This is a genomic window from Allobosea sp. RAF48, assembly GCF_052114025.1.
GTDB lineage: Bacteria > Pseudomonadota > Alphaproteobacteria > Rhizobiales > Beijerinckiaceae > Allobosea.
In genome coordinates, this window is sequence record NZ_JBFRDZ010000002.1 from 225559 (window position 1) to 282441 (window position 56883).

General features: G+C 66.7%; 50 protein-coding genes (2 of these 50 cut by a window edge). 18 read left to right on the forward strand and 32 right to left on the reverse strand.

Going from position 1 to position 56883, the window contains the following annotated elements; all coding sequences use genetic code 11:
- The 13 genes from AB4Z10_RS04445 to AB4Z10_RS04505 all read right to left on the reverse strand — a co-directional run.
- On the reverse strand, positions 1–966 hold the 5' portion of the coding sequence (locus tag AB4Z10_RS04445; RefSeq protein ID WP_441469170.1) for a 5-methyltetrahydropteroyltriglutamate--homocysteine S-methyltransferase. It extends 144 nt beyond the left edge of the window; only the first 966 of its 1110 coding nucleotides appear in the window; the start codon lies at positions 964–966; the stop codon falls past the left edge of the window.
- A 25-nt stretch (positions 967–991) separates the two neighbouring features.
- Complete coding sequence (locus AB4Z10_RS04450; protein WP_441469171.1) at positions 992–1717, reverse strand: ABC transporter ATP-binding protein; 726 nt, start codon at positions 1715–1717, stop codon at positions 992–994.
- A complete protein-coding gene (locus AB4Z10_RS04455; protein WP_441469172.1) occupies positions 1710–2462 on the reverse strand; it encodes an ABC transporter ATP-binding protein in 753 nt (250 codons plus the stop codon). The genes AB4Z10_RS04450 and AB4Z10_RS04455 overlap by 8 nt, the downstream gene beginning before the upstream one ends.
- A complete protein-coding gene (locus AB4Z10_RS04460; RefSeq protein ID WP_441469173.1) occupies positions 2462–3466 on the reverse strand; it encodes a branched-chain amino acid ABC transporter permease in 1005 nt (334 codons plus the stop codon). The genes AB4Z10_RS04455 and AB4Z10_RS04460 overlap by 1 nt, the downstream gene beginning before the upstream one ends.
- Positions 3463–4320, reverse strand: a complete 858-nt coding sequence (locus tag AB4Z10_RS04465; protein ID WP_441469174.1) for a branched-chain amino acid ABC transporter permease — start codon at positions 4318–4320, stop codon at positions 3463–3465. Before AB4Z10_RS04465 ends, AB4Z10_RS04460 begins: the two co-directional genes overlap by 4 nt.
- A gap of 31 nt (positions 4321–4351) precedes the next feature.
- A complete protein-coding gene (locus AB4Z10_RS04470) occupies positions 4352–5527 on the reverse strand; it encodes an ABC transporter substrate-binding protein (protein WP_441469175.1) in 1176 nt (391 codons plus the stop codon).
- 56 nt (positions 5528–5583) lie between these two features.
- Positions 5584–6273: a 4-carboxy-4-hydroxy-2-oxoadipate aldolase/oxaloacetate decarboxylase gene (locus AB4Z10_RS04475; protein ID WP_441469176.1), complete on the reverse strand. Its 690-nt coding sequence runs from the start codon at positions 6271–6273 to the stop codon at positions 5584–5586.
- Entirely contained in the window at positions 6270–6995 is a 726-nt protein-coding gene (locus AB4Z10_RS04480; protein WP_441469177.1) for a PIG-L deacetylase family protein, read from the reverse strand. Before AB4Z10_RS04480 ends, AB4Z10_RS04475 begins: the two co-directional genes overlap by 4 nt.
- A 20-nt stretch (positions 6996–7015) precedes the next feature.
- Positions 7016–8134: a 4-oxalomesaconate tautomerase gene (locus AB4Z10_RS04485; RefSeq protein ID WP_441469178.1), complete on the reverse strand. Its 1119-nt coding sequence runs from the start codon at positions 8132–8134 to the stop codon at positions 7016–7018.
- A 4-nt stretch (positions 8135–8138) separates the two neighbouring features.
- Positions 8139–8975, reverse strand: a complete 837-nt coding sequence (locus tag AB4Z10_RS04490; protein WP_441469179.1) for an NAD(P)-dependent oxidoreductase — start codon at positions 8973–8975, stop codon at positions 8139–8141.
- Between the two features lie 100 nt (positions 8976–9075).
- The gene (locus AB4Z10_RS04495) at positions 9076–9981 is read right to left on the reverse strand and encodes a LysR family transcriptional regulator (RefSeq protein WP_441469180.1); all 906 of its coding nucleotides are present in this window, start codon (positions 9979–9981) and stop codon (positions 9076–9078) included.
- A gap of 92 nt (positions 9982–10073) precedes the next feature.
- Positions 10074–11267, reverse strand: a complete 1194-nt coding sequence (locus AB4Z10_RS04500; RefSeq protein WP_441469181.1) for a glycosyltransferase — start codon at positions 11265–11267, stop codon at positions 10074–10076.
- On the reverse strand, positions 11216–11830 hold the full coding sequence (locus tag AB4Z10_RS04505; RefSeq protein ID WP_441469182.1) for a MarR family transcriptional regulator: 615 nt from the start codon (positions 11828–11830) through the stop codon (positions 11216–11218). Before AB4Z10_RS04505 ends, AB4Z10_RS04500 begins: the two co-directional genes overlap by 52 nt.
- Positions 11831–12154: 324 nt before the next feature.
- Here AB4Z10_RS04505 and AB4Z10_RS04510 point away from each other — a divergent pair, with 324 nt between their 5' ends.
- The 13 genes from AB4Z10_RS04510 (at position 12155) to AB4Z10_RS04570 (ending at position 29797) form a co-directional block, all read left to right on the forward strand.
- Positions 12155–13900, forward strand: coding sequence for a type I secretion system permease/ATPase (locus AB4Z10_RS04510; protein ID WP_441469183.1), 1746 nt, complete (start codon positions 12155–12157; stop codon positions 13898–13900).
- On the forward strand, positions 13897–15252 hold the full coding sequence (locus AB4Z10_RS04515) for an HlyD family type I secretion periplasmic adaptor subunit (RefSeq protein WP_441469184.1): 1356 nt from the start codon (positions 13897–13899) through the stop codon (positions 15250–15252). Before AB4Z10_RS04510 ends, AB4Z10_RS04515 begins: the two co-directional genes overlap by 4 nt.
- 290 nt (positions 15253–15542) lie before the next feature.
- A complete protein-coding gene (locus AB4Z10_RS04520) occupies positions 15543–16337 on the forward strand; it encodes a calcium-binding protein (protein WP_441469185.1) in 795 nt (264 codons plus the stop codon).
- 116 nt (positions 16338–16453) lie between these two features.
- The gene (locus tag AB4Z10_RS04525; RefSeq protein ID WP_441469186.1) at positions 16454–18745 is read left to right on the forward strand and encodes a glycosyltransferase; all 2292 of its coding nucleotides are present in this window, start codon (positions 16454–16456) and stop codon (positions 18743–18745) included.
- A complete protein-coding gene (locus AB4Z10_RS04530; RefSeq protein WP_441469187.1) occupies positions 18742–19575 on the forward strand; it encodes a class I SAM-dependent methyltransferase in 834 nt (277 codons plus the stop codon). The genes AB4Z10_RS04525 and AB4Z10_RS04530 overlap by 4 nt, the downstream gene beginning before the upstream one ends.
- On the forward strand, positions 19572–20819 hold the full coding sequence (locus AB4Z10_RS04535) for a glycosyltransferase family 4 protein (protein ID WP_441469188.1): 1248 nt from the start codon (positions 19572–19574) through the stop codon (positions 20817–20819). The genes AB4Z10_RS04530 and AB4Z10_RS04535 overlap by 4 nt, the downstream gene beginning before the upstream one ends.
- A complete protein-coding gene (locus AB4Z10_RS04540; protein ID WP_441469189.1) occupies positions 20816–21568 on the forward strand; it encodes a hypothetical protein in 753 nt (250 codons plus the stop codon). Before AB4Z10_RS04535 ends, AB4Z10_RS04540 begins: the two co-directional genes overlap by 4 nt.
- 4 nt (positions 21569–21572) lie before the next feature.
- Complete coding sequence (locus AB4Z10_RS04545) at positions 21573–23759, forward strand: glycosyltransferase family 2 protein (RefSeq protein ID WP_441469190.1); 2187 nt, start codon at positions 21573–21575, stop codon at positions 23757–23759.
- A gap of 2 nt (positions 23760–23761) precedes the next feature.
- A complete protein-coding gene (locus AB4Z10_RS04550; protein WP_441469191.1) occupies positions 23762–25066 on the forward strand; it encodes a glycosyltransferase family 4 protein in 1305 nt (434 codons plus the stop codon).
- A 31-nt stretch (positions 25067–25097) separates the two neighbouring features.
- A complete protein-coding gene (locus tag AB4Z10_RS04555) occupies positions 25098–26279 on the forward strand; it encodes a polysaccharide pyruvyl transferase family protein (RefSeq protein ID WP_441469192.1) in 1182 nt (393 codons plus the stop codon).
- Positions 26276–27460, forward strand: a complete 1185-nt coding sequence (locus AB4Z10_RS04560; RefSeq protein ID WP_441469193.1) for a hypothetical protein — start codon at positions 26276–26278, stop codon at positions 27458–27460. Before AB4Z10_RS04555 ends, AB4Z10_RS04560 begins: the two co-directional genes overlap by 4 nt.
- Positions 27457–28920 carry a polysaccharide pyruvyl transferase family protein gene (locus AB4Z10_RS04565; protein WP_441469194.1) on the forward strand — a complete coding sequence of 488 codons (1464 nt, stop codon included), beginning with the start codon at positions 27457–27459 and terminating at the stop codon, positions 28918–28920. The genes AB4Z10_RS04560 and AB4Z10_RS04565 overlap by 4 nt, the downstream gene beginning before the upstream one ends.
- A gap of 16 nt (positions 28921–28936) precedes the next feature.
- On the forward strand, positions 28937–29797 hold the full coding sequence (locus tag AB4Z10_RS04570) for a glycosyltransferase family 2 protein (RefSeq protein WP_441469195.1): 861 nt from the start codon (positions 28937–28939) through the stop codon (positions 29795–29797).
- A gap of 25 nt (positions 29798–29822) precedes the next feature.
- On the opposite strand, the gene AB4Z10_RS04575 is transcribed toward AB4Z10_RS04570, so the two are convergent.
- Positions 29823–31577 carry an ABC transporter ATP-binding protein gene (locus tag AB4Z10_RS04575; protein WP_441469196.1) on the reverse strand — a complete coding sequence of 585 codons (1755 nt, stop codon included), beginning with the start codon at positions 31575–31577 and terminating at the stop codon, positions 29823–29825.
- Between the two features lie 23 nt (positions 31578–31600).
- On the reverse strand, positions 31601–32410 hold the full coding sequence (locus AB4Z10_RS04580) for an ATP-binding cassette domain-containing protein (protein ID WP_441469504.1): 810 nt from the start codon (positions 32408–32410) through the stop codon (positions 31601–31603).
- Between the two features lie 299 nt (positions 32411–32709).
- Here AB4Z10_RS04580 and AB4Z10_RS04585 point away from each other — a divergent pair, with 299 nt between their 5' ends.
- Together AB4Z10_RS04585 and fhuB are read left to right on the forward strand one after the other, a co-directional pair.
- Positions 32710–33600: an ABC transporter substrate-binding protein gene (locus tag AB4Z10_RS04585; protein ID WP_441469197.1), complete on the forward strand. Its 891-nt coding sequence runs from the start codon at positions 32710–32712 to the stop codon at positions 33598–33600.
- A complete protein-coding gene (gene fhuB, locus AB4Z10_RS04590) occupies positions 33593–35590 on the forward strand; it encodes a Fe(3+)-hydroxamate ABC transporter permease FhuB (protein ID WP_441469198.1) in 1998 nt (665 codons plus the stop codon). The genes AB4Z10_RS04585 and fhuB overlap by 8 nt, the downstream gene beginning before the upstream one ends.
- Before the next feature lie 42 nt (positions 35591–35632).
- Here fhuB and minE read toward each other — a convergent pair whose 3' ends face one another.
- The 4 genes from minE to AB4Z10_RS04610 form a co-directional block, all read right to left on the reverse strand.
- Positions 35633–35896 carry a cell division topological specificity factor MinE gene (gene minE, locus AB4Z10_RS04595; protein ID WP_441469199.1) on the reverse strand — a complete coding sequence of 88 codons (264 nt, stop codon included), beginning with the start codon at positions 35894–35896 and terminating at the stop codon, positions 35633–35635.
- Positions 35893–36708 (reverse strand): septum site-determining protein MinD, encoded by an 816-nt coding sequence (minD, locus tag AB4Z10_RS04600; RefSeq protein WP_441469200.1) that lies wholly within the window; start codon positions 36706–36708, stop codon positions 35893–35895. Before minD ends, minE begins: the two co-directional genes overlap by 4 nt.
- Before the next feature lie 34 nt (positions 36709–36742).
- Complete coding sequence (gene minC, locus AB4Z10_RS04605; protein ID WP_441469201.1) at positions 36743–37477, reverse strand: septum site-determining protein MinC; 735 nt, start codon at positions 37475–37477, stop codon at positions 36743–36745.
- A gap of 202 nt (positions 37478–37679) precedes the next feature.
- Positions 37680–38876: an MFS transporter gene (locus AB4Z10_RS04610; RefSeq protein WP_441469202.1), complete on the reverse strand. Its 1197-nt coding sequence runs from the start codon at positions 38874–38876 to the stop codon at positions 37680–37682.
- Positions 38877–38971: 95 nt separating this feature from the next.
- Here AB4Z10_RS04610 and AB4Z10_RS04615 point away from each other — a divergent pair, with 95 nt between their 5' ends.
- A complete protein-coding gene (locus AB4Z10_RS04615; protein ID WP_441469203.1) occupies positions 38972–39730 on the forward strand; it encodes an AraC family transcriptional regulator in 759 nt (252 codons plus the stop codon).
- Positions 39731–40154: 424 nt separating this feature from the next.
- Positions 40155–40322 (forward strand): hypothetical protein, encoded by a 168-nt coding sequence (locus AB4Z10_RS04620; RefSeq protein WP_441469204.1) that lies wholly within the window; start codon positions 40155–40157, stop codon positions 40320–40322.
- A 495-nt stretch (positions 40323–40817) separates the two neighbouring features.
- On the opposite strand, the gene AB4Z10_RS04625 is transcribed toward AB4Z10_RS04620, so the two are convergent.
- From AB4Z10_RS04625 to dapA, 12 genes are all read right to left on the reverse strand, one after another.
- Positions 40818–43118, reverse strand: a complete 2301-nt coding sequence (locus tag AB4Z10_RS04625; protein ID WP_441469205.1) for a xanthine dehydrogenase family protein molybdopterin-binding subunit — start codon at positions 43116–43118, stop codon at positions 40818–40820.
- Between the two features lie 122 nt (positions 43119–43240).
- On the reverse strand, positions 43241–44692 hold the full coding sequence (locus AB4Z10_RS04630) for an FAD-dependent oxidoreductase (RefSeq protein WP_441469206.1): 1452 nt from the start codon (positions 44690–44692) through the stop codon (positions 43241–43243).
- Positions 44682–45854 carry an alpha-hydroxy acid oxidase gene (locus AB4Z10_RS04635; protein WP_441469207.1) on the reverse strand — a complete coding sequence of 391 codons (1173 nt, stop codon included), beginning with the start codon at positions 45852–45854 and terminating at the stop codon, positions 44682–44684. Before AB4Z10_RS04635 ends, AB4Z10_RS04630 begins: the two co-directional genes overlap by 11 nt.
- Before the next feature lie 4 nt (positions 45855–45858).
- Positions 45859–47535: a thiamine pyrophosphate-requiring protein gene (locus AB4Z10_RS04640; protein WP_441469505.1), complete on the reverse strand. Its 1677-nt coding sequence runs from the start codon at positions 47533–47535 to the stop codon at positions 45859–45861.
- Entirely contained in the window at positions 47507–48670 is a 1164-nt protein-coding gene (locus AB4Z10_RS04645) for an alpha-hydroxy acid oxidase (protein WP_441469208.1), read from the reverse strand. Before AB4Z10_RS04645 ends, AB4Z10_RS04640 begins: the two co-directional genes overlap by 29 nt.
- 10 nt (positions 48671–48680) lie before the next feature.
- Complete coding sequence (locus AB4Z10_RS04650) at positions 48681–49649, reverse strand: hypothetical protein (RefSeq protein ID WP_441469209.1); 969 nt, start codon at positions 49647–49649, stop codon at positions 48681–48683.
- Positions 49646–50923, reverse strand: coding sequence for an NAD(P)/FAD-dependent oxidoreductase (locus AB4Z10_RS04655; RefSeq protein WP_441469210.1), 1278 nt, complete (start codon positions 50921–50923; stop codon positions 49646–49648). Before AB4Z10_RS04655 ends, AB4Z10_RS04650 begins: the two co-directional genes overlap by 4 nt.
- A gap of 8 nt (positions 50924–50931) precedes the next feature.
- The gene (locus tag AB4Z10_RS04660) at positions 50932–51693 is read right to left on the reverse strand and encodes an amino acid ABC transporter ATP-binding protein (protein ID WP_441469211.1); all 762 of its coding nucleotides are present in this window, start codon (positions 51691–51693) and stop codon (positions 50932–50934) included.
- Positions 51694–51703: 10 nt separating this feature from the next.
- Positions 51704–52369, reverse strand: coding sequence for an amino acid ABC transporter permease (locus AB4Z10_RS04665; protein WP_441469212.1), 666 nt, complete (start codon positions 52367–52369; stop codon positions 51704–51706).
- A gap of 89 nt (positions 52370–52458) precedes the next feature.
- Positions 52459–53307: a transporter substrate-binding domain-containing protein gene (locus tag AB4Z10_RS04670; RefSeq protein ID WP_441469213.1), complete on the reverse strand. Its 849-nt coding sequence runs from the start codon at positions 53305–53307 to the stop codon at positions 52459–52461.
- Between the two features lie 126 nt (positions 53308–53433).
- Positions 53434–54861: an FAD-binding oxidoreductase gene (locus tag AB4Z10_RS04675; RefSeq protein WP_441469214.1), complete on the reverse strand. Its 1428-nt coding sequence runs from the start codon at positions 54859–54861 to the stop codon at positions 53434–53436.
- Between the two features lie 14 nt (positions 54862–54875).
- Positions 54876–55775 (reverse strand): 4-hydroxy-tetrahydrodipicolinate synthase, encoded by a 900-nt coding sequence (gene dapA, locus AB4Z10_RS04680; RefSeq protein WP_441469215.1) that lies wholly within the window; start codon positions 55773–55775, stop codon positions 54876–54878.
- A 245-nt stretch (positions 55776–56020) separates the two neighbouring features.
- Between dapA and AB4Z10_RS04685 the strand changes: the two genes are divergently transcribed.
- Entirely contained in the window at positions 56021–56662 is a 642-nt protein-coding gene (locus AB4Z10_RS04685) for a helix-turn-helix domain-containing protein (protein ID WP_441469216.1), read from the forward strand.
- A gap of 81 nt (positions 56663–56743) precedes the next feature.
- On the opposite strand, the gene AB4Z10_RS04690 is transcribed toward AB4Z10_RS04685, so the two are convergent.
- Positions 56744–56883 carry the 3' portion of a type II toxin-antitoxin system YhaV family toxin gene (locus AB4Z10_RS04690; RefSeq protein WP_441469217.1) on the reverse strand. 16 nt of this gene lie beyond the right edge of the window, so the window shows 140 of its 156 coding nt (coding positions 17–156); its start codon lies off the right edge, out of view; its stop codon occupies positions 56744–56746.

Sequence of the window (56883 nt, forward strand, 5' to 3'; positions counted from 1 at the left end):
CGCCTCCTCGATGCGGCGCTTGAGATTGTCCTTGCTCTCGACCGTGCCGAACTTGGAGGTGACGAGGCCGAGCACGACCTGCTTGTCGCCCTTGGGCAGGAAGCGCAGCGGCTCGAAACCTCCGGAGCGGTCGTCGTCCCACTCCATGAAGTAGCCGTCGACATCGATCTGGTTGAAGACCATGTCGGCCACCGGCTCGTAGCCGCCCGAGGCGATGAAGGTCGATTTGAAATTGCCGCGGCAGGTATGGGTGGTGATCTGCATGTCCGCCGGCTTGGCCTTCAGCGCGGCATTGAGCACGTCGCGATAGACGAAGATCAGCTTGTGCGGATCGTCGCCGCGATCCGCCAGCATCTTGCGCTGCTCCGGATCGCAGAAATAGGACAGGCTGGTGTCGTCGAGCTGCAGATAGCGGCAACCGGCGTCATAGAAGGCCTTGATCGCCTTGGCGTAAGCCTTGCCGAGGTCGTCGTAGTAATCCTCCATCCTGAGATAGGCGCTCGGATCGATCGCCTTTCGCCCGCCGCGATAGTGCAGCATCGACGGGCTCGGGATGGTCATCTTCGGCACGCGGCTGGTGACCGAGGCCAGGAACCTGAAATGCTGGAGATGCGGATGATCCGCGGGAAAGTCGAGCTTACCGGTGACGCGGATGCCGTGGCCCTTGGTCGCGACGCCCTTGAACTGGATCCCCGAGTCGGTCTCGTAGCTCGTGACGCCGGTCAAGCCGTCGAGGAAGTCGAAGTGCCAGAAGGCGCGGCGGTACTCGCCGTCGGTCACCGCCTGCAGCCCGATCTCCTCCTGCTTGCGGACGAGTTTCTTGATCTCCTCGTCCTCGATCCGGGTCAGCTCGGCCTGCGCCATCTCGCCGGCGGCGACCTTGGCGCGGGCCTCCTTCACCGGCGCGCTGCGCAGCAGGCTTCCAACCATATCGCCCCGGAATGGCGGCTTCTTTCTCTGTGTCATGATGTTTCCTCCCGGTTCTTGATGGTCATGCTGCGGCGGCGAGGCCGAGATGATGTTCGAGCCGCGCTGGCTCGGCGATGAGCGTAGCACTGCGCTCGGCCAGGACCACGCGGCCGCGTTCGAGCACGATGGCGTCGTCCGTGAGTTCGAGGATCTTGCGCGCATGCTGCTCGATGACGATGGCAGCAAGCCCTTCCTCGCGGAACAGGGCCTTCAGCGCCTTGAGCAATTCCTCGACGATGATCGGCGCAAGCCCCTCGGTCGGCTCGTCGAGCAGCAATAGCCTCGGGTTGAGCATCAGCGCCCGGCCGATCGCCAGCATCTGCTGCTCGCCGCCCGAGAGCTGGTTGCCGAGATTGGCCTTCCGCTCGGCCAGCCGCGGAAACATGCGGAAGACGCGGTTCACATCCCACGCCCCCGGCCGGGCGACCGCCGTCAGGTTCTCCAGCACGGTCAGCGACTTGAAGATGTTGCGCTCCTGCGGCACCCAGCCGATGCCGGCATGCGCCCGCTGCTCGGGCGAAGCGGTGGAGAGGTCGCGCCCCGCCAGCACGATCCGCCCACCGCGCCGGCGCGTGACGCCGATGATGCTGTTGACCAGCGTGGTCTTGCCGACCCCGTTGCGGCCGAGCAGCGCGAGCGAATGCCCCTCGGCGAGAGTGAGGTCGATGTCGAACAGCACCTGCGCCTCGCCATAGCCGGCGCTCAGCTTCTCGATCTGCAGGAGCTCAGGCGTCGATGCGTCAGACATGGGCGCCCTCGCCGAGATAGGCCGCACGCACGCTCCTGTCGCGCGCCATCTCTTCGGGCGTGCCCTCCGCCAGCACCCGGCCATTGACGAGCACGGTGATGCGCGTCGCGAAGCGGAAGACGAGATCCATGTCGTGCTCGATCAGCAGCACCGAGACGTCGTCGGGCAGTTCGGCGACCGTCTGCATCAATTCGCGCCGCTCGGCCTCCGGCACGCCGGCGGCCGGCTCGTCGAGCAGCAGCAAGCTGGGCCTCGCGGCAAAGGATGCGGCGATCTCGATCTGGCGCTGCTTGCCATAGGGCAACGTCGCGATCGTCCGGTCCATGATGTCGCCCAGCTTGAAACGCGCCAGGATCTCGGCGGTCTGCTCTACGAGTTCCGCATCGCGGTCGAGCGCACGGAAGGGATGGCTGCCGCGCCCGAGCCGCTCGGAGGTGACGAGAGCGATCATCTCCAGCGGCGTCATCGTCGCGAAGAGCTGGTTGATCTGGAAGGTGCGGGCGAGGCCACGCTTCACCCGCGCCTCGCGCGGCAGCCTTGTGATGTCCTCACCCATCAGTTCGATGCGGCCGGAGCTCGGCTTGAGCACGCCTGTGAGCTGGTTGACGAAGGTCGTCTTGCCGGCGCCGTTCGGACCGATCAGCGCGTGGCGGGCGCCCTTTGCCAGCGTGAAGTCGACATGATCCGTCGCGGTGATGCCGCCGAAGCTCTTGACGAGGTCGAAGGTCTGGAGAGCGACGCTCATCATGCCCCTCCCCTTCGAAAGCGAGCGAAACGGCCGGCAACGGCCTTGACCGCGCCATGGATGATCTCGCGCCCGCCGAGCACGAAGAGCACGAGGAAAAGCCCGATCCAGAACATCCAGTATTGCGGGGTGAAGGTCGCGATCGCGTCCTGCAGCAGCTTGAAGGCGATGGCGCCAATGAGCCCGCCATAGAGATAGCCGGCGCCGCCGATGATCAGCACGAGCATCAGATCGGCCGAGCGATGGAAGTCGAGCACGTCGAGCGAGACGAATTGCGTCGTCTGCGCGAGCAGCGCTCCCGCGGCCCCGGCATAGGCTGCGGCAAGCATGTAGGCGGCAGCGAGACGGCGCGCATTCGGCACGCCCGAAGCCGAGGCCCGCAGCGGATTGTCACGGATCGCGCGTAGGGAGAGCCCGAAGGGCGAGTGCACCACACGCCGCGCGATCAGGAACAGAACGAAGAGCACACTGAGCGAATAGAGATAGGCGGTGCGGCCGAAGAGATCGAAGTCGAACAGGCCGAGCACCGGCCCCATCATGATGCCCTGCAAACCATCGGCACCGCCGGTCAGAAAGCCGAAGGAATTCGCCAGCTCGTAGAGGATCAGCGCGACGCCGAGCGTGATCATCAGGCGTGTAAGATCCGTGCCGCGCAGCACGAGCGGGCTGGTGACGAGGCCGAGCAGCCCCGCCGCCGCCATGCCGACGACGAGGCCGCCGAGCGGATCGCCCCCGACATGCTTGGCGAAGAGCCCCGCGGCATAGGCGCCCATGCCGAGGAAGGCGGCATGCCCCAACGACACGATGCCGGCATAGCCGAGGATCAGGTCAAGCGAGAGCGCGAACAGCGCCAGGATCGCGATCTCGTTGAGCAGCAGCAGGTTGCGTGGAAACAGCAGAAAGGCTGCAAAGGCGATCAGCCAGAAGGCGATCTCGGCCGGATGCCAGCGGCGGCCCGCATAGAGAGCCTGTCTGACGCGGCTTTCGAAGGTTTCCGCCCTCATGCCCGCGCCCTCGCGAACAGTCCGTGCGGCCGGATGATCAGCAGCAAGACCATCAGCGCGTAGATGATGAAGGCGCCGACCTGCGGCACGAGATATTTGCCGACGACATCGGCGACGCCGAGCAGCATCGCGGCGAAAAACGGGCCGGTGATGCTGGAGGTGCCCCCGACGGTGACGACGATCAGGAAGTAGATCATGAACTTCAATGGAAAGGTCGGGTCGAGGCCCATCAGCTCAATGCCGAGCGCGCCGCCCAGCCCGGCTAGTCCGCAGCCCAGCGCAAAGGTCAGCGCGAACAGCCGGTTGACCGGGATGCCGAGCCCACGCGCCACCCGCGCATCGTCGACAGCGGCGCGCAAACGGCTACCGAAGCGCGTCCGCGTGAAGCCCCATTGCAGCGAGAATGCCAGCAGCCCGCAGATCACGATGACGAAGAGCCGGTAGCGGCCGATGCCGATGCCGGCGATCTCGAAGCGGCCCTGCAGCCAGGCCGGCAGATGGATGAACTGCTGGGTCGAACCCATCAGCCAGTCGGTGCCGGCCACCGCCATGAAGACCAGTCCGATCGAGAACATCACCTGGTCGAGATGGCTCTTGGCGTACATCGGGCGGTAGATCAGCCGCTCCAGCACGATCCCGACCAGCGCCGCCGCCAGGAAGGCCAGCGGCAGGCACGCCAGGAACGGCACGCCGAGCCGCTGCATCGCCTGAACGGCGACATAGCCGCCGAGCATCGCGAAGGCGCCGTGGGCGAGGTTGACGAAGTTCATCAACCCCATCGTCACGGAGAGCCCGCAGCCGAGGACGAAGAGCACCATCCCATAGGCGATGCCATCGAACAGGATGGTCAGCATGGGCTTCGATCCCGGCTGGCTGTCCGGCCCGTCACTTGCGGGCCTTCACCGGGTCCTTGACGTCCTTGATCGTCTCGAACTCGACATTGTGGAGTTCCGAGCCGACCTTCTGCGTCTTGCGGACATAGATGTTCTGGATGATGTCGCGGGTATCGGGGTCGATCTTGACCGGCCCGCGCACGCTCTCCCATGACGCCCCCTTCATCGCCGCGATCAGCTTGTCGCCGCTGGCGTCGCCCTTGGTCGTCTCCAACGCCCTAGCGATCAGCTTCATGCCGTCATAGCCGCCGACCGCCATGAAGTTCGGCCGCATGCCGGGATTGGCCTTCAGGAAGGCTTCGACGAAGGCCTTGTTCGCCGGGCTGTCATGCGCGGCGGAGTAATGATGCGTGGTGATGGCGCCGACCGCGACATCGCCGATGCCTTCGAGGATGTCGTCATCGACCACGTCGCCGGGGCCGATCAGCTTGACGCCGGCCTTGTCCAGCCCGCGCTCGACGAACTGCTTCATGAACTGCGCGCCGATCCCCGACGGCACGAAGACGAAGAGCGCGTCCGGCCTGGCTTCCGAGACGCGCTGCAGGAAGGGTGCGAAATCGGGGTTGCGCAGCGGCACGCGCACGCTCTCGACCGTGCCGCCCGCCGCCTTGAACTTGGCCGCGAAGGAGGTCTCGGCGTCGATGCCCGGCCCGTAATCGGTGACGACCGTGAAGACCTTCTTGATGCCGTTTGCCGCGGCCCAGTCGGCCATCGGCTCCGACGCCTGCGGCAGGGTGAAGGAGGTCCGCACGATATAGGGCGAGGCCTCGGTGATGGAGGCGGTCGCCGCCGCCATCACGACCTCCGGCACCTTCGCCTGCGTCGCGATCTGCGCCGTCGCCATGGCAAGCGGCGTCAGGCCGAAGCCGGCCAGCACCGAAACCTTGTCGTTGACGACCAGCTCCTGCGCCAGGCGGCGCGTCGTATCGGCATTGCCGGCATCGTCCTTGAGGATCACTTCGAGCTTGCGCCCGCCATGAACCGCGCCTTCCTTGGCGAGGAAGAGCTTCACCGCCGCATCGATCTGCTTGCCGGTCGAGGCGAAGGGCCCCGTCATCGGCAGGATCAGCCCGATCTTCACCGCTTCCTGCGCCAGTGCCGCGCTACCAGTCGTGGCCGCCAGCGTGAGGCCGAGAATTCCACCCAGAACTGTCCTGCGATGCGTCATGTCGTCATTCCTCCCGAAATGTCTGTGGTCCCCTTTTGGCGGGGCTTTTCTTCTGCTTATTCGTCTTCGTCGTCGCGATAGACGAGGCCTGCTTTGGCGAGGCCTTCGCGCATAGCGTACATGTCCAGCCCGAGTTCGCCAGAGGCCAGGCGTCTACGCTTTTCGTCTTCATTGGCCTCGCGCTTGCGGCCGGCTGCCGCGACGGCTTCCGCCTGCAGCCGCGGCACCACCACGACCCCGTCGTCATCCGCGACGATCACGTCTCCGGGATGAACCAGCGCCCCGGCGCAGACCACCGGCACATTGACAGAACCCGGCGTCGCCTTGACCGTGCCCTTGGCCGAGATCGCCCGCGACCAGACCGGAAAGCCCATCTGCGTCAGCACGCGCACGTCGCGCACGCCGGCATCGATGACGAGGCCCGCGCCGCCGCGCGCCTTGAGCGAGGTCGCGAGCAAATCGCCGAACATACCGTCGGTGTTGTCGGTGGTGCAGGCTACGACGAGCACATCGCCCGGCTGCACCTGCTCGATCGCGACATGGATCATCCAGTTGTCGCCGGGCTGGGCGAGCACGGTGACGGCGCCGCCCGCGATCTGCGCGCCGGCGTAGATCGGCCGCATATAAGGCTTCATCAGCCCGGCCCGCCCCATCGCCTCATGTGTGGTGGAGACGCCGAGTTCCCCGAGATCGGCCATCGCCGCGGCCGGGGCACGCTTCTTGGTGCGGATGACGACGGGGGTCATGCCAGCGCCTCCAGCGCTTCCGGGAAGAGCCGCTGATAGGCCTCGCCATAGGTCATCGCCTTGCCGGAGTTGCGGCCACCCTGCATGCCGCGGTTGAGCGCGACACGCGTGTAGTATTCCCAGAGATGCTTCTGCGCGGCCAGGATCTCGAAGGCCTTGCGCTTCTGCTCCCAGACCGCGTCGATGTTCAGGATGACGTTCGGCTTGAAATTGCACTGCTCGGGCTGGTGCGGCTCAAACAGGAAGACAGGCGGGGCGGCATAGGCGCGCTCCGGATCAGGCTTGTGCCCGGCCGCCTGCGCGATAATGCGCGCCTCCTGCGCGAAGCGCGTCGCCTCGGGATGGTCGACATTGTAGGGATCTTCGAGCGCGTGGGTCAGCACGAAGCTCGGACCCAGCTCGTGGAAGATGTCGATGGCGCGGTCCAGCATATCGGGCGTCGTCCGCAGCGGATAATCTCCGGCATCCATGAACTCGATCTCGGCGCCGAGCAGTTCGGCCGCAGCGGCGGCCTCCTCGTGGCGCTGGGCCTTGACGTCCTCCATCCTCACCCCCGCCTTCTTCCAGGCGAACTGGCTCTCGCCGCGCTCGCCATAGGACAGGCAGAGGATCTTCACCCGCATCCCGCGCTTCGCATGCAGGGCGATGGCCCCGCCCGCCCGCCAGACGAAATCGCCCGGATGCGCGGTGATCACCAGACCTGTCTTCTGCGCGTCGGCCATTGCCGTCAGCCCTCTTTCAATCATTCGGCAGCACGGCGAGCGTTGCCCGCATGCGCCGCCATGACGCTCGCCGGCACGAAGGCGCGGCCTTCCATCAGGATGCGCGCGGTGCGCAGCAATCCGGCCCGCTCGACCAGCGGCCGCTCGGCTGTTCCGCCAACCGTCAATGTCACGGTGAATTCGCCAGTGGGATGCTCGACCGAGACTGCGCGTTCGCGCCCCTCGGGCATCGCAGCAACGGCGGCCGCCGGCGAACCCGGCAGCACTGCGGCGGTCGCCACCGTCACCGCGGCGAAGACGCCGATCGAGCCGTGGCATTCCTGGGGAATGAAGCTGCGGGTGCAGATCGCCCCGCCGGCCTGCGGCGGCGCGACGAGTGCAACCTTGGGCACGACCTTCTTGGCGACATCGCCGAGATTCATCAGCGGCCCGGCCGCAAGACGAATGCGCTCGATCCGCGCCTTCAACTCCGTGTCCTTGTCCAGTTGCTCGCGCGGCTCGTAGCCCGTGCGCCCGACATCGGCCGCGCGCATCACGATCACCGGCATGCCGTTGTCGATCAGTGTGCACGGCGCGCCCTCGATCACATCGACAACGTTGCCGGTCGGGAGCAGCGCGCCGCAGACCGAGCCTTCCGCATCGAGGAAACCGATATCGATCGGTGCCGAAGTGCCCGGAACGCCGTCGATACGCGCTTCGCCCGCAGCGCTGGCCTCGCCATCGGGCGTATCCATGGTGAGGTCGGCGATGGTGCCGGTGTTGATCGTGCGGACGCGGACGCTGGTGCGCGCGCCGGTCGCCTTGACCAGCCCCAGCGCCAGCGCAAACGGCCCGACCCCGGCGAGGATGTTGCCGCAATTCGGCGTCGTATCGACGGTTCCCGTCTCGATGCCGACCTGCGCGAACAGGAAATCGATGTCGCAGCCTGGCTCGCTCGAACGCGAGACGATGGCGACCTTGCTGGTCAGCGGATGCGCGCCGCCAAGCCCGTCGACCTGCCGCTTGTCCGGCGAGCCCATCACCGCGAGCAGGAAGGCGTCGCGCGCCGCGATATCCGCCGGCAGGTCATCGCGCATGAAATAGGCCCCCTTCGAGGTGCCCCCGCGGATCAGCATGCAGGGAACGGCGATCTGGCTCATCGCCTCACGCTCCTGCTGCGAAGTTTGCGCGTGCACCGCGTTGCTGGGCGTCGGCAACGGCGTTGGCGAGGCCGGGCTCCAGACCGGCGGCAGCGAGCATCTCAGCCGCCTCGCGCATCTCCGCCGCCCGGCGGATGCCATGGGTCGCGACACGCTCGCGCATATCGGCGGCCAGCGCATAGAAATCGATCGACGGAAACGTCGCGTGCAGGCTGGCGAAGACCGGATCCTTGACGTCCCAGGCCTCGCAGGCAGCGGCGCAATCGACCATCAACGCCTCCAGCCCCTTGATGACGATGCTGCGGCAGAGCTTCATCGCCGATGCACGGCCGAACGTCTCGGAAACCGGCGTCAGGTTCATGCCCAGCCCATTCAGCGTCTCGGCCACGACCTCGGCCTTCGGACCGCCGGCGAGGATCGCGACCTTGAGGCCGGGCTTCAGCACCGGCGCCATCACCGCGGCCTCGACATAATCGGCGCCGCTGGCCTCGACTGCCTTCGCGGCCCGCTGCTTGGTCGAAGGCGCGGCCGAATTCACGTCGACGAAAACCTGACCGGGTCTCAGCCAGCTCGCTGCCTCGGCAGCCACGGCCTCGGCGCGGTCGGCCGTCACCGCCGAAAAGATGAAGGATGCCTGCGAGCAGGCTTCAGCCGCCGACACGCCGCAGCTCACGCCGATCTGCCGCGCCGCATCCTCAAGCCGCTGCCCGGCAGCCCTGCCGAAAAGCAGGTCGTAGGTGCGAATTCCGGCCGCGCCATTGGCCAGGAGGCCGCGCGAGAAGGTTTGCCCGACCTCACCGAATCCGATGAATGCGATCGCCGCCGGTGCCGAACCAGCCATCGTCGCCACTCCTTGTGCGTTTCTTCCCGCAGCAAAGGTGGAGCAGGCTCATTGCTTCATCAAATGATAAGAATGCAGCGATTGATTAGTTTCATTCATCTCACCGCGGCGAGACCGAGCGCTTCAAGGCCTGGCTTAGCAGGGACAGAAGATCGCGCGCCGCCGGGCGCAGCGGCACGGTCTTGCGGGTGATGATGCCGAGCGTGCGCGTCACCGCCGGCGCGCGCAGCGGCACCGCGACCAGCTCTCCGGCATCGAGCACATCGAGTGCCAGCTGCGGCACCACCGCATAGCCGATGCAGGAACGCACCAGACTGACCGCAGTGACGACCCGCTGGACCTCGTAGCGCCAGGTCAGGCTTTCGCGCCGCGCGCCCAGCGCATCGTCGATCAGGATGCGGTTCCCGGTTTCGGCGCTGATGCGCACGAGCGGCTCGCCCTGCAACTGGGCCCAAGTCAGCGACGACGCCTGGGCGAGCGGCATGCTGCGATGGCTGACCAGCACGAAGGGCTCCTTCACCACTGGCTTCAGCTCCAGGTCCCAGCGATTCGCCGCAACAATGGTGACGCCAAACTCCGCCTCGCCGGACTGCACCTTGTCTGCGATCTCCGAAGCCGAGTTGTCGTGGACCCTCACCCCGACGCCGGGATGGCGCTTGGCGAAGGTCGCGATCACCGAGGGCATGCAATGGACGGCGACCGTCGGCAGGCAGCCGACCGAGACCTGCTCGTCGCCCTCCCGGACATCGACCCTGACCTCGTCGAGCGCCGATCCCAGATCCTCGAAGATTCGGCGAGCGCGCGGGAGCAGTGCCGTGCCTGCCGCCGTCAGCGAGACCTGACGCGTGGTGCGCAGGAACAGCGGCGTGCCCAGCGATTCCTCGAGCTTGCGGATGCGGTGGCTGAGCGCGGTCTGCGACAGGTTGAGATGGGAGGCGGCGGCGCGGAAGCTGCCGCGCTCCGCGATGCTGATGAACGCCTGAAGCCCTAGAACATCCACGCGCATGGGATTGCCTGGTCCTCGCGATGGCAGCCGCCGACGGAAAGCGATCCGTCACCGGTATCAGCAACCGCGCGGCTGACAAACCTCCCGCAGCCCTATTCGCCAAACTGACGAATCCAGCCGATCTGCCGGTCGATGCAGCGCTCCCGCTCGTAGCTGGCAATCACCGTCTCGCGGGCGGCCCGCCTCAGCGAACGAGCCAATGCGGGCTGTGCCAGCGCTTCCGCGATGCGTTCCGCCAAGAGCGCTTCCTCATGGAACGGCGCGAGCAGGCCATTGCTTCCGTCGCGGATGACCTCCTTCACCGGCTCCGTATCCGAGCCGATGACGAGGCAGCCACAGGCCATCGCCTCGAGCAGCGACCAGGACAGAACGAAGGGAACGGTGAGATAGACATGCGCGGCCGAGACCTGAAACAGCCGAATCAGTTTCTCATAGGACAGCCAGGGGATGTGGACGATGCGTTCGCCGAGCCCGGTCTCGGCGCACATCGCCTCACGCCAGCTGTTGTCATCGGAACGCGGGCGTCCATAGCCGGCGCCGTCGCCGCCGATCACGACGAAGATGAGGTCCGGATGGCGGGCGGCCAGGATGGCCGCGGCGCGCATGAACTGGGGATAGCCGCGATAGGGGTCGAGGTCGCGGGCGACGAAGGTGACCACCGGCGAGCCAGGCACCAGCACGCGGCCATCGGGCAGCACGAAGGACGCTTCCGCGTCGGACCTGCAGAAGGTGGTGTCGATGCCGTCATGACAGACGGCGATTCGCTTGCGGTAGGCCGCCGGATATTGCTGGCGCTGCCACTGCGTCGGCGCATAGGCGGCATCCAGCGTGTCGAGAGCGAGAAGCTGTGCGGCGTTGCGCATGCGCACGCGATAGCGGTCGGCAGCGGGAACCGGATCGCTCATGCCGAAATCCAGGTCGGACCCCGTGCTGCGATAATAGTACTCGCAATAGCCGATCAGCGCGGCATCGGGCAGCGTGTCGCGCGCGAACAGCAGCCCGCCCCACCCGATGTGTCCGAGGACGACATCGGGTGGGTCAGTGCTCTTCAGCCGCTCCATCAGCCGGGCAACCGCCTCGCCCGTCCGCAGGTGATATTCGGTGGCGGCGAGCGCGGGATGCCGCGTCGACGTCTCCTCCACCGAATAGACCAGCTGACTGACGCCGGGTTGCTCCTGCCCAGGACGCTCCGTGATCAGCGAGACCTCGACGCCCTGGGCGACGAGGCTCGCGATCAGAGCAGCGAACTGACCAGATCCTGCGCGATGAACGAATAGGACATGCATGATGCGAGGAGCACGCCGCCGTAGCGGAGCGCGTCATTCCACCATTGTTCGAGATGGCGCAGGGTTTCGTGGGTGGTGCGCAGGTCGGTGTCGCGGTTGCTTTCGAGCCGCTGGCCGAACTGGCTGGCTTCGTCGAGAAGCCGCAGACGCTCGCACAGCATCTGCCCCTTCAACGAGAGCGAGATTCGCGCCTGCCGACGATCACGAGGCGACGCACCGCGGTCGAGATAGCCACTCTCCACCAGTTGCTTGAGATTGTAGGACGCGTTGGACCCTCCGTAATGCCCACGGTCCAGGAGATCGCGGACCGCGATCTCGCCGTGCCCGATCGTCATCAGGACCATCACCTGCGATGGCGAGATGTCGTCGATGCCCAGCTTGTTCAGCTCCAGGCGCAGGTAATCCAGAAAGCGCCGGCTGACACGTTCGATAACGCGAGCCAGATCGAACGGAGAAATTCCGCGATCCCGCTCTTCTTCGAGGTCATCGGACCCATCCGCCCGATGATGGCCATTCAAGGAACTGCCTAGGAATTGCCCGCCGCTATGCAATTTAAAGTGCATCCCTTACTCCGCCTGATCGAAAAATGAACAATCCACCCCTTTTGTCCCCTTTCTCTACTAAGAGCCTATAGGCAAAGCACATGCCATATTCCTTGGCTAATAATTAAGATTGCATCAATCCAGAGATGGTCGGAAACTAATTCGAAATTCAAAGTTTTGCATAGTTTTGCCTCATTTTCTTTCTTTCGAATCGATGGACTACCTTTCTAATCTGTCATAATCTTGACACCCGCTCCGTATCACGTTTGCCTTGCTGAAAGCGGGCGCGTGTTTGACGGTCTCGCCGCCACACCCCGCACCCCAACCACAATCCTGGAGTCGTGCATGAAGGCCGCGATGCTGGCACCTGACGTCCTGATCCGAAATCTCCAGCGATCCTTCGTTGGCGGCCTCGGCTATGCGGCGTTCCTCAGCCTCTGCGTGAACCTGCTGCTGCTGACCGTTCCGCTGTTCATGATGCAGGTGCAGGACCGCGTCATCGTCAGCCACAGCTACGACACGCTCACGATGCTCCTGATCATCGCCATCGGAGCTCTGACGCTGTACGGCACGGTCGAGTTCATCCGCTCCCTGACATTCCAGACCATGGCCAGCATTTTTGCGCGCCGGCTCAATCTGCCGGCGCTGCAGGCTGCCGTGAGCTCGTCTCTGGAGCAGGGTTCGGGACAGGCGACGCAGGCGATTCGCGACCTGAACGATATCCGCTTCTTCATCGCGAGCTCGGCGATCGCCACCCCGCTGGAAGCGGCCTGGTCGCCGATCTTCCTCGCAGTCCTTTTCGCATTGCATCCGATCTACGGGCTGGTCGGCCTGGCCTCGCTGATCATCCTGCTGCTGCTCGGCGTGCTCTCCGACATGCTCACCCGCCGGATTCTCAAGGAGGCGAACGAGGCGGGGGTCGCCAGCATCAACGAAGTCGGCGCGAGCCTGCGTCATGCCGAGACGATCGAGGCCATGGGCATGCTGCCCGCGCTTTCCAGGCGCTGGCGCGGCCAGCAGCTGGCGATGATCGAGCAGCTCGACATGGGCACCCGGCGCGCCAAGTTCATCGCTGCCGTGACGCGCTCCTCGCGCATGACCATGCAGCTTGCCGTCTATGCAACCGGCGCAACCCTCATCATCCGCAACGAGGTCACCGCCGGAACGCTGATGGCCGCGAGCATCCTGAGCGGCCGGCTGCTGGCGCCGTTTGATTCGATGATCACCGACTGGCGGCAATGGGTTTTGGCGGCCGCGGCCTGGAAGCGCGTGCGCGACCTTGTTCTGGCGCGCAGCTCGCAGCGGCAGACGGTGCCGACCCCGCCCTGCCAGGGCGACCTCGTGGTCGATCGCGTCGTCTTCGCGCCGCCGGGCTCGGAGCAGACCGTGATCAAGAGCGTCTCCTTCACGCTTGAACCGGGCGAGGTGCTCGGCGTGGTCGGCCCTTCCGGAGCCGGCAAGTCGACGCTGGCGCGGCTGCTGGTCGGCGTGCTCAAGCCCAATGTCGGCGGCGTCTATCTGGACGGGCACAGCACCTTTCTGTGGGAGCGCGGCTCCTTCGGCGCGATGGTCGGCTACCTCCCGCAATCGGTCTCGCTGCTGAACGGCACGATCGCCGAAAACATCGCCCGCATGCGCGAGCCCGACCCCCACGCCATTCTGGAAGCCGCGCGAATCGCCGGGGTTCACGAGCTGATCGGCCGCCTGCCGCTCGGCTACGACACCAACGTCGCCGATACCGGCTTCACTCTCTCGGGCGGCCAGCGCCAGCGCATCGGCCTGGCGCGCGCGCTCTACGGCTCGCCGCGGCTGATCGTGCTCGACGAGCCCAACGCCAATCTCGACGCCGAAGGCGAGCAGAGCCTGATCCGCGCCATCGCCGCGGCGCGCGAAGGCGGCGCCATCGTCGTGCTGATCGCGCATCGTCCATCGGTGATGCAGGTCGTCGACAAGCTCCTCGTGCTGCGCGAGGGCCGCGTGCAGCAATTCGGCCCACGCGCGGCCATCGCCGGCATGATCACGCCAGGTGGGCGGATCGACATGGAGCCTCCCGCCAACGCACCCGCCCCGATCCGTGAGGTGAAGGCATGACCGGACGTTCCCTGATCAAACGCCCTGAACAGCCCCTGGTCGCGCAGATCGATGCGGAGCCGCAGGATGAGCGCGTCCCGAGCCTGCGCAGCCTGGTTCTCGCCGGCGCGGCCGCAATCGGCGTCGGCTTCGGCGGATTCGGCGCATGGGCGGTCACCGCGCGGCTCGACAACGCCGCCGTCGCGAATGGCGTCGTCGCGGTCGACAGCAAGCGCAAGACCGTCAGCCACCTCGAGGGCGGCATCCTGAAGACGCTGCTGAAGGCGGAAGGTGAGCGCGTCGCCAAGGACGAACCGCTGCTGCGGCTCGAAGACGCCCGCGCCCGCGCCGAATTGCAGCAATTGCAGGCCAAGCGCATCGGACTGGAAGCAAAGCTCGCCCGCCTGCGCGCCGAACAGACGAATGCGACCGATATCGCCTTCCCCGCCGATATCGCGCGCATGGAAACGCCGATCGCACGCGAAGTCCTGCGGGCCGAGCAGACGTTCTTCAAGTCACGCGGCCAGGTCCAGGACGGCAAGACCCATATCCAGCAGCGCGTCATCGAACAGCATCAGGCCGAAGCCGACGCGCTGAAGGCCCAGATCGACGCCACCATTCAGCAGCGCTCGCTCATCGACGAAGAGGTCCGGATCATGGCCGACCTCTACGAAAAGCGCTACGCCAAGCGCGGCCAGCTCGTCGAACTGCAGACCAAGCAGAGCGAACTCGTTGGCCGGGCGGGCGAGTTCGCCGCCCGCAAGGCCAAGGCCGAGCAGGCTGTGGCCGGCGCCAATCTGGAAATCCTCTCGATCAGCCTGGAACGGCAGAACGACATCGCGCGGGAGATCCAGGAATCCCAACTCATGCTCTCCGAGGTCACCGAACGCATCGTGCAGGCCGAGGATGTGCTGCGCCGGCTGGTCGTGACCTCCCCGCAAGAGGGCATCGTCGCCAACATCCGGATGCGCACCGCTGGCAGCGTGATCGCCGCCGGCGAGGCGATCCTCGACATCGTGCCGGAGCGCGAACCGCTGATCGTGGAAGCGAAGGTCGATCCGCGCGACATTGATGCGGTCCGCGTCGGCGCCAACACCCGCGTGCGCCTGACCGCCTTCAACTCCCGTCTGCTGCCGCCGATACAGGCGAAGGTGACCTATGTCGCGCCGGATCAGCTCATCGATGAGAAGACCGGCGCGTCCTACTTCGTCGTGCGCGCCGAAATCGATCAGGAAAGCCTGCGCGACTACAAGGTTTCGCTGCACGCCGGCATGAACGCCGAGGTCATGATCGTCAATGGCGCGCGCCGGGCGATCGACTATCTGGTGTCGCCGTTCACCGACAGCTTCAACCGCGCCTTCCGCGAAGACTGACCCGCCCGCCGCGGCTGCCGCCGGCAAGCCACGGCTCGGCATGTATTTCGATTTTGGAAGTATATTTACGGCACACTCGAAAGAATTATCTCCGTAAATTAGAATATAAACTGCGCTGCATCGCAAAATCGTCACAACAAATGTCTTGCTGCAACGCACTCATTGAGTAATCCTTAGATTGTCGAGCGACAGCATGACTATGCGGAGCTGTCGGAACCGTTCCTGGACTTTCAGTTCCGCGGCGCCACCGCCGAACGACCGGGATCACCAGATCGCTATGGAGGTGCCGTATGGCGACGATCGAAGGAAGTGCATTCGACGACTTTTTGATTGGGAGTCGGTTCAGCGACGTTATCTTGGCCGGTGCCGGCCACGATATCGTGCATGGCGGCGATCAGGTCGACTCGATCTTCGGCGAGGAAGGCAATGATCTGCTCTATGGCGACGGCGGCAACGACGCCCTGTTCGGCGGCGAGGGCGACGACATCCTCTTCGGCGGGCTCGGCGACGACATCCTCTCCGGCGATGAGGGCAACGACGCCCTCTTCGGCGGCGAGGGCAACGACACGCTGATCGGCGGCGCCGGCGACGACATCCTGCGCGGCAATGCCGGCGACGATGTGCTGATCGGCGGCGAGGGCAACGACCTGCTGCAAGGTGGGCCGGGCGACGACATCCTTCAGGGTGGTGCCGGCAACGACATCCTGCAGGGCGGCGATGGCGCCGATATCCTCTATGGCGGCGCCGGCGACGACATCCTGCAGGGCGGCGCCGGTGACGACATGCTGTTCGGCGGCGCCGGCAACGACGTTCTGCACGGCGGCGCCGGCAGCGACGTCTTCGTCTTCGCCGGCGGCGGCGGCAACGACGTCGTCCTCGATTTCGAGGCCGGCTCGGACATGCTGCAGATCGCGCACGACATCAATGGCACCGGCGTGGCTTCGGCCGAGGACGTGGCGGCGCGCGCCACCACGGTCGGCGGCAACACCGTCATCGATCTCGGCAATGGCGACACCCTGACCCTCGTCGGCGTCCACGCCGAGGACGTGCAGGCCGATCCGCACTCCTACTTCTCGGTCGCCTGATCGCCCTGACGCGCTGTCCCGCCGGCCGTGGTCGGGCGGGACAGCACGCCTCAACAACGTCCCGGAGCGCCCTTTGCGGGGCGCTCCGGGCTCCCCCGTGCCGCAGGAACGCCTCCATGCTTTCACTTGCGCCCGCCCCTGTTGCGGTGACACCCCCGGCCCAGCTCGAACTCCATCGCCTCGGCGGCTCGATCTTCCTGCTTTGCTGGACGCTCGAGGCTTCGCCCTTCGGCAAGCCGTCGATCGCCCTGACCGGAGGAGGCAGACGCCTCGCAGCCGCATCGATTTCGCTCGGATTGCGTGACGGGCGCGAGCGGCTTGCAATCGCCTTCCGTTCCTCCGGGCACGACAGCATCGTCGCGACCCTTTCTGATCAGGGTCCGCAGGGTGACGTAACCGCTTCATTCGACCCCGCACTCGTCCATGGCCTCGCCGATCCCGCCGAGATCCTGAAGGATCTTGCGCCGCAAGCCCGGCTGACTCTGGCCAATGCGCTGGTGCGCGCCTGGCCGCCGCTGTTCGGCCTCTCCTCAATTCCCAACTACCTGTCCTTTCTGCGCCAGCTCCTGCTGACCTTGTTCGCAAAGCCGGCCGCGATGCAGCCCACTGCGGCGCTGGTCGAAGGCCAATGGCTCGTCGAGACCTTCGTGCCTGCAGATTTCGGCGCGTTGCGCACGGCGTCTCGCCTCGACGGTGCCGGCCTCACCCGCCTGGATCTGAAATCGCGCGTCGGCGCCGCCGATCGCAGCGGCAAGCGCGAGCTGCACCTCGTGCTGGAGGAGCCGCCCGTTCGTGGCGGCGGATTGCTGATCCTGCAGAGCGAGCGCTCCCTGATCGTCCGCGCTCTGCCCGGCCGGCAGGCCGCGCCCTCGCTTGGCCGCTGGTGGGCCGGGAAGGCGGCGAGCCGCGACGGCCTGCGCAACTGGGTCGTCGAACAGCTTGCCGGCCTGTCCGAGCAGGGGCGGCTGCTGGCCGTCGAAATGCAGCGGCGCGTTCCGCTCGCCGTCCAGCATGTCCGCCGGAACGATGACCTGCCCGCCGCCGAGCTCGACCTCGCGGTCTGCAACCGCGCCGGCCTGCTGATCGGCGGTTGGCTGCGCGATCCCGACGACCTCCTGCAGGAGGTGCTGTTGCATCGCGGCGCCGGCGAGCCGATCGCCATGCTCTCACGCCTCCAGCGCTTCCCCGTGCGGCTGCCGACCGGCGCGGAAGGCGAAACGCGCACTGCGACGGGCTTCGCCGCCTTCGCCTCCGACTATGCCGGCGGAGCGCCGGTGCTGCAGCCGCGCTGCGAGATCAAGCTGAAATCCGGGACGACGCTGACGCTGCGCCCGGCAGTGCAGCCGGCCGACGCGGCAACGATCCGCGCCCGGGCCCTCGCGGCGATCCCGCCGCAATATCTGACGGCCGCGATGCTGGAGGGGACGCTCGCACCGATCCTCGCCGCCTGTCAGGACGAATTGAGCGAAAGCCGCCCGGAACCGACGGTCAGGGAATTCGGACAGCCTTGGGCCCGCCCGAAGGCCTCCGTGGTGATCCCGCTCTATCGCGTCTACGATTTCCTGCGCGTACAGGTCGCCGCCTTCGCCGGTGATCCCTGGTTCGTCGAGAATGCCGAGCTGATCTATGTGCTCGACTCGCCCGAGCACGAGGCGGAGGTCGCGCATCTGCTCGGCGGGCTTCACCTCGCCTACGGCCTGCCGATGCGGCTCGTCGCGATGCGGCGCAATGGCGGCTTTTCCGCCGCCTGCAATGCCGGTGTACGCCAGGGGCGCGGCGAGGCGCTCGCGCTCGTCAATTCCGACGTGATCCCCAGCAGAAACGGCTGGCTGGCGGCGCTGATCGCCAAGCTCGACCGCCGCCGCAGGGTCGGAGCGGTCGGGCCGAAGCTGCTCTACGATGATGGCTCGCTGCAGCATGCCGGGCTTTACTTCAAGCGCGACAGCAAAGGCACATGGCTCAACCACCATTACTTCAAGGGCATGCCGGGTAGCTATGCTCCGGCCAATATCGAGCGCCCCGTGCCCGGCGTTACCGGCGCCTGCATCGTCATCGCGCGCGAGCTCTTCGACGAACTCGGCGGCTTCGACGAGAGCTATGTCATCGGCGACTACGAGGACAGCGACCTCTGCCTCAAGGTCCGGCGCGCCGGCTTCGGCATCCTCTATGCGCCGGATACGGCGCTCTATCACCTCGAGCGTCAGTCGATTTCCAAAAGCTCCGACTACACGCGCGGCGCCGCCTCCCAGCACAACGCCTGGCTCCAGACCCGGCGTTGGGACGCGCAGATCGATGCGCTGATGCAGGCCTTCGAGACCTCGGCGGCGGAGCCCGCGCTGCAAGGGCCCGCTCCGAGCGAGCCCGACCTTGTTCCCCGCTTCGGCTTCAGGAGAGCGACCGCGGCATGACGGCTATCACAGCCCTGAGACAGATCGCGCCTGAGCCGGCGTCCGGGGACACCCCCATAGAGCCACAGCTCGACTGGCTGCTGGCTTCGCTGCAGACCAACCGGTTCATGCCGCACCCGCCGCCGGACTCGATCTTCGTCGGCGATGGCGACTACCGCGCGATCGGCGCCGAGTTCCTCGGCCACTTCATCCGGATCGGCGGCTTGAAGCCGCACGAGCGCGTCTTCGACATCGGCTGCGGCATCGGCCGCATGGCCATTCCGCTGACGCAATATCTGGACTCCGAACGCGGCAGCTACGACGGCGTCGATCCGGTGATGGAGGGCATCCTCTGGTGCGCTCAGACGATCACCCCGGCCTATCCGCGTTTCCGCTTCCAGCGCCTCGACATCGCCCATCCGCTCTACAATCCGCGGGGCTCGCTGCCCGGCATCGAGGTCCGCTTCGGCTTCGCCAATGGCAGCTTCGATTTCTTGACGATGATCTCCGTCGCCACGCATCTGCCGCCCGACGAGCTCGTCGTCTATCTGCAGGAGGCTTCGCGGCTTCTCGCGCCGGGCGGCCGTCTTTTCCTGACCGCCTTTGCGATCGACGGCACCGCCACCGGCCAGGAACGCCTGTCGTTCAAGCGCTGGCAGGATGGTCCGGGCTGGTACGCCATCGACGAGGCGCCGCTCGCCGCCGCCGGCATCGATCCGCATTTTCTCATCGAGCAGGCGGCGCAGGCTGGTCTCGAAGTCTCGGCGCTGCGTCCGGGCCATTGGCGCGGCATCAGCGCGGCGCACTATCAGGACGTCCTGATCGCGACGAAGCCGCGGGGTCGGACATGACCCGCCGCATCCTCGTCGTCGCGCACAACCATCCCTCGCTGCATCCGGGCGGCACCGAGATCTTCGCGCATGATCTCGCCGGCGCCTATCGCGAGCAAGGTTGCGAGGTGCTGTTCCTCGGCGCGACCAACGCGATCCATCGCCAGCCGCATCCCGGGACGGCACTGCAATCGGTCGGCGACGACGCGGTGCTCTGGAGCGGCCATTTCGACCGGTTCCACATGAGCCAGATCGATCACTACGGCACGCTGCAGGACCTTGCGACGCTGCTCGGCGAGTTCCGGCCGGATGTGATCCATGTCCATCATCTCGTGCTGATCGGCGCCGAGTTCCTGACGCTGGCGCGCCGGCTCCTGCCGGAAGCGACGATCGTGATGACCCTGCATGACTACTATCCGATCTGCCATCATGACGGGTTGATGGTGCGGCCCGCCGACCGCCAGCGCTGCTCCGGCGCCTCCCCCGCCGCTTGCCATGGCTGCTTCCCCGAAATCGGCTCCGACCGCTTCCTGCTGCGCGAGCGCTTCATCAAGACGCATCTGGCCGCCGTCGACCGCTTCGTCGCGCCGAGCCGCTTCCTGCGCCAGCGCTATGTCGAGTGGGGCCTGCCGGCGGAGAAGATCGAGGTCATCGCCAATGCTCGCCCCAGCCAGGAGCCGGCCCCGCACCGGCCCGGCAACGGGCGCCGCGCGAGCTTCGGCTACTTCGGCAATCTCAATCCCTGGAAAGGCGTTCTCCCATTGCTTCAGGCGGCGCAGCTGCTGCGCGCTGCCGGGGAGCGGGAATTCTCGCTGCGCATTCATGGCGGCGCGCCGTTCCAGAGCGAGGCTTTCACCACCGCCCTCGATGCGGCCCTCGCTGGCACCGAAGGTGTCGTCACCCATTGCGGCCCTTATCGCCGCGAGGAGGTGCCGGCACTGATGGCCGAGGTCGATTGGGTCGTGATGCCTTCGATCTGGTGGGAGAATGCGCCCCTCGTCATCCAGGAAGCGTTCCAGCATCGCCGGCCGCTGATCGTCAGCAATATCGGCGGCATGGCCGAGATGGTGCGCGACGATGTCGACGGGCTCCATGTCCGGCCGGGCGACCCGGCCGCGCTGGCCCGCGCGATGCGCCGGGCAATGGATGAATACGGCCTCTGGCAGCGCCTCGTCGACGGCATTGCCAGCCAGCCATCGCTCGCCGAATGCGCCGGCCGCCACCTCGCCCTCTTCGATCGCCTCAAGCTTGCGGAGGCCGCATGACGACAGCCCAGCAACAGGACAGGGAAATCCGCCTGCCGAACATCAGCCCGGCGAAATTGAACGGACGGATCGACGCCCTCGACGGCAGCCGCCTGCATGGCTGGATCTGGGACGAAGCCCGTCCCGACGAAGCCATCACGGTCAAGCTCTATTGCGACGGCCAGCTCGCCGGCGAGACCAAGGCCGATCAGAGCCGGATCGACCTGCGCCGCAACGGCATCGGTGACGGCAGGCACGCCTTCTCGATGGAACTCGACGAGACGCTGGTCGCGGCCCGCAGCCGCCTCACCGTCGTCGGTGTTTCGCCGGCGACCGGCGCCGAACTGGAGCTGCGCCTCCCGGCGGCGGACGAGCTCGCGGCGGAAGCCGCGATCGCCGTACCGCTCGCGCGCTTCTTCGACAAGGTCGAGATGCTGATTGCGCTCAACCGGCGCAGCCAGCTTGCCCAGAAGGAGCTGAACGAAAAGCTCGACCGCATCGCGGCGCGGCTCGAAGAGAATCATGCCCTGGCGGAGGCCACCAAGGCCGAGACGGAGAGCCAGAGCGAGATCGTCCGCCGTCTCGGCGAGCTCGATGTCTTCCAGCTGCGCTTCGACGGCACGCTGCGCGGCTTCGACGAGCGGCTCGATGCGATCCGCAAGGAAGCGCGCGCCCCGCTGCGGCAGGTCACCGTCATTCTCGGCTTCCTGTCGGCGCTGGCCGCGATGATGTCCTTCGTCACGCTGGCCGTGACGCTCTGGGGAGGCTGAGGCGATGAGTGAGGTCATCGTTCCCGAGAGGACTGCGGTCGCCCCGGCTCCGACGGTCGCCTGGACGCCGCTCGGCGAGAACGCCATCCTCGTCCGCAGCACCTGCGACGCCATCCCGGCCAAGGTCCCGGTCGCGGTCGACGGCAATCCGCGCAACCGCGCCCAGACCATGGTGCTGAGCTGGCGTCGGCCCGGAGCCGAGGCTTCGGCAGCGACCGGCTTCCTCTGCCTGGCACCGGCCCCGAGCGTCGACAGCAGCGGCACCGGCGCGCTCCTGATCGGCCGCCCCGGTCGTCCGCTTCGGCTGATCCTGGCACCGAAGCCGCAGCCGCTTCAGGTTTTCCTGTCCGAACTCGCCGACGACGCCGGACAAGCCTTTCCGAGCGTCGTCGACGGCCTGCTCGAAGTGCTGCTGACCGGCGCGCCCAATCCGCGCCGCCTGCGCGCGGTCGCGATGCTCCTGCAAACCGTCGCGCGGCCCGGCGGCTTCGTCGAGGTGATGGGATCGCTCGATGGCGACGGCATCTTCCTGCAGGGTTGGACCTCCCATTTTGCAGCCGGGCGGATCAAGCTTCTGATCGCCCATGGCGGCCTCTCCCCAGCCAATCTCGAAGCCGGAACCTTGGAGCGGGATGATCTCGGCGAAGGCGCCCGCGGCTTCTTCGGCCTGCTCGAGGATTGCCAGGCCCAGCAGCCGGGAGAGATCGAGCGGCTCTATTTCCGCGGGAACGACGGCTGGCGCGCGCTCGAGGTCTATGAGCGCTATGTCCTGCTCGAACCGATCACCGTTCCCGGCCATCTCCGCGACGGGCTCCAGCGCGGCACGGCCCCCCAGGCCACGGCCGACAAGCTGCGGCGCGCCTCCCAGCGCTTCGACGGCCGCGACACTGTCTGCCTCCTGGAAGAGCCGGTCCGCGCCGGCATCGACGCCGTCACCATTGTCGAGAACACCGGTGTTCTGATCATCGGCTGGCTCTTTGATCCGGAGCGCCGGGTCGACGCGGTCACGCTGCGCAGCGGCAGCCAGTCCTGCGCCGTCGACCGGCTCTGGACCCGCGTGCAGCGGCCGGACGTCACGGCGGCCTTCATGGAGGACCCGCGCTTCGGCCCGGCCCTCGCCTCGCGGCGCAACAGCCACGGCTTCATCGTCTTCGCGCCCAAGCTCGTGCCGGAACCCGGCCAGCCGCTCCACCTCGCCTTCGAGGTCCAGGGCACCGGCCCTGCCTTCCTGCCGCTCGAACCCAATCGCGGCCAGGCGCGCCGGGCGCTCGAGCGCATCCTCGGTCTGCTCGACCCGCGTTCCGCGACGGCGAATGCCGTCGTCGAGCGCCAGATCGCTCCGGCCCTGCAGGCTGCGGAGATCGCGCCGCCGCGTGCCGTCGAGACCCTCGATGTCGGCGCGTTCGACCCGGAGGCTCAACTCGGCCTCGTCATCGGCCTCGACCATCGCCAGCGCGAATTGTCAGCGCTCTTCGCGCTGATGGCGATGGACCCGGAGGTCAGGCCGCTGCCGATCGTGCTCGCTGCGCCCTCGGAGAGCTTCGACCGCGTCGGTGCCGAAGCCCGCCGGCTGGCCCGCTTCTACGGGCTCTCGGTGCGTCTCATCGCCGTCGAAGGTGTCGAGGACGCCTGCGACGCGCTGGAGGCCGGTGTCCGCGCCTGCCGCTTCCAGACGGTGGCCCTGCTATCGGGCGCCGCCCAGATCCGGATGCCGGGCTGGCTCGGCCGGCTCGAACGGGCCTATCGCGCGCGCGGCGGCCAATGCGTTGCCAGCCCCACCCTGCTCTTCGAGGACGATTCAATCCGCTGGGCCGGCGCCTGGCTGGAGGGCGAGGGAGCCAGCCGGCGCATTGCCAATCGTTTCGTCGGCTATCCGCTGGAGGCGGTCGGCAATCTCGGTCCGATGGAGGTCGCGGCCGGCGCGAGCGAATGCTGCGTGCTCTCGCGTGCCGCCTTCGTCCAGGTCGGCGGCTTCGCGCGCAACTACTTCACCACGGCGGAGAAGGGTCTCGATCTCTGCCTCAAGCTCAGGATGGCGGGCTCCCCCTCTCTCTGGGTGCCGGATGTCGAGGTCTACGCGGTCGATGACGCCGAGATCGCCTCGCCCCATCTCGGCGCGCTCGCCCAGCTCGCGGACCGGACCAGCTTCGACCGGCGTTGGGCACTCGCCATCTCCAATATGAAAGGCTGAGGATGCGGGTTCTCGTGATATCCCACGGCCATCCCTCGCTCTCGCTCGGCGGGGCGGAGATGGCGTCCTACAACCTGCACAAGGGGTTGCAGACGGGCGAGGGTGTCGATTCCCATTACCTCGCCCGCGTCGGTTCACCGACCCCGCGCCATGCCGGAACGGCGCTGATGAGTCTGCGCCAGCGCGGCGGCGAACTGCTCTACTACGCCGAAGATTACGACCACTTTCTCATCTCCAACCGCGCGACGGAGGAGATCGAGCGCGACTTCGTGCGCGTCCTGAACGATTTGAAGCCGGACGTGGTGCATTTCCACCATTTCATCGGGCTCGGGCTCGAATGCCTGTTCGCAGTGCGCGACGCGTTGCCGGATGCATTGATCGTCGTGACCTTCCACGAATATCTCAGCATCTGCCACCACCACGGCCAGATGGTGAAGACCGGCGCCTTCAAGCTCTGCTACCGGGCCTCGCCGACCGACTGCAACGCCTGCTTCCCCGAGATCTCGCCGGCGCGCTTCCTGGCCCGCGAGACCTTCATCAAGGGTATGCTCGGCCTCGCCGACCATTTCGTTTCGCCGAGCCGCTTCCTCGCCGATCGCTATGTCGGCTGGGGGCTGGCGCAGGAGCGGTTCTCGGTGATCGAGAACGGCATCGACGTCGCTGCCGCCGCGCCGCCGCGGCCGTTGCCCGAAGGCAAGACGCGGCGCTCGCGCTTCGCCTATTTCGGGCAGCTGACGCCCTACAAGGGCGCCGATGTGCTGATCGACGCGGTGACGCGCATCCCGGATTCCGTCTGGGACGAGGATGCGATCCTGCTGATCTATGGCGGCAATCTCGAACGCCAGCCTCAAGGATATCAGGACAAGTTCGCCAAGCTGGTCGAGAGTGCCGGCCGGCGCGTGCGCTTCTGCGGCGCCTTCCAGAACCACGAGATGCCCAACCTGATGCGCTCGGTCGACTGGGTGGTGATGCCCTCGGTCTGGTGGGAGAACTCACCCATCGTGATCCAGGAGGCGTTCTTCCACGGTCGTCCGATCCTGGCGAGCAACCTCGGCGGCATGGCCGAAAAGATCACCGACGAGGTCGACGGCCTGCATTTCCGCGCCGGCAGCCCGGAAGACCTCGTCGACTGCATGACGCGCGCGCTGACCGAGCCCAAGCTCTGGGACCGGCTGCGCGGGGGCATCAAGCGGCCGATGAGCCATCGCGAATGTGCGCAGACGCATCTCGACCTCTATCGCCGCCTCCTGGCCGAACGCAGCCAGCCGGCGCCGAAGCGGCACGATCCGGCCGCGATGATCGCGTGAAACCATAACGAGATAACAGGGGAGACCTGACATGGCCCGCATCCTCGTCATCAGCCCGTCGGGAGAGGTCTACGACCACGACAATGTGCGCTGGTATCGCTATGCCGACCTGCAGAGTCACATCGACCACTACCACAACATCGGCGACGCCTTCGTCTTCGATTCCTCGCTGAAGCTGCTCAACTTCGACAAGCTCGACGAGCTGCCGATCGCGCATGTCGATCCGGCCAGGATCGACCGGCTCAATGCCGAGTACGACTACGTCTTCTTGCGCGGCTCAAACTACATCCATGCGCAGATGAACTGGTCGCGCGCCGCCGAAGTGCTGCGCCGGCTCAAGCTGCCGGTCATCGCCTTCGGCATCGGCGCGCAGGCGCCGGTCAGCGGCAAGCTGGAATTGAGCGAGGACACCAAGACCGTCCTGAAGCTCATTTCGGACTCCACCGCCTCGCTCGGCGTGCGCGGCGCTTACTCCGCCGAGGTCCTGAACAATCTCGGCATCCACAACGTCCGGATCATCGGCTGCCCGACCGCGTTCCGAAACAACAACCCCGATCTCGCCATTCGCCTGCCCGCGCTCGACCAGGTCAAGAAGGTCGGCGTCACGCTGCGGCGCGAGGTCTCGAAGACCTATGCGCAGGACATCAAGCGCTACCTCACCTTCCACCGCGATCTGGTGAAGGCGATGGCTGATCGTTTCGAGGTCACGCTGATGTCGCAGGGCGAGGTCGAGGAGAAGAAGCTCGCACTCGGCACGCCCGAGCAGAAGGCGCAAGCCATGGCGTCGCTGCGCGACAACGCCTGGGCGCGCGACTGGTACATCGATGAGCAGGTCTCGAGCCTTTACCAGAGCCGCATGTTCTATTCCGATGTCGTCGCGGAATATGAGCGGCTGGTGCGCGGGCTCGATCTCGTCCTCGGCTACCGGCTGCACGGCAATCTGATGGCGCTCGCCAACGGCACGCCCTCGATCTACTTCACTTATGACAGCCGCACCGTGGAGTTCGCGGACACCTTCAAGATCCCGAGCGTCGATGTCTTCTCCGGCCAGGACTTTCGGCTGGAGGATTACTGGGAGCAGTCCCGTTTCGACCGATTCAACGAGGCTTACGCCCAGGTCTACGGGCAGATGCGCGACTTCCTGGTCGAGAACCGCGTCGACAACAAGATGGCGGGTCGCACAGCCGCGGAACCGCAGCGGAAGGTGGCATGAGGGGCGCTCGCGCCCTCCTGCGCACGGCGCCGCTGCTTGCGGCGCTGCTGCCGGCTTCGCTCGCCGGTGCCGCGGAAGGCTCACGCTACCGCCTAGAACTTGCGCCGGGTGCGAAGGAAGAAACGGTCTTCGACTGGTCGAAGGAGCGCTGCCAGGAATGGCATATCCCCGATGCGCCGCTGCGCGCCTTCCGCGACGACAAGGGCGAGGTCGTCGCCTTCGCCAGCCACTATCGCAACCGCGCGCTGATCGGCGCAGGCCTCGACCGGATCAAGACCACTTGTGCGATCTCGTTCGAGGCGAAGAACAGCGCCGATCCCAGCCAGTTCAGCGACATGAGCTGGATCGCCGCGACCTGGACCAAGGACGGGCGCCGCGTCTACGCGCTGATGCATGACGAGTATCACGCCGACCGCCACCCGGGCGCCTGCCGGTTCAAGGACGGGATGAGCTGCTGGTACAATGTCGTGACGGCAGCGCGCTCGAACGATGGTGGCGAGAGCTTCAAGGTCGACGACCCGCCGACCGTCGTCGCCGCGCCGGCCTTCAGGCAGGATGCCGGGCAAGGCCGTCATCGCGGCTTCTTCAACCCCTCCAACATCGTCGAGAAGGACGGCGCCTGGTACGCGCTGATCGCGACGACCGGCGGCGAGGGCCAGAAGGGAGGCACCTGCCTCTACCGGACGACCGACATCACCGACGCGAAGGCATGGCGTGCTTTCGACGGCGAGGATTTCACCGTGCGCGCCGTCGATCCCTATCGCGGGGATGCCAGGCAGGCCAAACCCTGCCAGCCGCTCAAGGTGCTGCCAACGGTCGTGGGCTCGGTCACCCGCCACGAGGCGAGCGGAGAATGGCTCGCCATCTTCCATCTCGGCCCCGATCCCAAACAGGGCATCGCGGGTGGACGTGTCGCCTATAGCTGGTCGAAGGACCTGATCAAATGGACGCCGCTGCAAACGCTCCTCATGCACCCGACGATGTGGAGCAAGGATTGCGGCGACAGCGTGCGCTACGCCTATGGCGCCATCGCCGACCCCGCCTCGCCCTCGCGGAATTTCGAAACGACGGGCGATGAGCCCTACCTGTTCATGACCAAGATGCATGTCACGGACTGCAAAATGGGGCCGCAGCGCGACCTCGTCCGCATCAAGGTCCGCATCGTGAAGGAAACGCCATGAATGCGAATGCGCACGCGCAGCAATTCGCTGCGAGCCAGGCCGTGCAGACCATGAAGATCCTGCGCGCCAGCACGCGGGAGGTCGTCGTCCTTGTCGCCCGGGAACCGGGTGGAAGCTGGCCCTCCCTGCGCCTCCTGCTCGACGGCGAGGACTATGCCACGATCCATCCCGGCGCCCTTGTCGCCGGCGATGCGACGGTGGCGGAAATCGCCATTCCCCTGCCGGCCCTCCCCGAAACGCGGCTGCGCTCGATCGCGGTGGCCGATGCCAGGACCGGCGCGCTCGCCCCCGGCTCGCATTTGCGCCCCGTCGCCACGACGAAGGCTTTGCGCGCGCTGGTGATCTACCCGGCGGGCGAGGTCTACGACCACGACAAGGTGCGCTGGTACCGCGCGCCGCTGGAGAAGCTGCTCTCCGATTACTTCAATATCGGCGACATGATCGTCTACGATTCGACGCTGAAGTTGCTCGACTATGCGCATCTCGAGCCGATGAAGATCATGAACCCGACCGAGGCCGACATCGAGCGCTATGCCAGCGAGTTCGACTTCGTCTTCGTGCGCGGCTCCAACTTCATCCACGAGAAGATGGAGTGGTTCCGCGCCGTCGAGGTGCTGGAGAAGGTCCAGCTGCCGGTCTACGCCATCGGCGTCGGTGCGCAGGCCAGCCAGAACCGGGCAATCGATCTGCCCGAGAGCTCGAAGCGCTTCTGGCAGATCGTCGCCGATCGCTGCGCTGCCATCGGCGTGCGCGGCGCCTTCAGCGCCGAAACGCTGCGCCGCAACGGCGTCGGCAATGTCGAGGTCGTCGGCTGCCCCTCGATCTTCCGCACCCGCAACCGCGAGCTCCAGATCCGCGTTCCGGACCAGCGCGCGATCCGGAAGGTCGCCTTCAGCCTGCGCCGCGAGGCCGACAAGAGCTACACGGTCGACCCCGAAGCCTATCTGCGCAACCAGCGCGCGGCCCTGCTCAAGGTCGACGGCCAGAGCGAGATGGTGATGTCCTCGCATGGCGAGCAGGAGGAGAAGGCTTTCTTCCTGCGCGACGAGGCGGCCAAGGAAAAGGCCATCGCCGAATTCGCCAGGACCGGCTGGTGGGACGGGCCGAACGATGCCCGGATGCGCGAGATCTATGAGCGCAGGATGTTCACCTTCTTCGATGTCGAGGATTACGACCGCTTCGCGCAAGGGGTCGATCTCGCCGTCGGCTACCGCGTGCACGGCGTGCTGCCGGCTGTCGCGCATGGCGTGCCCGGCGTGCTCGTCGCCTACGACACGCGCAGCCAGGAGCTGGCGGAGACGCTGAAGATCCCGGTCGTGCCCGAGCAGGCTCTGGCCGAGGGCGGCTGGCGCGCCGTCTATCGCGAGGCGGCGCTGAACGGGCTCGCCAAATCCTATGCCGCCTCCTACGATCGGATGCGCGCTTTCCTCGATCGCAACGGCGTCCCGCACCGGATGTGACCGGAGGAGCCGGGGAATGAAGAAGGTCGCCGTGGTGACGATGCAGTACAACGAGGCGTTCTACGTCTCGCGCTGGATCGACTATTATTCCGGGCTCGTCGGCCGCGAGAATCTCTATGTGATCGACCATGACAGCGACGCGGAGATACGCGAGACCCTGCAGGGCGTCAGCATCGTCCGCTATCCCCGCTCGGCGCTGGACGATCAGGAGCGCGCGCGCTTCGTCTCGAAATTCGTCGGCGCGCTGCTCGAGCTCTACGAGACGGTGATCTATTGCGATTGCGACGAGTTCGTCAGCCACGACCCCCGCCGTTTCGAGAGCTTCGGCGCCTGGCTGGACGCCACCGATTTCGAGTACGCGACCTGCATCGGCTTCAATGTGACGCCGATGCTGCAGGGGGAGAACGCGGCGCTCCTCGACGGGCCGATCCTGCGCCAGCGCGGCCATGTCCGCTTCGTCTCGCCGATGTGCAAGACGTTGATCGTTCGCAAGCCCATCCGCTGGGGCGGTGGCTTTCACCACGCCAATCAGCCGCCGCATTTTCCCGGCGCCTATCTGTTTCACCTCAAATACGCCGATCTGGGCGAGCGCGTGTACCGGCAATCGCTGACGCGCGGGCTCGACTTCACCCAGGTCGACCAGGGCCATCACCAGCGCAGCAGCGACCTCGACCTGCTCAACCTCTATTGCAGCTTCGACCGGCTCGAGCGCCGCGACTGGGATGACGACGCGATCGAGCGCTACTGCCAGAGCTTCATCGAAGGCATCAAGCGCTCGGAGCGCGGCGGCGAGGTCGGCACCATGTATGTGGCACCGCTCAATATCGCCGGCACGGAAGCCTGGCGTCTGCCCGACAGCTTCCGCGGATTATTCTGAGCGGTTCGCCGCGGCCTAGCCCAACTCAGGCAACGGCGGGGCCTGAAGCCAGAGGGTCATGGCCGGCCTGCGCGGCGTGGAGGCTGCGATAGCGCCCATCCTTGCGGGCGAGAAGCTGGGCGTGGCTGCCCTGCTCGACGACATCGCCGTTCTCGACCACCACAATGCGGTCGGCATTGGCGATCGTGGCAAGCCGGTGGGCGATGACCAGCGTGGTGCGGCCGCGCGACAGCTCCGACAGCGATTGCTGGATCGCCTTCTCGGTCTCGGTGTCGAGCGCCGAGGTCGCCTCGTCGAGGATCAGGATCGGCGGATTCTTCAGGAAGATGCGGGCGATGGCGAGGCGCTGCTTCTGGCCGCCGGAGAGCTTGACGCCACGCTCGCCGATCACCGTGTCGAGCCCCTGCGGCAATGCGGCAATAACGCCGTCGAGCCGCGCACGACGCGCCGCCTCGACGATCTCCTCCTCGGTCGCATCGAGACGGCCATATGCGATGTTGTCGCGGATCGTGCCGGCGAAGAGGAAGACATCCTGCTGGACGATGCCGATGTTCGAGCGCAGCGACTTCAGGGTCATGTCGCGGATATCGATGCCGTCGATCAGGATCGCGCCACCCGTGACTTCATAGAAGCGCGGCAGCAGAGAGCAGATCGTGGTCTTGCCCGCGCCGGAGGGGCCAACGAAGGCGATGGTCTCGCCGGCCCTGATGTCGAGATCGAGGCCATCGAAGATCAGCCTTCCCGCGCCGTAGCCGAAGCTGATACCGCGATAGGCGATATCGCCCCGCAGCCGCTCGACGTCTCGAGCGCCCGGCCTATCGGCGACGTCGGGGCGCGTCGCCAGGAAGGCGAGATAGCGCTGGAAGCCGGCGATACCCTTCGGATAGCTCTCGATGACCGCGTTGATCTTGTCGACCGGGCGGAAGAACACATTGACCAGCAGCAGGAAGCCGATGAAGCCGCCCGCGGACAATTCGCCGCGCACGACGAACCAGCCGCCCGCCAACATCACCACCACCTGCACGAAGCGCATCGAGAGGTAGGAGAGCGAGGTCGAGGCCGCCATCAGCTTGTAGGCCTGCAGCTTCGTATCGCGATAGTGGCGGTTGCTCTCGGCGAAGAGCCGGCGCTCGTGGTCCTCGTTGGCGAAGGCCTGGACGACGCGGATGCCGCCGACATTTTCCTCGATGCGCGCGTTGAAATCCCCGACCCGGCCGTAGAGCGCGTGCCAGTTCGTGGTCATGCGGCTGCCGTAGCGGATGGTGACGAACGCCGTGAGGGGAACCACGAGCGCGGTGACGATGGCGAGCGGAGGATGGACCCACAGCATCAGCGCGAAGGCGCCGATCAGGGTCATGATCGCGATAAACAGGTCTTCCGGCCCGTGATGGGCGACCTCGCCGATCTCCTCGAGATCCTTGGTCAGCCGGGCGACGAGATGGCCGGTTTTCTGGTTGTCGAAGAAGCCGAAGGAGAGCTTCTGCAGATGGTCGAAGGCCTTGGCGCGCATCTCGGTCTCGATGCCGATGCCGAGCATATGGCCCCAATAGGTGACGATGACCTGTAGCCCTGCGCTGATGAGATAGGCGACGAAAAGACCTGCGGCGGCGACCGCGATCATTCCGATCTCGCCGGTCGGGAGCAGCCGGTCGATGAACAGCGTCACCGCGACGGGAAAGGCGAGCTCCAGCAGGCCGGCCGCGACCGCGCTGCAGAAGTCCAGCAGGAACAGGCCGCGATGCGGCCGATAATAGGCGGCGAACCGCTTGATCAGATCCATATCGGTCTCCGCGGCGGCCGCTCTCAGGCTGGAAGAGCGATCGGGCGCTGGGTCTGTGGGTGGGCGATGACGCTCATGTCGACGCCGTAGATGCGGCCAAGTTGCTGCGCGGTCATGACCTCCTCCGGCGTTCCCCGGACGATCATCTTGCCGGAATGCAGCGCAATGATCTCGTCGCAGAACCGGGCCGCCATATTGACGTCGTGCAGCACGACGATGACACCGAGGCCCTTGTCCGCGGACAGCCGGTGCACCAGCGACAGCACCTCGATCTGGTGCGCGATGTCGAGCGCGGAGGTCGGCTCGTCGAGGAGCAGGCATTCGGCATCCTGCGCCACGAGCATCGCGAGCCAGACGCGCTGGCGCTCGCCGCCCGAGAGAGTGTCGACCAGCCGGTCCGCGAAGGGCTCGACATCGGTCAGCGCCATGGCTTCAGTGACCTTCTCTCGGTCCTTCGCGCCGAAGCGGCCGAGTGCACCGTGCCAGGGATAGCGGCCGAGCGCGACGAGTTCCTTGACCAATAGTCCCGAAGATGGCGGCGTCTGCTGCGGCAGATAGGCGACCTTGCGCGCGAAGGCGCGGCCGTTCCAGGCGTCAAGCGCCTTGCCTTCGAACCGAATCGTCCCGCCCGAGGGCGCCTGCTGGCGGGCCAGCAGCTTGAGCAGCGTCGACTTGCCCGAGCCGTTATGGCCGATCAGCCCGATGACCTGCCGGGTCGGCAGCGACAGCGTCAGCGGCTCCAGCAGCACCCGGCCGGGCACGCTGAAGGTGACGCCCTCGAGATCGAAGAGGTCGCCCTGGCTGTCGGCGGCAAGCGGGCCGTTCCCGGCCATCGAAAGGGCCTTCGCCGCCAGAGCGCCATCACCGGACGGAAATGCGGTAGCCTTGCTCTGCATGGTCGGCGCGCCTTCGGGATCATCGGTTTTCAGCCGCAGCTTCCTCGGCCTACACCGCCGCGGCCCATGGCGAAAGTGGAGTTGTTTCGTCTCCGAAAGCCAGCGGGCTCGGCCTGCACGAGCCTCGCCCGATAGACGGTCCCAATCCATCGACGCACAGCCCTGCACCGTCACCGTCTCGGTAAACGACCGCTGGTAAGAGGCTCCCTCGTCAGGGCTGTGCTAGACCCGAGCGCATGATCGGCATCCCGTCATCCCCGACGCGGCGCGGCGCACTGGCGCTTCTCGGCGCCACCAGCCTCCCGCTCCCGGCCGTGGCGGCGGGGCTGCGCGTCGCGACCGTCGACTGGTCGGTGCTGGAGACCTTGCTTGCGCTGGGAGTGCCGCCGATCGCGGCACCGGAATTGCGCCAATTCCGCGAAGTCGCGGTCGAACCCGCGGTTCCCGCGAGCGTCACCGATCTCGGCCTGCGCGGCACGATCAATTTGGAGCTGCTCTTGCTGCTACGGCCGGAGTTGATCTTCTCGTCGAGCTTCTATGTCGCCTCCGAGCCGCGGCTGCGCCGGATCGCGCCGGTCGAGAGCTTCTCGATCTACGCGCCGCACCGCTTGCCCTATGAGCCGGCGGTCGCGATGACCCGCAGCATAGGCCAGCGCCTCGGCATCGCCGCGAAGGCGGAGCGCTACATCACCGGGACCGAGGCGGAATTCGCGGAGCTGCGCGAAAGGCTGAAGCCGCTGGGCGCGCGTCCGGTGCTCCCCGTCAATCTCGGCGATGCCCGGCATTTCCGTGTTTTCGGCGATGACAGCATGTTCGGCGAGGTGCTGAAGCGGCTCGGGCTCGCCAATGCCTGGACCGAGCATACGAACTATTCGGCCATGGCCCCGATCGGGCTCGAAGCGCTCGTCCATGTTCCCGACGCCTTCATCGCGCTGATCCCGCCCGTCCCGCCCGGCGCCATGCAGACCCTCGCGGCCAGCGCCTTCTGGAACGCCTTGCCGAACCTGCGCGAAGGCCGGCTCCTGCAGCTTGGCGCCATCAACCCCTATGGCGGCCTGCCGGCGGCGCGGCGTTTCGCGCGATTGCTGACCGACGCCTTGCTCAGGGCGGAGACTGCCCGTGGCTGAGGCGGTCCGAGCACTACGCCCGCCAACCGGCGGACACTCCGGTGCCTGGTTTCTCGCGGCGATGACGGCGGCTGCCCTTTTCTTGGCGGTGGTCGTGACGCGCCCGTCCCTGTCGGCGCCGCCCGAGCTCGCACGAACCCTCGAATCGATCCTGCTTTGGCACAGCCTCGTGCCGCGCGCCGCAACCGCTCTGATCAGCGGCGCGGCGCTCGGGCTCGCTGGCATGCTGCTGCAGCGCGTGCTGCATAACCCGATCGCGGATGCCTCGACGCTCGGCATCGCCTCCGGCGCGCAGCTCGCGCTGACTGCCGCCACGGCTTATGCGCCCGCCCTGCTCGTCTTCTCGCGCGAAGGCGTCGCGTTGGCCGGCGCCATCGCCGCGGTCGCTCTCGTCCTCGGCCTGAGCTGGCGGCGCCGGCTCGATCCGATGACGGTCGTCCTATCGGGCATGGTCGTCTCGCTCGTCTCCGCGGCAGCGAGCGCGACCGTCATTCTCGCCAAGGGCGAGTATGTACTGTCGCTGTTCATCTGGGGCGCGGGCTCGCTCAATCAGCAAAGCTGGGACGCAGCCATGGCGCTCGGCCCGCGTCTCGTGCTGAGCACCCTTGCCACCGCGCTGCTCTTGCGCCCCCTCGCCCTTCTGGGGCTCGACGAGGATATGGCGCGCGGCCTCGGCCTCGCCCTTCATGCGACACGTCTTGCCGTCCTCTGTATCGCCGTATGGCTGGCGGCGAGCGTCACAGCAGAGGTCGGCGTGATCGGCTTCGTCGGCCTTGCCGCCCCCGCGCTGGCGCGCGAACTCGGCACCCGCACCCCGCGACAGATGCTGCTGGCAGCACCCGCGCTCGGAGCCTTGCTGCTCTCGATCACGGACAGCACGGTGCAGTTGCTCGGCTCCGGCTTCAACGATCTCGCGCCGACCGGTGCCGCCACCGCCCTGTTCGGCGGCCCACTGCTGCTGTGGCTGATGCGCAGGGTCCCGCCCACCTTGCCGCCGCAGGCAGCCGATCCCGTTTGGCGCCTGGACCGGACCGCACGCTCGCTCCGGGCGCTCGTTCCGCTCGCCGCCATCATCGCGCTCGTCGCGGCGCTCGGTCTCGTGCTCGGGCGCGGACCACAGGGATGGGAGTTGGCGACGGGTTCTCTCTTCCGGGATCTGCTGCCGTTCCGTGGTCCGCGCCTCGCCGCGGCGGGCTCGGCAGGCGTTCTGCTCGGCGCCGCCGGCTGCCTGATGCAGCGCCTCACCGCGAACCCTCTCGCCGGCCCCGAGGTGCTCGGCGTCAGCGCCGCCGGCGGCGTCGGATTGCTGCTCGCCCTCACATTCTTGCCGGCGAGCCCCTTCGCGATGCTGGCAGGCGTAGCGGGCGGCTCGCTGGCGGTGCTCTTCGTCATGCTGCTGTTCGCCGGCCGCCCGGGCATCGGGCCGCAGCGCCTGCTGCTTGCCGGCATCGCCATGGGCGCGCTCAGCATGGCGGTGGTCTCGACAGCGCTCGCCCAGGGCGATCTGCGTGCCTACATGCTGCTGGTCTGGCTTTCAGGCTCGACCGACCGGGCCGGCGAGATCGAGGCCTGGACCGGCCTTATCGCATGCGTCCTGCTGATCGCGCCTCTTCTGCTCGCGATGCGCTGGCTCGATCTGCTGCCGCTCGGGGACGCCACCAGCCGCAGCCTCGGCCTCGCGGTGGAGCGCAGCCGCCTCTGCCTCGCTGCGCTGGCGGCGCTGATGACGGCGGTGGCCTCGCTTCTGGTTGGGCCCTTGAGTCTGATCGGGCTCATCGCCCCACATCTCGCCCGCCTCGCCGGCTTCGCACGCAGCCGCGACCAGCTTCTCGCCTCCGCCCTGATCGGCTGCGGCGTGATGATCGTTGCGGATTGGCTCGCGCGTCTCGTCGCTTTTCCCTATCAGGTACCCGTCGGGCTATTCGCCGCGCTGATCGGCGGGCCCTACCTGATCTGGCTTCTGAACCGCGGAGGAAGCCGAAATGGCTGACACCGCCGGTCCGCGTGCGAATCGGTTGTGGGAAGGCGGCCGTCAGGCCGCCTTCTTGCCCGCGTCGAACGGGATTTCGATATCGACGGCCAGGGTCGAGACCTGGGCGCCGCGTTCCATGCGGACGGTGACCTTCTCGTCATCGACCTGCATGTGCTTCGAGATCGCGCGCAGGATCTCATCCCGCAGCTTGGTGACGAGATCCGAGTCGCCGACGGCAGCGCGCTCATGAGCGAGCAACACCTGCAGCCGCTCACGCGCGGCGGGCGCCGACCGGGGGCGGGAGAAAAGACGAAGCAGGTTCATGCCGCCTTCCTTCCGAAGATCTTGCCGAAGAAGCCGCGCTTCTCGCCGGGAACGGTGACCGGCAGGGCCTCGCCCCTGAGCCTGCGCACGGCGTCGAAATAGGCGACGGCAGGCGCGCTGCGCTCGTCGGCCAGCGTGACGGGCGAGCCGACATTGGAAGCCCGCAGCACATCCATGCTTTCCGGGACGATGCCGAGCAGCGGGATCGACAGGATCTCGAGGACGTCGTCCACCTTGAGCATGTCGCCGCGCTCGGCCCGGACGGGGTCGTAGCGGGTCAGGAGGAGATGCTTCTCGATGCGCTCGCCGCTCTCGGCCTTCAGCGTCTTGGAATCGAGCAGGCCGATGATGCGGTCGGAATCGCGTACAGAGGAGACTTCCGGATTGGTCACGACGATCGCGATATCGGCGTGGCGCATCGCCAGCGTCGCGCCGCGCTCGATGCCGGCCGGGCTGTCGCAGATCACCCAGTCGAACGAGGTCTTGAGAGCGCCGATGACCGCCGCAACGCCTTCGGCCGTCAGGTTGTCCTTGTCGCGCGTCTGCGAGGCCGGCAGCAGGTAGAGCGTCTCGAGCCGCTTGTCGCGGATCAGCGCCTGCGTCAGCTTGGCTTCGCCCTGGATCACATTGACGAGGTCGTAGACCACGCGCCGTTCCGCCCCCATGACGAGGTCGAGATTGCGCAGGCCGACGTCGAAATCGACGACCACGACCTTCTCGCCGTCGCGCGCCAGGGCGGCGCCAAGTGCCGCCGAGGAGGTCGTCTTGCCGACGCCGCCCTTGCCCGATGTGACCACGATGACCTTGCCCATTGACCTCTCCTGTTGATGTGGACGCGCCTTCGGCTCAGGCGAGTGATCCGACCTTGAATGTGTCGCCTTCCAGCCAGAACTGGACGGCCTTTCCGTGCAGGCCCGGCTCCAAATCCTCGGCGGTCTTGTAGTAGCCGTCGATGGCGACGAGCTCGGCCTCGAGCTTGCGGCAGAAGATGCGTGCCTCGGCATTGCCGATCGTCCCCGCCATCGCCCGGCCGCGCAGCGTGCCGTAGACATGGATCGAGCCGCCCGCGATGACCTCCGCCCCCGACGCGACCGAGCCGACGATCGTGACATCGCCCTCGGCGAAGATCACCGACTGTCCCGAGCGGACGGGCTGGGTCACGACCAGGGACGGCAATGCCTGGGGCACGGCCATGGCCGCCGGGGCGACGCTTTCGGGAGCCGGCGGCTTGCCGCCCTCGTCGGCAGCCGGCGCTTCGATATCCGATGTCGGGCGGCCATCCGCCATCGCCGGCGGCAGATCCGTCCCGAGCAGCGAGGGGCGCGCGCCTTCGATGCCCATGATCCGCACATTGCGCGTGCCGAGCCGGTCGATCAGATCGCGCAGCTGGGGCCGGTCGATGTCCAGCCCGGTGATGTCGAGAACCACGGGCCGGCGCATGAAGAAACCGGTCGAGCGCGAGGCCAGGTCATCGAGCCGGACCAACCAATCCTCGAAGGGAAGCTCGGGGGTCAGGGCCAGCGCAAGGAAGCTGCGTCCCTTGAGACGAATGGGTCGGGATTGGGTTAACACGCCGGTCATCTTGGTAAATTTTCGGTTGCTTCGGTGTATCGAGCGTATGGTTAACAAGCGGTAAATCGGCGCCGCTTATCCACGCGAAGAAGCCGGCATCGCGCACCGGCCGGACCGATCTGTCAGGGTGTATGAAGCGCCTGCGCCGGGCTTCCCGGCATGCGAAAAACCCGGCCAGATCGGCGACGGCAGGCGTGCGGAAGACCTCCGGCTATTCGGCAGGAGCAGCCTTTTGCGACGCCGCGCCTTGAGCGAGGAAATAGAACGCCAGCGACGCCAGCCAGACGACCAGGCCGAACACGGCTGCTCCACCCAGGACCAGCCCGAAGCCGCCCTGCGCGTAGAGGACCGCCAGCATGGGCACCACGAAACCGCTGACGGTGAAGCCGAGGAAATAGCGTACGCTGAACGCCTTGGCCCGATGCTGTGCCGGCACATAACGCGCGACCATCGCATCGTTGACGACGACCTGCCCGTAGATCGCGGTCATCGTCAGGACGAGGCCGAGCAACAGGGGGACGCCCTGGGTCGTTGCCGCCAGCACGAGGCCGAGCGGCTGCAGGAGGGCGAGAGCGACGAACAGGGCTGGCAGCGTGTAGCGGTCGACGAGCCGGCCCATCAGCCATTGCGCCCCAGCCCCGAACACGAAGACCAGCGTCGCCAGCGAGCCCGTCAGCACCAGCGGCAGGTCCAGCCCGAGCCGCTCGTCCAGGACCTTCGGCAAGGAAATGGTCGTGATGTTGAAAGTCATGCCGCCGGCGATGATCGCGACGGCGAAGACGGCGAGAAGCGCCACGGGGCGGCCCACAGGAATGAGCTCCGCCTTGCCGGAGCGGCTCGCATGCGGCGCCCCGTCGCTGGGCACGAGCGCTATGAACGCGACACCAACCGCGAGGCAGACGAGGCCCGGCAGCACAAAGGCCACGCGCCAGCCGAAGCTTGCCGCCAGCAGAGCGGTGACGCCGGCAGCCGACGCGGCGCCGAGATTGCCCCAGACCGCGTTGACCCCGAGATCGCGCCCGAGTTGGCGGGCGTGGTTGACCAGCATCGTCGAACCCACCGGATGATAGATGGCCGACGCCACGCCGAGCACGAGCAGCCAGGCCGCGAAGGCCGCAGGCCCGCTCGCGCTGGCGACGCCGAGACAGGATAGCCCGTAGCCGAGGAAGAATATGGCGAGCATGTTGCGCCGGCCGAAGCGGTCCGAGAGCCAACCCATCGGCAGCGAGCACAGGCCGAAGGCGACGAAGGCGCCCGTCGCGAGACCGATCAGCTCGGCATAGCTCAGGCCGGTCTGTGCCGCGATGGCGATCACGGCCGTGGGATAGATCAGCAGCACGAAGTGATCGAGCGCATGGGCTGCGTTGACGAAGAGAAGCGTGCGCTTGGACAGCGTCTCAGGGCTCATGGCGATGCTCGCGACAGGGACGGCATTCTTATATCTTGACCCGCTGCGCTCTGTTGGGCCGTTATTCTGCATGATCGGGCCAAACGGAGATGGCGATGCGTGGCGACAGCGACGCCTATCAGACGGTTCCGCGGGCCATCGGCGTCATGCCGAAGACCTATGAGGCGGGCGCGACCACCGGCTGGCACAGCCACCCACGAGCCCAGCTTCTCTACGCCACCGCCGGGCTGACCCTGGTGACGGCGGAGGACGGAACCTGGATTCTGCCCGCACAGCATGCGCTCTGGATTCCACCGGGGCTTTTCCACGAGGTCAGGATGCATGGAAGAGTCTCGATGTGCTCGGCCTATGTCGCACCTGAATCCGTGGGTGTCCTGCCGAAGGGATGCCGCGTTCTTCAGGTGACGCCGTTGCTGGCTTCGTCGCTGGCGGCGCTGGCGGCCGAGCCCCTCCTCTATGATGAGAACGGGCGCGGCAGGCATCTCGCCGCGCTGATCCTCGATGAAATCGCGCGCGCGCCGGAAACAGCTTTGACCCTGCCCCTGCCGCGCGATCCACGGCTGCGTCGCGTCTGCGAGGCGTTGTTGAAGGACCCTGCCTCGCCCCTCGACCTCGACGGCTGGGCGCAGCACGCCGGCGCAAGCCGGCGCACGCTGACGCGCGGCTTCCGCATCGAGACCGGCATGAGTTTTGGCGAATGGAGGGCACGTTTGCGGCTGGTTCGCGCTCTCGCCCTGGCGACGGACGGCTGCCCCCCGCACCAGATCGTCCGCGCCGTCGGTTACTCCGATCTGCGGGCGCTGAGGGCCGCCGCCGAACGCATCCTTGGCAGCACAGCCTTGTCATGGCGGTGAATGACGAGGGGATATGCCGTGGATGCGCGCGAATCCATTCTGACAACGGGTCGCATGGGTGTTTTCGATGGCTCGGGGCGTCGACGCTTTCACCGCGCTGCCGACGCGAAGCCCCGCGGCTACAGAGCGCCAAAAGCAGGCTTCGAATGATCCCTTGCATGCAGACATTCATGATCGGTCCGATCGCTTCGCAGTGGCGATCGGAGGGAGGCTTTCGCGGCGAAGCGACAACCCTCGGTCGGATATCCAGCAGACCAATGCCCGCACGGCAGCGCCCCAGAGCACTCATCGTCGGATTGGTCACACGATAGTACCAAACGAGACCCATCGCCTGCTGGAAAGCCCATGCAGCCCCCGGCGTCCATTCCAATTCACCGGTTTGAGTAGCTTCGCGAAAGGCTGCCCGAGGGGCACGATCCAGTAGGTGCCATGCAACGACGAGATCGAGCGCCGGATCGGCGAAGCCGAAACCGCCACCGTCGAGAACTTCGGCACGGCTTCCGACGCGGAAGATATCGCGCAGCCTTCTCAACCTGCTCTTTCCGACCGAGAAGGAAATCCCCCTGATTGGAGTGACCCCGTCGTCGTTTGAAGACGATCAGCGAGATGAGCCAAGCCAACTGAGCCTGATGATCTAGGCTAATGCCTGTGCTGAATTGCAGTGTTGCGTGAGCTTCCGCCGCTGCTCGAAGGAGGAGGACGTGCCGATCAAATGCGAGGCTTCGTCCGGGCGCTTTGCTGAATGGCTTAGTCGAGGATGCTTCGAGCGGAGCGTGATTGCTGGTGCGCTGACCAACGCCTGAGCGACAATGTCGCCTGTGGGCCACAAGCGCCCGTTCGGCAGCAGCCCGGCTTGTCGCCTTCCACTCGACCAGTTCCCTGAAGCATCGATTTGATGCAACTGCGCGGTCGGGCAGACGCGCCCTACAATCTCGCACAGGTGCTGGTGATGGGTGAGGTAGATCGCCTGTCCGGCCTGGGCCATCTCGGCGAAGAGCCGGAAAGCCTCCTCCGCGCGCAACTCCGCTGCAGCACGGATAGTTGCTCCGCTTGGCGTTTTGAAGCCAGCGCTTCCCGGCTTCTTTCCTCAACCCTTCGCAGTGTCCCGCGCCTCCTGGATCGCACGCCAGACTCGGGAGGGGGTGGCGGGCATGTCCAGATGCGTGACGCCGAGAGGCCGAAGCGCGTCGAGGATGGCGTGGATGACGGTCTGGGGCGCGCCGATGCAACCGGCCTGTCCCGCTCCCTTGGCACCGATTGGATTGGCCTCGGTCGCCAATTCCACCATCGATAGCTCGAATGAGGGCAGGTCCATCGCGCGCGGCATTGCATAATCCATGAAGGTTGCGCTCAGGAGCTGGCCGCCATCGGGATCGTAGCGGGCTTCCTCCATCAGCGCCTGGCCGATGCCTTGCGCCAGCCCGCCATGCACCTGCGCTTCGGTCAGCAGGGGATTGATCAACGTGCCGTAGTCGTCGACGGCGACATAGCGCAGCAGGACGACTTCGCCGGTGTCGGGATCAACCTCGACCTCTGCCGCTTGCGCGCCGTTCGGAAAGGTCAGCGGAGCGTTGCGTCGCGCGCCATGGCTGGCAAGCGCCTGGCCTGTCGTCTCCGCGACATGGCGCGCAACATCGACGAGGTCGACTTCGCCGGCCCCGGGGGCACGGAAGCGTCCACCTTCGAAGGTGACCGTGTCGGGAGAACTCTGGAGGAGCTGGCCTGCTGCGGGCTTGCCGGCCTCGACCAGCGCCCTCGCGGCCAGAACCAGCGCCCCGCCGCCCATATGCAGCGAGCGTGCGCCGCCATGGCCGCCGCCGCTGGGGACGAGAGCCGTATCGCCCTGGACAAGATGGAAGCGCTCCACAGGCAGACCCAACTCGCTCGAAAGCAGTTGGGCGAAGCTCGTCTCGTGACCCTGGCCGTTCGACTGGGTGCCGACCGCCATGTCGATGCGGCCATCCGCGCGGAACGACAACCAGGCATCCTCGTTCGGGGCGCCGCGCGAGGTTTCCAGAAAGCAGCCGATGCCAAAGCCGCGCAGCTTGCCGCGCCGACGCGATTGCGCCTTGCGGCGCCGAAAGCCGGGGCGGTCGGCCGCAGCCAGCACGCCGTCGAGATTGCTTCCAAAGCTGCCGCAATCGAGCACGGCGCCGAAGGGCTTCCGATAAGGGAAGCGGTGGATGAAGTTGCGCTTGCGCAAGGCGGCGGGGTCGATGCGCAAGCGATGAGCCGCCTCGTCCACCAGTCTTTCGATCAGATAGTTGGCCTCCGGTTTGCCGGCGCCTCGATAGGCGTCGATCGGAACGGTGTTGGTGAAGATGCAGCGGACATCCATCGTCATCGCCGGGATGTCGTAGAGCCCTCCCACAGCCGGAGTCGGCGCAGTGGTCGCACTGCCCGGACCGAGCGAGGAGACATAGGCGCCGAGATTGGCGATGGTTTCGACCTGAAGCGCCAGGAAACGGCCTTTTTTGTCCAGGGCGAGTCTGCCGGTCGTCAGATTGTCGCGGGCGTGGACGCCGCCGGAGAAGTCCTCGATGCGCTCGGCGAGCCAGCGCACCGGCCGGCGGAGGCGCTCGGCCGCGACGAGCACCAGCGCATATTCCGGATAGGTGACATTCTTCATGCCGAACCCGCCGCCGACATCGGGGCAGGCGACATCGAGCCGTTCGGGCGCGACGCACAACACTGCCGCGAGCTCGCGGCGGATGTCGTGCACCGAGGCGCCGCTGAGCGACAACCGGTAGCGGCCGCTGGTCGGATCGAAGCGTCCGAGCGCGGCGCGCGGCTCGAGCGCGGCCGCCGCGATCCTGTTGTTCACGACCCGGCAGCTCACGACGTGGGCGGCCCGTTCGAAGGCGGCAGCCACGATGGCCTCGTCGCCGAGGCGATAGCGCAGCGCGAGGTTGCCGGGCGCCTGCGGCCAGATTTCCGGCGCGCCGAGCTCAGCCGCGGCTGTAAGGTCGGTGACGGAAGGCAGAATGTCGTAGTCGACGGCGATGAGTTCGCAGGCTTCGCGGGCAAGATCGATCGTCTCGGCCACGACGAAGGCGACGGGATCGCCGACATGGCGGGCGCAGTCACGCGCAAGGGCCTGCCGGGATGGCACGATCAGCGGCGCATCGCCAGCCACCGCCAGCGAGCAGGGAAAGGAGCCGAGATCGGCGATGTCCGCCGCGGTGTAGATCGCGTGGACACCGGGCAGCTTCCGGGCAGCCTCGGTATCAACGGCGAGGATCGCGGCATGAGCGTGCGGCGAGCGCAGCACCATCGCATGCAGCACCCCGGGCACCGCCTCGTCGTCCAGGTAGTTGCCGCGCCCTGTCAGGAAGCGCTCGTCCTCGAAGCGGCGCAGCGAGCGCGGGTCCGACGAGGCTGAATCCACGACGGCCGGCTCCTTCTCGTGGCTCGAAACTTTCGCATGCATCAGGCTGTCACTCGTCCGCCGAGGATAAAGGCCATACTCCAATTCTTGCGCCAATGCCCGGCTCGTTGTTGACGGGGACATCAGGAAATTCGGGAGAAAGCGGCAGCTTCCCGCCCGGCGATGCGTCCGCTGAAACAGCTCGGGCCGACCATCATGCCTTCGAGCGGCTTGATGCCGCCTATATGGCCACCGGCCATTCCCGCCACTTCGCCCGCAGCATAGAGGCCGGGAAGAGCTTCGCCGGACTCCAGCAAGGCGCGGCATTGCCGGTCGGTCTGCACGCCACCCATCGCCTTGCGCCCGATCGGCACGAAGCGGACGGCGTAGAAGGGAGGTTTGGCCAGCGGAGGAAGGCCGGCCAGCGGACGATGTGTCGCCGGTTCGCGCGCCAGCCCGGCAGCGAGCCTAGCATTCCACTGCGCGACCGTTTGCCCGGCGCCTTCCGCATCGATGCCCGAGCGGTGGAAGAGTTCGTCGAGCGTATCTGCCTGCCAAGCCCAGGTCGAATGAGCAAGATGGCGTCTCGCAGCCTCGTTGCCGGTTTCCGAGCCCGGTGGGACATGGTGGTCGTCGACGGTGATCGCCGGCAGCATGGCTGTGTCGAAGATCGCCCAGGCGGTGGCGCCGGGCTGGGAGAGCAGGCGCGGCACGGCGAGGTTACCGCTGGTCGACTGGCTTTCGTCGTGGAAGCGCCCGCCGTCCTGATTGAGCCAGAGCCAGCCGGTATTGCCCCTGAATACGACGCCGCGCTCGCCGGCCGGGTCACGGTAATCGGGGACGCCGGTCGCGTAGCAGTAGAGTTCGTCGAGATGGTCGAAGCGAACGCCATGGCGCTGCAGGATGGTGATCGCCTCGCCCTGGGCGCCAGGGCCGCCGCCCGCCAGGACCTGAGGCACGCTGTCGAGCCGGCGCGCATGGCGGCGGATCATCGCCAGGCTGCCGGCGAAGCCGCCGATGGCGATGACGACCGCCGGAGCGCGTAGCTGCTGCTCGCGGCCCTCTCCGTCGCGGCAGATCACGCCGTTCACCTTGCTGTCCTCGACGACGAGCTCGGTCAGCCGCCAGCGGAAACGCCAGGCCCGCTGCAAGCCGCGCTCCTGCATGCGTTCCCACAATACTCCCATGAGCCCGGCTCCCCCGTTCAGCGGGCGATGGAAGCGTGGAACGCTGTCGCCTTCGAAATGCCTGATGTCGGGAAAGCTCACGCCGAGCCCGGAGAGCCAGTCGATCAGGTCTGTGGAACCACGCTCGAAATAGGAGCGAGCCCAATCGCGGTCGAAATCATGGCCGTTGGCTTCCAGGTCTGCGAAGGCGAGATCGGCGGAGTCGACGATGCCGCGCGTGGCCTGAAGGGACGTCCCCGGCACGCACATGCCGCCGCCTGCCAGCCGGGCGGTGCCGCCGAAGCCGGGAGCTGCATCGATCCCGATGACGCTGGCACCGGCCGCCGCCGCTTCGAGGAAGGCGCTGGCACCGGCCACGCCCGCGCCGACGACGATGACGTCGGCATCCTTGTCCCTCTCAAGCGCCATGGGAGCCCTCCATGCGGTTGGGTGCGATCAGGTCCCGGGTGAGTTCGCCGATGATGCGACTTCCGGTCAGTGCCATCGTGCAATCCAGCTCGGCTTGCAACAGGCCGAGCACATGACTTGCTCCAGCCTCGCCCGCGGCGGCGATGCCGTAGAGCGGAGCGCTGCCGGTGAGCACGGCGTGGGCGCCCAGCGCGAGCGCCTTCGCGATGTCGCTGCCGCGGCGGATGCCGCCGTCGAGGAGGACGGAGCCCTTGCCCCCCGCCACGGCGGCGATGCGGGGCAGAGCATCGAGCGTGCAGGCGGCGCTGTCGAGATTGCGTCCGCCATGGTTCGAGACGACGACGCCATCGCAGCCGAGCGCGAAAGCGCGTTCGGCCTCCTCCTCGCGCATGATGCCCTTCAGTAGGAGCTGATGCGGCCAGCGCTGGCGCAGCCGGGCGATGTCGTCCCAGGTGACGGAGGGGCAGAGCGAGGTGCGCCGGGCGATCTCCTCGTCCACGAGCCCGGGGCCCGGCTGAGGCCTGTTGACGACGCGCGGCAGGCCCCCGGTCGCGAGATAGCGCAGTGCAACACCGATGAGCCAACGAGGATGCAGCAGCATCTCGGTGCAAGCCGCAAGCGAGGGGCCATAGGGCGGTATCAGCCGATCGCGCTGGAGATATTCGCGCTGGCCGAGCACCGGCGTATCGACCGTCACGACGAGGACACGAAAGTCGAGATCGCGCGCCCTGTCGACAATCTTGCCGGTGAGCGAACGGTCCTTCCAGAAATAGAGTTGTTGCCAGACGGTCGCACCGGTCGCCGCGATATCGCCCATGGCGACGGTCGAATAGGTCGAGAGCGTGAAGGGCAGGTTGGCGCGTGCCGCGGCCTTCGCCAGTTCCAGCTCACCGCGGTACCACAGCAGGCCCGCAGGCCCGGCTGGCGCGACCGCGAGCGGCATGGCATGGCGCTCGCCGAAGAGGACAGCTTCGGTCGAGCGTTCAGCCACGTCGACGAGGGTGCGCGGCAGGAAGGTCAGCGCGCGGAACGCGGCGCGGTTGCGGCCCCGCGCGAGGTCATCCTCGGTCGCCCGGTCGATGAAGTTGAACAGGCCCTTCGGGAGGCGTCGCTTTGCGAGGCGGCGCACATCCTCGACGTTGAAGCAGCGCGCGAGCGCCATCGCCTCAGGCTTTCGACATCGCCGTTTCCTGTGCCGTGATGAATTCGAGCAGGACCGGCTGGCCTTCCTTCGTCCTGGCGATGCCTCTATCGATCGCACTGCGGATCTCGGAAGGGTCGGTGATGCGCTCTGCATAGGCGCCGAAGGCGCGCGCCATCTCGCAGTAATTGCCGGTGATGCGGTTGGCTGCGTAGAGGCGGATCGCGTTCGGGATGCTGTTCAGCTCGGTGGCCATGCCGCCGTTGTTGAACAGGATCGAGAGGATCGGGATGCGTTCGCGGGCCGCTGTCTCGATATCCATGCCGGTAAAGCCGATCGCCGCGTCACCCCAGACATTGATGCAGAGCTTGTCCGGGCATGCGAGCTTGGCGCCCATGACGATGCCGAGGCCGAAGCCGAGCTGGGTGGTCTTACCCCAGCCGATGAAGCTCAGCGGATCGCGCGCGACCCAGAACGGCGTGAGCTGGTCGCGCGGCCGCCCGGCGTCGTTGGTGATGATCGTTGGCTCGTCTTGCGTTGCCGCCATCAGCTCCCAGACCACGCGATAGGGATTGATCGGCATCTCCGCCGAAGTCAGCTTCGGCATCCATTCGGCGAGCCAGGCCTCGCGTGCGCCGCGGATGCGGGTGGCGACGGCTGCTCCCTTGTCCGATTGCATACCGCGCCGTTCCAGTTCGCCGAGCAGCGCCTGCAAGCCAAGTTTTGCATCGCCGACGAGGCCGATCTCGGCGGGCACATCCTTGTTGAGATGCGCATGATCGAGCGTCATATGGATGATACGCTTGCCCTTCGGCACCGGCACCGCGAACAGAGTCTCGGTAAAGCTGCAACCGATGCCGAGGATAACGTCTGCCTCGTCGAGGAAGGCCTTCACAGGCATTGGATAGGTCAGGCCGCCGGAGCCGAGCGAGAGCGGATGATCCTCGGGGAACGCGCTCTTGCCGGGCAGGGTGGTGACGACCGGACAGGCGAGGCGCTCGGCCAATGCGCGCAACTCGTCCCAGGCCTGGGCGTAATGCACGCCCTGGCCGGCATGGATGACGAGATTGCAGGCGGAGCCGATCAACTCGGCAGCGCGGGCGATGTCGTCGGGATCGGGCGCCGTGCGATGGCCGCGGACCGGGACGTAATCCTCCGGCTGCGCCAGCTCTGCGGTCCAGAGATCGTTCGGCACTTCTACGAGCACCGGGCCGCCGCGGCCATTGCGAAGCTGGCTCAGTGCGCGGCGCATCACATTGACGACCTCGCCGGGTAGGTTGAGCTGCTCGGCCGACTTGGTGATGTCGCGCATACTCTGGACGGCGTTGAAGTTGGGCTTGATGCCCGCGACGCGCTGCGGATAGCCCTGCGGGATCACGAGCACCGGCACGGAATCGGCATAGGCCTGCGCGACAGAGCCGTAGGAGTTCTCGATGCCCGGCCCGTGCTGCATGGCGAAGACGCCGAACTTGCGGCCCGAAGACAGCCGCGAATAGGCATCGGCCATATGCATGCCCGTGCGTTCCTGGCGCACGACGATCGGCCGGATGCCGGCGAGAGCGGCCTCGTCGATCAGCTTGTTCGTGGGGTAGCAGAACAGTAGTTCCACCCCTTCCTTCTTGAGGATGGCGGTCATGGCCTGGGCGACGTTCATGATGCGGGCACTCCGGTTCTCAGGCCTGATCGGCCGCTGGACGCAAATCGGCGAGGGCTGGCGCCCCCAGCATTCCCATGGTGATCCTGAGTTCGTTGGTGAGGATGTCGAGGATGCGGCCCGCTCCCTCCGCTCCCCCGATCGCCACGCCGTAGAGCGGTGCGCGTCCGACGAGGACGCCGCCTGCGCCCAGCGCGAGGAATCGGGCGATGTCGGCGCCGCGGCGCACGCCGCTATCGGCCAGGATCTCGAGCCGGCCGGCGACGGCATCGGCTATCGCAGGCAGCACCTGCGTCGAACCGGGCGCACAGTCGAGATTGCGCGCGCCATGGTTCGACACGACGATGGCATCCACGCCGTGCGCCAGGGCCGCCAGCGCGTCCTCCACCCGCAGAATTCCCTTGAGCACGAGCTTGCCGCGCCAATGCCGGCGCAACAGCTCCACATCCTCCCAGGTCACGTCGGTCGCCAGGGCCAGCTCGTCGGAAAGCGAGGCGCGGCCGAGCTTGGTGCGGAACTCGTCGGGGTAATGCGCATAGGTCGGCACGCCGCCCGCCGTCAGAGCCCGCAGCATGACCGAGCCCGCCCAGCGCGGATGCAGCACGACGTCGAGCCCGGCTTTCCACGAGGCCTTGAGAGGAATGCCGAAGCCGTTGCGGAGGTTGTATTCGCGATTGGGGCCAACGGCGGTATCGACGGTCAGGACGAGGGTCTCGGCGCCCGCCGCCCAGGCCCGGTCGAGCAAGGCCAGCATGCGCTGCCGGTTCTTCCAGACATAGAGCTGGAACCAGAGCCGCGCGCCTGACTCAGCGGCAATGCGCTCGATCGCGGTGATCGACTGGGTCGACACGCAGAAGGGGATGCCCGCCGCGGCCGCGGCCTTGGCGATCGCGATCTCGCCATCGTGCCAGACGAGACCAGCGACGGCGGTGGGCGCGATCACCAGGGGAAGCGGTTGGCGGTGGCCGAGGATCTCGGCCTCGGTCGAACGTTGCGAGACGTCGACCAACACAGCGGGCGAAAGCCGGATCGCATCGAGCTGGCTGCGATTGCTCGCGATCGAGACCTCGTCCTCGCTGCCGCGATCGACATATTCGAAGAGGCCGCGCGGCAGCCGCCGTGAAGCGGCACGTCGCGCGTCGGCGACGTTGAGGATATGGGCGAAGGCGGGCTTGGCGGTCATCGCGTCAGGATCACCGTGGCAATTTTGCGCCGACACCGCGCTCTCGTGCGCGGACGACGACGAGATGCGCGAGCGCGAGATCGGCGAGGGCAAAACCGCGGAAGCAGAAGAAGGAACGGGCGGCCGGCGCGGTCGGATGGGCGGCGCTCGCCAGCTCGACGAGATCGTGGCCGAAGCGGACCGTCGTCACCGGGTTGCCGTCGATATCGTAGGGCGCCTTCGACTGTTCGAGGCTATCGGTCGCGAGGACATCGAAGGCCGGCATGCTTTCTGGAATCCAGCTTCGGCCGATATCGACGGCGGCGGCGAAGGCATTTGGCTTCATCAGCCTGGCGTCGAGGAATGGCTTCAGCCCCGGTGCGCCCGGAACCATCGAAATGATGATATCGCTGCGCGCCAATAGGGTATCGGCATCCGCAACGACCTCCGCCGCGAGCCCTTGCCCGGAGGCGGCTTGCGCGAGCTGCTCCGCCGAGGAGCGGCTGCGGCTCAGCATGAGCGCCGTGGTCAGGCCGGGATAGAGATCGAGGAAGGCGGTGAGATGGGCATGGGCCTGCAGGCCGCAGCCGACGAAACCGATGATCCTGGGCGCGGCCGGCGCCATCCGCGCGGCGGCGGCGGCCGAGAGCGCGGCGGTGCGGATCAGCGTGATCTCGTCGCCCTCTAGCACGGCCAGCGGCGCCCCGCTCGCGTAGTCGCTGACGCAGATCAGGGCGTTGATGCCGGGCACCGGACTATCCGGGGCAACCGGTGCCATCGAGACCCATTTCAGGGTGGCGATCCCGTCCGCCTGCGAGGCGGCCGTCATCGCCTGGAAGCCATGGCCGGGGCCGAGCCCCAGCGCGCTCTTGGGCAGGCTGCGGTTGAGGCCGGCGGCATGGTCGCGGAAGGCGCGGAGCACGGCCTCGCGCGCCGCGCCGGGAGCAATGGCCAGGGCCTTCACGTCATTGCGCGAGAGATAGAGCAGGTGCTCGCTCATCGGGCGAATCTCCGGGCGGAATAGGGGGTGGGATCGAAGGGCGGCTCGCGACCGTCGATCAGCGCAGCGACGAGCTTGCCTGTCGCCGGAGCCTGGGTGAGCCCGGTATGGGCATGGCCGAAAGCATGCAGGATATCGTGCGAGCGGGACGCGAAGCCGATGCAGGGCAGGCCGTCCGGCGTCGAGGGGCGATTGCCCATCCAACGGTCGACTTCGGCCGTATCGAAGCGCTTCGCCTGTTCGGGAAACATCTTGCGGGCATAGCCCAGCAGGATTTCGGCGCGGCGCCAGTCGGGCGGTGCGGAGGGATCGGCAAGTTCGACCTGTCCGGCGAGCCGCAGCCCTTGCGGCGTCGAGACGACGCCCATCTGGCCGTCCGAGGGCATCAGCCCGGCGCCCAGCTCCACATCCGGCTCGGGGATGACGACATGGTAGCCGCGCTCGGAAATCAGGGGCACACGGTCGCCGGCGAGCCGGGCCAGGGCGGCCGAGCCGATGCCGGCCGCAATGACGGCGCGCTGGCAGGCGACGGGCCCCCGATCGGTGGCGACGCCGCTCAGCCTGCCGACCTCGAAAGCGAAGCCGGTGGCAGTGGCGGTGAAGCGCTGTGCTCCGCGGCTGACCAGAAGCTGGGCGAGCGCGGCGCAATAAGCGCCGGGGTCGATGATCTGGCCGGCATCGTCGAGCCGAGCACCGAAACGATAGGCCGGCGACAGCTCCGGCTGAAGGCGACGCAGGTCGGCTTCCTCGACCTCGCTGAAGCGCACGCCCAATTCTTGGCGCATCGTCCAGATCCGGCTCTCCGCAGCGAAGGCGGCTCGATCCGGATAGACATAGACCAGCCCTTGCTGCCGGATCAGGTGGCCGACGCCGGCCTCGGCGGCATAGGACTGGTGATCCGCCACCGTGTCCTTGCAGAGCGGGTAGCGCTGGCGTGCGCTCGTCGTGATCCGATCCCAGTCCCGGCCGGCGGCGATGAAGCGGGCGAGCCAGCCGGCATGCCGCGGCAGGTCCCGCCACCGCACCGTGAACGGTCCGGTCCGGTCGAGCAGGAAGCCGGGCACCTTGCGCCAAAGTCCGGGCAGGGAAATCGGTGCGATCGCGCCGGGGTTGATCCAGGTTGCGTTGCCGTAGGAGGCCGCCTGCCGGCCGCCGGGCTCGCCCGGTTCGATGAGGAGGACATGATGGCCGCCGCGCTGGATCTCCAGCGTCGCGCACAGGCCCACGATTCCGGCGCCGATTACGGCGACGGTCAGGGGCGCATCCTTCGACATGGATCGCCTCAGCCGCGATTGTGGAAATGGCTGAGGAAGCTCTTGGTCGCTTCCTGCTGAGGCTGGCCGATCACCTCGCGCGCCGGCCCCTCCTCGACGATCACCCCGTCGCGCATGAATACGACGCGATCGGCGACCTCGCGGGCGAAGCCGATCTCGTGAGTAACGATGATCATCGTCATGCCCTCAGCTGCGAGATCGCGCATGACGCCGAGGACTTCGCCGACAAGCTCGGGATCCAGAGCGGAGGTCGCCTCGTCGAAGAGCATCACCGCGGGCTCCATGGCGAGCGCGCGTGCGATGGCGACGCGCTGCTTCTGGCCGCCGGAAAGCTTGCTGGGAAAGACGTCGACCTTGTCGCTCAGGCCCACTTTGGCGAGCAACTTGCGGGCGAGCTCCTCGGCTTGCGGCTTCCGCATCGCCTTCACGGAGATCGGGCCTTCCATGACGTTCTGGATCACCGTCATGTGCGGGAACAGATTGAAGTGCTGGAAGACCATGCCAGCGTTCGAGCGGAAGCGCGCCTGCTCGCGAGTGCCCGGCAGCTTCGAGCCGTCGCCGAAGGCGAAGCTGTCGTCGCCGATGCGGATGCGGCCGCCCTCGGGCATGACGAGCAGGTTGAGACAGCGCAGCAGCGTCGACTTGCCGGAGCCGGAAGGGCCGATCAGCGCGACGACCTGCGCTTCCTCTACCCTGAGGTTGATGTCGCGCAGCACCGTCAGCGAGCCGAAGCTCTTGCGCAGGCCGGAGACCTCGATCTTGTAGCTCATCGCTGCGCCCTCAATTGCTATGGGCAAGCCGCTTCTCGGCTTGCTTGACGATCGCGGTCAGCGGCAGCAGCACGATCACATAGATCGCAGCGACCACCGTGTAGACTTCGAGCGCGCGGTAGGTGTCCATCGCCGCCACCTGGCCCTGATAGAGCAGGTCCGGGACAGCGAGGACCGAGACGAGCGAGGTGTTCTTGAACTGGATGATCGACTGGTTCATGAGCGGCGGGATCATCCGCTTGATCGCCTGCGGCAGCACGATGCGGCGCATCACGCGCGCCGGGGTCATGCCCAAAGCCAGCCCCGCCTCGCTTTGTCCGGGATCGATCGAGACGATCCCGCCGCGAATGACCTCCGCGTAGAAGGAACCGCCATACAGCGTCAGCGTCACGATCGCGGCGGTGATCGCGTCCAGCTTGATCCCGGTCAGGATCGGCAGCGCGTAGTAGAACCACAGCAACAGCACGAGCAGCGGCGTCAGCCGGAACATCTCGATATAGGCCCAGGACAGCCAGCGTAGCGCCGGGGAACGCGAGAGCTGCGCGATGCCGGCGACCAAGCCCACGATCAGGCCGAGGATCACGACCGCGATCGTGATCCCGATCGTTACGCCGGTTCCGGTGAGGAAGATCCAGCGGTAGCTCCAGACGATGTCGAAGTTCCAAGTATAGGACATGCCAACCCTGCCCGCGCCCCGCGCGGCCTGAAGCCGTTCACAAGAATGGATGGGCTTCCCGCGGGCGGGCGCGGGAAGCCGAGGAGGCCTTAGAGAGTGATCCCCGCGGGGATGTCCTCGGGCTTGACGCCGACCTGATCCAAGCTCTCGACGACAGCGCTGCGGACGAGGCCGAGGCCGCGGGCATAGCCGACCCAAGTGTTGACGAAGAAGAGCCAGGTCTTGTCCACCTCGCGGCGGACGGCCGCATTCGATGTCGATCCGAAGAACGGTTGCGGCACGACAACCTTGCCGAGGCTGGGATCCGCTTTCACGGCACGCACGCCGCCCATCCAGAAGATGCACTGCGCATCGACGCGGCCGCTGCGCAGCGCCAGCATCGCTTCATTGATGGTCTTGAAGCGCGTGATCTGAGCCTTGGGGCACAGGAGCGTAGCGATCTGGTCATGCGCCGAGCCGACGTCGACCGAAATCTTGACCTCCGGCTTGTTCAGGTCGGCCCAGCTCTTCGGATCGAAGCCCGGCTTGGCGATGACGACCAGTGCGCTGTCATAGACGCCGTTCGAGAAATCGACCGCCATGGCTCGTTTCGGCGTCGGGTTGAGGCCGAACATGATGTCGATCTTGTCTGCCTGCAGGTCGAGCACCGCGTTGCCCCAGGTCGTCTCGACAAGCTCGAGCTCGACGTCCATGTCCTTGGCGAGCGCCGAGCCGATCGCGTAGAAATGACCGCTCCATTTGCCGGAGGCCGGGTCCTTGATGAACCAGGGGGCACTCGAGGTCACGGCGCCGAGCCTCATTTTCTTGCTGGCGATGATGCGGTCGAAGGTGTTCTGCCCGGCGGCCTGCGCCCTTGCTCCGTTGGAAGCCAGCGTCAATGCGCCGGCTGCAACTGCGCCGGCGCCGATGAGGCCTGCCAGATCCCTGCGTGTCGTCATTTTCACTCTCCCGGCGTTGTGAGGCGAACCTCGTTATGTCTGGTGAGGCAGGCTCCCGCTTCCCCTGCGGGCTTTCCGTGATCTTCCGCCCCTCACCGGAGGCGGCAGCGGATTTTTCCGTCGTTTTCAAACCGCTTTCGGCGCGAGCAGAACACCCGGATTCATCAGGTTTTGCGGGTCGAACAGCGTCTTGATCTTATTCATCAACTCGTAGCGCAGCGGATCGGCGAGACGCTCGAGCTCCTCCGTCAGCTTGCGGCCGACGCCGTGTTCGGCGCTGAAGGTGCCGCCGAAGCGCGCCGCGGCGTCATGGATGTCGCGCTCGACTTCGAGTGCGAAGGCGTCCTGATCCGGCAGCGACGCCCAGAAATCGCGCTGGAACATCAGGATGTAGTGCACATTGCCATCGCCGAGATGGCAGACGACCTGCGTGACCGCCTGTGGGTAGCGCTCCGCTGCGACCGTGTCGGCCGCGGCGATGAAGGGGGCGACATCGGAGGAGCGCACAGCGACGTCATGGACGATGCCGATGCCTTCCTTCTTGTTGGCTTCGGAGACCGAATGGCGGACGTGCCAGAATTCGGCTGCCTGCTGCTCGGAGGTCGCGACGACCGCGTCCACGGACTCGCCATTTTCAAGCGAAGCGCCGACGACCTCTTCGAGGATGACCTGGAGGTTCGTGGTCGTATCCTCGCTGCCGAGCTCGATCAGCGCGGACCAGGCGGGTATCTCCGCGAAGGGAAAACGCACCCGCTCAACGTGCCGGCGCACCAGTTCGAACTGCGAGGCGGAGATGAGCTCGAACGCCTGGATATAGGAGCCGGCACGGTCCTGGAGGGAAGCCAGAAGCGCGACGGCCGCCGCCGGATCAGCGACGGAAACCCAGGCATGAGCGGTGTTCGGCGTCTGCGGATGCAGTCGCAGCGCCGCGCCCGTGATGATGCCGAGCGAACCTTCCGCTCCGATAAAGAGATGGCGCAGCATGTAGCCGGTATTGTCCTTGCGCAGAGCCGCGAGGTCCGCCAGCACGCGCCCGTCCGGCAGCACCACTTCCAGCCCCGCGACGAGATCGCGCATCGGGCCGTAGCGGACGACGCCGGTGCCGCCGGCATTGGTCGAGATCAGCCCGCCAATCTGGGCGCTGCCCTCGCTGCCGAGATGCAGCGGGAACTGCCGCCCCGCTTCGGTAGCGGCGCTGTGCAGATCGCCGAGCACCACGCCTGCATCGACCGTGGCGATGCCGGTCGCCCGATCGATGGTTCGGATGCGGTTCAGGCGGCGCAGGGATAGCACGATGCCGGGCTTGTCGCTGCGGTCGCTTTCCGGCACGGCGCCGAAGCACAGCCCGGTATTGCCGCCAACCGGGAAGACCGGCTGCCCCTCGGCTGCGCAGAGCGCGACCACGGCCGCGACCTCTTGCGTCGAAGCTGGCTGGACCACGGCGAGTGCGTGGCCGCGCCGACGCTGGCGCCAGTCCGTGAGCCACGGTTCCATCTCTGCCGGATCCGTGATCAGCCCCTTGTCGCCAACGATGCTGTGAAGCGTCTCGATCACGAGCCGGTCTCCGCTCAGGCGAGGCTGACGGCTTTGGCTCGCTCGGCGGCAACCTTGAGCTTTGCCAGCGTTTCCGGGCTCGGCCCGAGCAGCGGCAGGCGGACCCCGCCTACCGGCCTGCCGGCGAGCGCCATGTATTCCTTCAGGGGGCCCGGGTTCGTCTCGACATAGATGGCATCGACGACCGGGTCGATCTTGTCCTGGAGCTTGAGCGCTTCCTTCAGCTTGCCTTGACTGGCGAGCTCGAAGATCTCGATCCAGATCCGGGGATAGATCGTCGCGGAAGCAAGCACGCCGCCGCGCGCGCCAAGCGCGACATGGGTCGCGAAGAGCGGTTCCTCGCCCGAGAGGATCGCGATCTTATCGCCCGCGAGCTTCACCGTACGGATGAAGTCCGGCATGTCGTAGGAGGAGTACTTCATTCCGATGATCGAGCCGTCCTCGGCCATGGCCTGCACCGTCTCGGCGAAGGCGGAGACCGTGGTGCGGCGCGGGATCTGGTACAGCATGACCGGCAGGTCCAGCGCATCGCGATAGCGGGCAAACCAGGCACGCATGCCCTCCTGGGTGCCGGGCGCGTAGTAGGGTGTCACGGTCATGACCGCCGAGGCGCCGACCTTTGCGAAGTCGCGGCCGGCCTCCAGCGCATCTTCGTAGCCGGTCGCAAGCACGCCGGGGATCACCGGCTTGCCGTCCGCCACGTCGACGCAGGCAGCGACGATGTCGCGGCGCTCGCCACGCGAGAAGACGGGATATTCGCCCGTGCCGCCGATCGGCACGATGCCGGCGGCGCCGGCGGCGAGCTGGAACCGCACCAGCGCCTGGAGACCCTTGATGTCGACCGCGCCATCGGCGTCGAGCGGCGTGACGATCGCGGTATACAGACCGCCGAGAGTGTCGTGCGTAAGCGTCATTTGAAGCATCCCCGCAGTGATGCTGCCGGTTCCAGCGTGTCGGCCCCTCGCCAACCGCGCCCAGTTCCTTGCCGGCGCATCGTTGGGAATGGAGCCTCTTTCAGGGGCGTGGACGTGTCAACACAAAAATACAGAAATGTCGGATACGAAAATTATTGAACCATACGCAATGGCATTCTCTTTCCCTCCGCGCACCCAGAGATTATGACAGGAGTATCCCCATCGGGGGGACGAGGAGAATCGGCATGCCGGAAATCTCGCTGGCGGAACGCGGGGATATCGAACCGCCTGAGGCCTGGCAGGCCGGCGACGAGCCGCGCGGCGGGGTCGATATCGGCGCTCGGCTGCTCAAGCTGCGTAAAGGTCGGGGCCTGACGCTGCAGGACGTCAGCGCGATGACGGGGGTTTCCGCCTCGGCCTTCTCGAAAATTGAACGCAACGAGCTTTCGCCGACGATCTCGACGATGCAGCGGATCGCGCATGGGCTCGACGTCGAATTGGTGACACTTTTGTCCAGCGGCCAGGACAACGGCACAATTAGCTTCGCCGGACGCCGCAGCATCAGCAGAGCCGGCAGCGGCAGCAAGCATACGACCGGCACTTGCAACAACGTCCTGCTCTGTGCCGATCTCAAGAACAAGCGCGCCACCCCTATACTGACGACGGTGACCGCGCGTTCTCCGGATGAATATGCAGCGTGGGCAAAATCCGAGGCGGAGATCTTCGTGATGGTCCTCGAAGGCACGCTCATCGTGCACAGCCGCCTCTACGAGCCGCTTGAGCTCAACAAGGGCGATTCCGTCTACTACGATGCCACTACCGAACACACCTGGACCTCGAAAGGGGTCTCCAACGCCGTGGTTTTGTGGGTACTCGTCGATCTTTAAAATCGTTCCGGCTCCGCCATCATCGAGCAAGTCGGCCTCGCGATGGCCGCGAGCCCAGCGTAATGGCCGCGGCCGCGCGGCTCATTCGCGAGACGGCGCAGCCCTGTTCAAACGATTGGTGGCGGCGGTGGCAGATGCGGCCGTGCAGAGCGCATCCCAGTCGTCAGGCGGATTGCCATCGTCCAGCATGCTCTTGAAGACATTGTAGGCATCGGTTTTTG

Bases quoted from the DNA above. Each gene is read 5' to 3' on its own strand.
- AB4Z10_RS04460 (WP_441469173.1), bottom strand. From the start codon at position 3,466: ATGAGGGCGGAAACCTTCGAAAGCCGCGTCAGACAGGCTCTCTATGCG.
- AB4Z10_RS04470 (WP_441469175.1), bottom strand. From the start codon at position 5,527: ATGACGCATCGCAGGACAGTTCTGGGTGGAATTCTCGGCCTCACGCTG.
- AB4Z10_RS04455 (WP_441469172.1), bottom strand. From the start codon at position 2,462: ATGAGCGTCGCTCTCCAGACCTTCGACCTCGTCAAGAGCTTCGGCGGC.
- AB4Z10_RS04660 (WP_441469211.1), bottom strand. From the start codon at position 51,693: ATGAGCTACAAGATCGAGGTCTCCGGCCTGCGCAAGAGCTTCGGCTCG.
- AB4Z10_RS04630 (WP_441469206.1), bottom strand. From the start codon at position 44,692: ATGGCGCTTGAGAGGGACAAGGATGCCGACGTCATCGTCGTCGGCGCG.
- AB4Z10_RS04665 (WP_441469212.1), bottom strand. From the start codon at position 52,369: ATGTCCTATACTTGGAACTTCGACATCGTCTGGAGCTACCGCTGGATC.
- AB4Z10_RS04480 (WP_441469177.1), bottom strand. From the start codon at position 6,995: ATGGCCGACGCGCAGAAGACAGGTCTGGTGATCACCGCGCATCCGGGC.
- AB4Z10_RS04635 (WP_441469207.1), bottom strand. From the start codon at position 45,854: ATGGCGCTCGCGCGCTGCTTCAACGTCGAGGATGTGCGCCGCCTCGCA.
- AB4Z10_RS04580 (WP_441469504.1), bottom strand. From the start codon at position 32,410: ATGGCCGGGAACGGCCCGCTTGCCGCCGACAGCCAGGGCGACCTCTTC.
- AB4Z10_RS04555 (WP_441469192.1), top strand. From the start codon at position 25,098: ATGGCCCGCATCCTCGTCATCAGCCCGTCGGGAGAGGTCTACGACCAC.
- AB4Z10_RS04550 (WP_441469191.1), top strand. From the start codon at position 23,762: ATGCGGGTTCTCGTGATATCCCACGGCCATCCCTCGCTCTCGCTCGGC.
- AB4Z10_RS04565 (WP_441469194.1), top strand. From the start codon at position 27,457: ATGAATGCGAATGCGCACGCGCAGCAATTCGCTGCGAGCCAGGCCGTG.
- AB4Z10_RS04655 (WP_441469210.1), bottom strand. From the start codon at position 50,923: ATGTCGAAGGATGCGCCCCTGACCGTCGCCGTAATCGGCGCCGGAATC.
- minE (WP_441469199.1), bottom strand. From the start codon at position 35,896: ATGAACCTGCTTCGTCTTTTCTCCCGCCCCCGGTCGGCGCCCGCCGCG.
- AB4Z10_RS04525 (WP_441469186.1), top strand. From the start codon at position 16,454: ATGCTTTCACTTGCGCCCGCCCCTGTTGCGGTGACACCCCCGGCCCAG.
- AB4Z10_RS04685 (WP_441469216.1), top strand. From the start codon at position 56,021: ATGCCGGAAATCTCGCTGGCGGAACGCGGGGATATCGAACCGCCTGAG.
- AB4Z10_RS04570 (WP_441469195.1), top strand. From the start codon at position 28,937: ATGAAGAAGGTCGCCGTGGTGACGATGCAGTACAACGAGGCGTTCTAC.
- AB4Z10_RS04500 (WP_441469181.1), bottom strand. From the start codon at position 11,267: ATGCATGTCCTATTCGTTCATCGCGCAGGATCTGGTCAGTTCGCTGCT.
- minC (WP_441469201.1), bottom strand. From the start codon at position 37,477: ATGACCGGCGTGTTAACCCAATCCCGACCCATTCGTCTCAAGGGACGC.
- AB4Z10_RS04650 (WP_441469209.1), bottom strand. From the start codon at position 49,649: ATGAGCGAGCACCTGCTCTATCTCTCGCGCAATGACGTGAAGGCCCTG.
- AB4Z10_RS04540 (WP_441469189.1), top strand. From the start codon at position 20,816: ATGACGACAGCCCAGCAACAGGACAGGGAAATCCGCCTGCCGAACATC.
- AB4Z10_RS04510 (WP_441469183.1), top strand. From the start codon at position 12,155: ATGAAGGCCGCGATGCTGGCACCTGACGTCCTGATCCGAAATCTCCAG.
- AB4Z10_RS04450 (WP_441469171.1), bottom strand. From the start codon at position 1,717: ATGTCTGACGCATCGACGCCTGAGCTCCTGCAGATCGAGAAGCTGAGC.
- AB4Z10_RS04505 (WP_441469182.1), bottom strand. From the start codon at position 11,830: ATGCACTTTAAATTGCATAGCGGCGGGCAATTCCTAGGCAGTTCCTTG.
- AB4Z10_RS04490 (WP_441469179.1), bottom strand. From the start codon at position 8,975: ATGGCTGGTTCGGCACCGGCGGCGATCGCATTCATCGGATTCGGTGAG.
- AB4Z10_RS04560 (WP_441469193.1), top strand. From the start codon at position 26,276: ATGAGGGGCGCTCGCGCCCTCCTGCGCACGGCGCCGCTGCTTGCGGCG.
- AB4Z10_RS04545 (WP_441469190.1), top strand. From the start codon at position 21,573: ATGAGTGAGGTCATCGTTCCCGAGAGGACTGCGGTCGCCCCGGCTCCG.
- AB4Z10_RS04585 (WP_441469197.1), top strand. From the start codon at position 32,710: ATGATCGGCATCCCGTCATCCCCGACGCGGCGCGGCGCACTGGCGCTT.
- AB4Z10_RS04515 (WP_441469184.1), top strand. From the start codon at position 13,897: ATGACCGGACGTTCCCTGATCAAACGCCCTGAACAGCCCCTGGTCGCG.
- AB4Z10_RS04575 (WP_441469196.1), bottom strand. From the start codon at position 31,577: ATGGATCTGATCAAGCGGTTCGCCGCCTATTATCGGCCGCATCGCGGC.
- AB4Z10_RS04610 (WP_441469202.1), bottom strand. From the start codon at position 38,876: ATGAGCCCTGAGACGCTGTCCAAGCGCACGCTTCTCTTCGTCAACGCA.
- AB4Z10_RS04485 (WP_441469178.1), bottom strand. From the start codon at position 8,134: ATGAGCCAGATCGCCGTTCCCTGCATGCTGATCCGCGGGGGCACCTCG.
- AB4Z10_RS04475 (WP_441469176.1), bottom strand. From the start codon at position 6,273: ATGACCCCCGTCGTCATCCGCACCAAGAAGCGTGCCCCGGCCGCGGCG.
- AB4Z10_RS04465 (WP_441469174.1), bottom strand. From the start codon at position 4,320: ATGCTGACCATCCTGTTCGATGGCATCGCCTATGGGATGGTGCTCTTC.
- AB4Z10_RS04615 (WP_441469203.1), top strand. From the start codon at position 38,972: ATGCGTGGCGACAGCGACGCCTATCAGACGGTTCCGCGGGCCATCGGC.
- AB4Z10_RS04645 (WP_441469208.1), bottom strand. From the start codon at position 48,670: ATGACCGCCAAGCCCGCCTTCGCCCATATCCTCAACGTCGCCGACGCG.
- AB4Z10_RS04495 (WP_441469180.1), bottom strand. From the start codon at position 9,981: ATGCGCGTGGATGTTCTAGGGCTTCAGGCGTTCATCAGCATCGCGGAG.
- minD (WP_441469200.1), bottom strand. From the start codon at position 36,708: ATGGGCAAGGTCATCGTGGTCACATCGGGCAAGGGCGGCGTCGGCAAG.
- dapA (WP_441469215.1), bottom strand. From the start codon at position 55,775: ATGACGCTTACGCACGACACTCTCGGCGGTCTGTATACCGCGATCGTC.
- AB4Z10_RS04670 (WP_441469213.1), bottom strand. From the start codon at position 53,307: ATGACGACACGCAGGGATCTGGCAGGCCTCATCGGCGCCGGCGCAGTT.
- AB4Z10_RS04530 (WP_441469187.1), top strand. From the start codon at position 18,742: ATGACGGCTATCACAGCCCTGAGACAGATCGCGCCTGAGCCGGCGTCC.
- AB4Z10_RS04535 (WP_441469188.1), top strand. From the start codon at position 19,572: ATGACCCGCCGCATCCTCGTCGTCGCGCACAACCATCCCTCGCTGCAT.
- AB4Z10_RS04520 (WP_441469185.1), top strand. From the start codon at position 15,543: ATGGCGACGATCGAAGGAAGTGCATTCGACGACTTTTTGATTGGGAGT.